This is a genomic window from Pseudomonas persica (assembly GCF_900291015.1).
Taxonomy (GTDB): Bacteria; Pseudomonadota; Gammaproteobacteria; order Pseudomonadales; family Pseudomonadaceae; genus Aquipseudomonas.
This window is the reverse complement of record NZ_OLKL01000003.1, coordinates 113,606-168,752: the sequence shown is the minus strand read 5'-3', so window position 1 is coordinate 168,752 and position 55,147 is coordinate 113,606. Positions and strand designations below refer to the sequence as shown.

At 63.4% G+C, this 55,147-nt stretch carries 56 protein-coding genes (2 of these 56 cut by a window edge); 25 read left to right on the top strand and 31 right to left on the bottom strand.

Annotated features, from left to right (window positions below; genetic code table 11):
• The 3 genes in view from FQ664_RS00830 to FQ664_RS00820 are tightly spaced (at most 9 nt apart) and all read right to left on the bottom strand, a layout consistent with a single transcriptional unit that may run on beyond the window.
• A protein-coding gene (locus tag FQ664_RS00830) for a COX15/CtaA family protein (protein WP_144170035.1) crosses the window boundary here: on the bottom strand, positions 1-960 show its 5' portion. The gene continues 120 nt to the left of window position 1, outside the view; the window shows 960 of its 1,080 coding nt (coding positions 1-960); the start codon lies at positions 958-960; its stop codon lies beyond the left edge, outside the window.
• 9 nt (positions 961-969) lie between these two features.
• Positions 970-1,551, bottom strand: a complete 582-nt coding sequence (locus tag FQ664_RS00825; protein ID WP_144170034.1) for a hypothetical protein — start codon at positions 1,549-1,551, stop codon at positions 970-972.
• On the bottom strand, positions 1,520-2,257 hold the full coding sequence (locus FQ664_RS00820) for an SURF1 family protein (RefSeq protein ID WP_144170033.1): 738 nt from the start codon (positions 2,255-2,257) through the stop codon (positions 1,520-1,522). The genes FQ664_RS00825 and FQ664_RS00820 overlap by 32 nt, the downstream gene beginning before the upstream one ends.
• Before the next feature lie 63 nt (positions 2,258-2,320).
• On the opposite strand from FQ664_RS00820, the gene FQ664_RS00815 reads away from it, so the two are divergent.
• The gene (locus FQ664_RS00815; protein WP_003258925.1) at positions 2,321-2,524 is read left to right on the top strand and encodes a twin transmembrane helix small protein; all 204 of its coding nucleotides are present in this window, start codon (positions 2,321-2,323) and stop codon (positions 2,522-2,524) included.
• Positions 2,525-2,636: 112 nt separating this feature from the next.
• Here FQ664_RS00815 and FQ664_RS00810 read toward each other — a convergent pair whose 3' ends face one another.
• Genes FQ664_RS00810 through coxB form a run of 4 tightly spaced genes read right to left on the bottom strand, consistent with a single transcriptional unit; the run spans position 2,637 to position 6,878 of the window.
• On the bottom strand, positions 2,637-3,524 hold the full coding sequence (locus FQ664_RS00810; protein WP_144170032.1) for a cytochrome c oxidase subunit 3: 888 nt from the start codon (positions 3,522-3,524) through the stop codon (positions 2,637-2,639).
• A gap of 16 nt (positions 3,525-3,540) precedes the next feature.
• The gene (locus tag FQ664_RS00805; RefSeq protein ID WP_144170031.1) at positions 3,541-4,107 is read right to left on the bottom strand and encodes a cytochrome c oxidase assembly protein; all 567 of its coding nucleotides are present in this window, start codon (positions 4,105-4,107) and stop codon (positions 3,541-3,543) included.
• A gap of 10 nt (positions 4,108-4,117) precedes the next feature.
• Complete coding sequence (ctaD, locus tag FQ664_RS00800; protein WP_144170030.1) at positions 4,118-5,707, bottom strand: cytochrome c oxidase subunit I; 1,590 nt, start codon at positions 5,705-5,707, stop codon at positions 4,118-4,120.
• Between the two features lie 43 nt (positions 5,708-5,750).
• Complete coding sequence (coxB, locus tag FQ664_RS00795) at positions 5,751-6,878, bottom strand: cytochrome c oxidase subunit II (protein WP_144170029.1); 1,128 nt, start codon at positions 6,876-6,878, stop codon at positions 5,751-5,753.
• A gap of 369 nt (positions 6,879-7,247) precedes the next feature.
• Here coxB and FQ664_RS00790 point away from each other — a divergent pair, with 369 nt between their 5' ends.
• Positions 7,248-7,889, top strand: a complete 642-nt coding sequence (locus FQ664_RS00790; RefSeq protein WP_144170028.1) for a hypothetical protein — start codon at positions 7,248-7,250, stop codon at positions 7,887-7,889.
• A gap of 141 nt (positions 7,890-8,030) precedes the next feature.
• On the opposite strand, the gene FQ664_RS00785 is transcribed toward FQ664_RS00790, so the two are convergent.
• The 6 genes from FQ664_RS00785 to prlC form a co-directional block, all read right to left on the bottom strand.
• A complete protein-coding gene (locus tag FQ664_RS00785) occupies positions 8,031-9,563 on the bottom strand; it encodes a SulP family inorganic anion transporter (RefSeq protein ID WP_144170027.1) in 1,533 nt (510 codons plus the stop codon).
• A gap of 191 nt (positions 9,564-9,754) precedes the next feature.
• Complete coding sequence (locus FQ664_RS00780; RefSeq protein WP_144170026.1) at positions 9,755-10,474, bottom strand: carbonic anhydrase; 720 nt, start codon at positions 10,472-10,474, stop codon at positions 9,755-9,757.
• A 323-nt stretch (positions 10,475-10,797) separates the two neighbouring features.
• Entirely contained in the window at positions 10,798-11,856 is a 1,059-nt protein-coding gene (locus FQ664_RS00775; protein WP_144170025.1) for a PA0069 family radical SAM protein, read from the bottom strand.
• Between the two features lie 77 nt (positions 11,857-11,933).
• On the bottom strand, positions 11,934-13,928 hold the full coding sequence (locus FQ664_RS00770; RefSeq protein ID WP_144170024.1) for a M3 family metallopeptidase: 1,995 nt from the start codon (positions 13,926-13,928) through the stop codon (positions 11,934-11,936).
• A 125-nt stretch (positions 13,929-14,053) separates the two neighbouring features.
• Complete coding sequence (locus FQ664_RS00765; protein ID WP_144170023.1) at positions 14,054-14,335, bottom strand: YheV family putative zinc ribbon protein; 282 nt, start codon at positions 14,333-14,335, stop codon at positions 14,054-14,056.
• Positions 14,332-16,419, bottom strand: coding sequence for an oligopeptidase A (prlC, locus tag FQ664_RS00760; RefSeq protein ID WP_144170022.1), 2,088 nt, complete (start codon positions 16,417-16,419; stop codon positions 14,332-14,334). The genes FQ664_RS00765 and prlC overlap by 4 nt, the downstream gene beginning before the upstream one ends.
• A gap of 66 nt (positions 16,420-16,485) precedes the next feature.
• Between prlC and FQ664_RS00755 the strand changes: the two genes are divergently transcribed.
• Both FQ664_RS00755 and FQ664_RS00750 read left to right on the top strand, forming a co-directional pair.
• Positions 16,486-17,034 carry a gamma carbonic anhydrase family protein gene (locus FQ664_RS00755; RefSeq protein ID WP_144170021.1) on the top strand — a complete coding sequence of 183 codons (549 nt, stop codon included), beginning with the start codon at positions 16,486-16,488 and terminating at the stop codon, positions 17,032-17,034.
• A gap of 122 nt (positions 17,035-17,156) precedes the next feature.
• Complete coding sequence (locus tag FQ664_RS00750; protein WP_144170020.1) at positions 17,157-17,807, top strand: HAD family hydrolase; 651 nt, start codon at positions 17,157-17,159, stop codon at positions 17,805-17,807.
• Between the two features lie 131 nt (positions 17,808-17,938).
• Here the strand turns inward: FQ664_RS00750 and FQ664_RS00745 are convergent, their stop codons facing one another.
• Positions 17,939-19,012, bottom strand: coding sequence for an aminopeptidase (locus FQ664_RS00745; RefSeq protein WP_144170019.1), 1,074 nt, complete (start codon positions 19,010-19,012; stop codon positions 17,939-17,941).
• An 85-nt stretch (positions 19,013-19,097) separates the two neighbouring features.
• Between FQ664_RS00745 and FQ664_RS00740 the strand changes: the two genes are divergently transcribed.
• Together FQ664_RS00740 and FQ664_RS00735 are read left to right on the top strand one after the other, a co-directional pair.
• Positions 19,098-19,511: a PA0061/PA0062 family lipoprotein gene (locus FQ664_RS00740; protein WP_144170018.1), complete on the top strand. Its 414-nt coding sequence runs from the start codon at positions 19,098-19,100 to the stop codon at positions 19,509-19,511.
• A 55-nt stretch (positions 19,512-19,566) separates the two neighbouring features.
• On the top strand, positions 19,567-19,980 hold the full coding sequence (locus FQ664_RS00735; protein ID WP_144170017.1) for a PA0061/PA0062 family lipoprotein: 414 nt from the start codon (positions 19,567-19,569) through the stop codon (positions 19,978-19,980).
• 101 nt (positions 19,981-20,081) lie between these two features.
• Here the strand turns inward: FQ664_RS00735 and FQ664_RS00730 are convergent, their stop codons facing one another.
• Positions 20,082-20,315 carry a DUF1161 domain-containing protein gene (locus FQ664_RS00730; RefSeq protein ID WP_144170016.1) on the bottom strand — a complete coding sequence of 78 codons (234 nt, stop codon included), beginning with the start codon at positions 20,313-20,315 and terminating at the stop codon, positions 20,082-20,084.
• Between the two features lie 196 nt (positions 20,316-20,511).
• On the opposite strand from FQ664_RS00730, the gene FQ664_RS00725 reads away from it, so the two are divergent.
• Positions 20,512-21,516, top strand: a complete 1,005-nt coding sequence (locus tag FQ664_RS00725) for an LLM class flavin-dependent oxidoreductase (RefSeq protein ID WP_144170015.1) — start codon at positions 20,512-20,514, stop codon at positions 21,514-21,516.
• 99 nt (positions 21,517-21,615) lie between these two features.
• On the opposite strand, the gene FQ664_RS00720 is transcribed toward FQ664_RS00725, so the two are convergent.
• Both FQ664_RS00720 and FQ664_RS00715 read right to left on the bottom strand, forming a co-directional pair.
• Positions 21,616-21,837 carry a DUF1161 domain-containing protein gene (locus FQ664_RS00720; RefSeq protein WP_144170014.1) on the bottom strand — a complete coding sequence of 74 codons (222 nt, stop codon included), beginning with the start codon at positions 21,835-21,837 and terminating at the stop codon, positions 21,616-21,618.
• A 101-nt stretch (positions 21,838-21,938) separates the two neighbouring features.
• Complete coding sequence (locus FQ664_RS00715) at positions 21,939-22,154, bottom strand: dodecin (RefSeq protein ID WP_013970282.1); 216 nt, start codon at positions 22,152-22,154, stop codon at positions 21,939-21,941.
• Between the two features lie 150 nt (positions 22,155-22,304).
• Here FQ664_RS00715 and FQ664_RS00710 point away from each other — a divergent pair, with 150 nt between their 5' ends.
• Positions 22,305-22,628, top strand: coding sequence for an ElaB/YgaM/YqjD family protein (locus tag FQ664_RS00710; protein WP_144170013.1), 324 nt, complete (start codon positions 22,305-22,307; stop codon positions 22,626-22,628).
• On the opposite strand, the gene FQ664_RS00705 is transcribed toward FQ664_RS00710, so the two are convergent.
• On the bottom strand, positions 22,625-23,521 hold the full coding sequence (locus FQ664_RS00705) for a LysR family transcriptional regulator (RefSeq protein WP_144170012.1): 897 nt from the start codon (positions 23,519-23,521) through the stop codon (positions 22,625-22,627). The two genes, FQ664_RS00710 and FQ664_RS00705, sit on opposite strands and share 4 nt — an antisense overlap.
• A 110-nt stretch (positions 23,522-23,631) precedes the next feature.
• Between FQ664_RS00705 and trpB the strand changes: the two genes are divergently transcribed.
• Both trpB and trpA read left to right on the top strand, forming a co-directional pair.
• Positions 23,632-24,849 (top strand): tryptophan synthase subunit beta, encoded by a 1,218-nt coding sequence (gene trpB, locus FQ664_RS00700; RefSeq protein ID WP_015268451.1) that lies wholly within the window; start codon positions 23,632-23,634, stop codon positions 24,847-24,849.
• Positions 24,846-25,655 carry a tryptophan synthase subunit alpha gene (gene trpA / locus FQ664_RS00695; protein WP_144170011.1) on the top strand — a complete coding sequence of 270 codons (810 nt, stop codon included), beginning with the start codon at positions 24,846-24,848 and terminating at the stop codon, positions 25,653-25,655. The genes trpB and trpA overlap by 4 nt, the downstream gene beginning before the upstream one ends.
• A gap of 120 nt (positions 25,656-25,775) precedes the next feature.
• Here trpA and FQ664_RS00685 read toward each other — a convergent pair whose 3' ends face one another.
• Positions 25,776-26,108, bottom strand: coding sequence for a DOPA 4,5-dioxygenase family protein (locus FQ664_RS00685; RefSeq protein WP_144170010.1), 333 nt, complete (start codon positions 26,106-26,108; stop codon positions 25,776-25,778).
• Between the two features lie 52 nt (positions 26,109-26,160).
• Between FQ664_RS00685 and FQ664_RS00680 the strand changes: the two genes are divergently transcribed.
• A complete protein-coding gene (locus FQ664_RS00680) occupies positions 26,161-26,778 on the top strand; it encodes an NAD(P)-dependent oxidoreductase (RefSeq protein ID WP_144170009.1) in 618 nt (205 codons plus the stop codon).
• A 43-nt stretch (positions 26,779-26,821) separates the two neighbouring features.
• Here the strand turns inward: FQ664_RS00680 and FQ664_RS00675 are convergent, their stop codons facing one another.
• On the bottom strand, positions 26,822-27,721 hold the full coding sequence (locus FQ664_RS00675) for a choline sulfate utilization transcriptional regulator (RefSeq protein ID WP_144170008.1): 900 nt from the start codon (positions 27,719-27,721) through the stop codon (positions 26,822-26,824).
• Between the two features lie 108 nt (positions 27,722-27,829).
• Here FQ664_RS00675 and betC point away from each other — a divergent pair, with 108 nt between their 5' ends.
• The 3 genes from betC (at position 27,830) to FQ664_RS00660 (ending at position 31,971) form a co-directional block, all read left to right on the top strand.
• On the top strand, positions 27,830-29,347 hold the full coding sequence (gene betC / locus FQ664_RS00670; RefSeq protein WP_144170007.1) for a choline-sulfatase: 1,518 nt from the start codon (positions 27,830-27,832) through the stop codon (positions 29,345-29,347).
• 14 nt (positions 29,348-29,361) lie between these two features.
• Positions 29,362-30,291 carry a choline ABC transporter substrate-binding protein gene (gene choX / locus FQ664_RS00665; RefSeq protein WP_144170006.1) on the top strand — a complete coding sequence of 310 codons (930 nt, stop codon included), beginning with the start codon at positions 29,362-29,364 and terminating at the stop codon, positions 30,289-30,291.
• 114 nt (positions 30,292-30,405) lie between these two features.
• Positions 30,406-31,971, top strand: coding sequence for a SulP family inorganic anion transporter (locus FQ664_RS00660; protein ID WP_144170005.1), 1,566 nt, complete (start codon positions 30,406-30,408; stop codon positions 31,969-31,971).
• A gap of 137 nt (positions 31,972-32,108) precedes the next feature.
• On the opposite strand, the gene aroE is transcribed toward FQ664_RS00660, so the two are convergent.
• On the bottom strand, positions 32,109-32,933 hold the full coding sequence (gene aroE, locus FQ664_RS00655) for a shikimate dehydrogenase (RefSeq protein ID WP_144170004.1): 825 nt from the start codon (positions 32,931-32,933) through the stop codon (positions 32,109-32,111).
• Positions 32,934-32,958: 25 nt separating this feature from the next.
• Positions 32,959-33,870, bottom strand: a complete 912-nt coding sequence (gene hemF / locus FQ664_RS00650; RefSeq protein ID WP_144170003.1) for an oxygen-dependent coproporphyrinogen oxidase — start codon at positions 33,868-33,870, stop codon at positions 32,959-32,961.
• 134 nt (positions 33,871-34,004) lie between these two features.
• Between hemF and FQ664_RS00645 the strand changes: the two genes are divergently transcribed.
• Entirely contained in the window at positions 34,005-34,982 is a 978-nt protein-coding gene (locus tag FQ664_RS00645; RefSeq protein ID WP_144170002.1) for an NADPH:quinone reductase, read from the top strand.
• Positions 34,983-35,344: 362 nt separating this feature from the next.
• On the opposite strand, the gene FQ664_RS00635 is transcribed toward FQ664_RS00645, so the two are convergent.
• The 3 genes from FQ664_RS00635 to dprA all read right to left on the bottom strand — a co-directional run bounded on the left by FQ664_RS00635 (position 35,345) and on the right by dprA (position 37,786).
• Positions 35,345-35,644, bottom strand: coding sequence for a hypothetical protein (locus FQ664_RS00635; RefSeq protein WP_144170001.1), 300 nt, complete (start codon positions 35,642-35,644; stop codon positions 35,345-35,347).
• A 444-nt stretch (positions 35,645-36,088) separates the two neighbouring features.
• A complete protein-coding gene (gene tsaC, locus FQ664_RS00630) occupies positions 36,089-36,646 on the bottom strand; it encodes an L-threonylcarbamoyladenylate synthase type 1 TsaC (RefSeq protein WP_144170000.1) in 558 nt (185 codons plus the stop codon).
• A 42-nt stretch (positions 36,647-36,688) separates the two neighbouring features.
• Entirely contained in the window at positions 36,689-37,786 is a 1,098-nt protein-coding gene (dprA, locus tag FQ664_RS00625) for a DNA-processing protein DprA (RefSeq protein WP_144169999.1), read from the bottom strand.
• A 207-nt stretch (positions 37,787-37,993) separates the two neighbouring features.
• Here dprA and def point away from each other — a divergent pair, with 207 nt between their 5' ends.
• From def to FQ664_RS00600, 5 genes are read left to right on the top strand one after another with little or no spacing between them, the layout of a single operon-like run.
• The gene (def, locus tag FQ664_RS00620) at positions 37,994-38,500 is read left to right on the top strand and encodes a peptide deformylase (RefSeq protein ID WP_144169998.1); all 507 of its coding nucleotides are present in this window, start codon (positions 37,994-37,996) and stop codon (positions 38,498-38,500) included.
• Between the two features lie 60 nt (positions 38,501-38,560).
• On the top strand, positions 38,561-39,493 hold the full coding sequence (gene fmt, locus FQ664_RS00615; RefSeq protein ID WP_144169997.1) for a methionyl-tRNA formyltransferase: 933 nt from the start codon (positions 38,561-38,563) through the stop codon (positions 39,491-39,493).
• Entirely contained in the window at positions 39,490-40,800 is a 1,311-nt protein-coding gene (rsmB, locus tag FQ664_RS00610) for a 16S rRNA (cytosine(967)-C(5))-methyltransferase RsmB (protein WP_144169996.1), read from the top strand. Before fmt ends, rsmB begins: the two co-directional genes overlap by 4 nt.
• Positions 40,801-40,823: 23 nt before the next feature.
• Entirely contained in the window at positions 40,824-42,197 is a 1,374-nt protein-coding gene (gene trkA / locus FQ664_RS00605; RefSeq protein WP_144169995.1) for a Trk system potassium transporter TrkA, read from the top strand.
• A gap of 11 nt (positions 42,198-42,208) precedes the next feature.
• Complete coding sequence (locus FQ664_RS00600) at positions 42,209-42,523, top strand: tetratricopeptide repeat protein (protein ID WP_061550195.1); 315 nt, start codon at positions 42,209-42,211, stop codon at positions 42,521-42,523.
• Between the two features lie 97 nt (positions 42,524-42,620).
• Here FQ664_RS00600 and FQ664_RS00595 read toward each other — a convergent pair whose 3' ends face one another.
• Positions 42,621-43,508 carry a lysophospholipid acyltransferase gene (locus FQ664_RS00595; protein ID WP_144169994.1) on the bottom strand — a complete coding sequence of 296 codons (888 nt, stop codon included), beginning with the start codon at positions 43,506-43,508 and terminating at the stop codon, positions 42,621-42,623.
• Between the two features lie 41 nt (positions 43,509-43,549).
• On the bottom strand, positions 43,550-44,101 hold the full coding sequence (locus tag FQ664_RS00590) for a DNA-3-methyladenine glycosylase I (RefSeq protein WP_144169993.1): 552 nt from the start codon (positions 44,099-44,101) through the stop codon (positions 43,550-43,552).
• 83 nt (positions 44,102-44,184) lie between these two features.
• Here FQ664_RS00590 and glyQ point away from each other — a divergent pair, with 83 nt between their 5' ends.
• From glyQ to FQ664_RS00570, 4 genes are all read left to right on the top strand, one after another.
• Positions 44,185-45,132 (top strand): glycine--tRNA ligase subunit alpha, encoded by a 948-nt coding sequence (glyQ, locus tag FQ664_RS00585; RefSeq protein WP_029615043.1) that lies wholly within the window; start codon positions 44,185-44,187, stop codon positions 45,130-45,132.
• Positions 45,129-47,183, top strand: coding sequence for a glycine--tRNA ligase subunit beta (gene glyS / locus FQ664_RS00580; RefSeq protein ID WP_144169992.1), 2,055 nt, complete (start codon positions 45,129-45,131; stop codon positions 47,181-47,183). The genes glyQ and glyS overlap by 4 nt, the downstream gene beginning before the upstream one ends.
• A gap of 3 nt (positions 47,184-47,186) precedes the next feature.
• Positions 47,187-47,714: a D-glycero-beta-D-manno-heptose 1,7-bisphosphate 7-phosphatase gene (gene gmhB, locus FQ664_RS00575; RefSeq protein ID WP_144169991.1), complete on the top strand. Its 528-nt coding sequence runs from the start codon at positions 47,187-47,189 to the stop codon at positions 47,712-47,714.
• Between the two features lie 61 nt (positions 47,715-47,775).
• The gene (locus tag FQ664_RS00570) at positions 47,776-48,546 is read left to right on the top strand and encodes a lysophospholipid acyltransferase family protein (protein WP_144169990.1); all 771 of its coding nucleotides are present in this window, start codon (positions 47,776-47,778) and stop codon (positions 48,544-48,546) included.
• Positions 48,547-48,911: 365 nt separating this feature from the next.
• On the opposite strand, the gene FQ664_RS00565 is transcribed toward FQ664_RS00570, so the two are convergent.
• Together FQ664_RS00565 and FQ664_RS00560 are read right to left on the bottom strand one after the other, a co-directional pair.
• Complete coding sequence (locus tag FQ664_RS00565) at positions 48,912-50,531, bottom strand: MFS transporter (RefSeq protein WP_144169989.1); 1,620 nt, start codon at positions 50,529-50,531, stop codon at positions 48,912-48,914.
• Positions 50,532-50,629: 98 nt separating this feature from the next.
• Positions 50,630-52,276 carry a GMC family oxidoreductase gene (locus tag FQ664_RS00560; protein ID WP_144169988.1) on the bottom strand — a complete coding sequence of 549 codons (1,647 nt, stop codon included), beginning with the start codon at positions 52,274-52,276 and terminating at the stop codon, positions 50,630-50,632.
• A 240-nt stretch (positions 52,277-52,516) separates the two neighbouring features.
• On the opposite strand from FQ664_RS00560, the gene FQ664_RS00555 reads away from it, so the two are divergent.
• Entirely contained in the window at positions 52,517-53,404 is an 888-nt protein-coding gene (locus FQ664_RS00555; protein WP_144169987.1) for a LysR family transcriptional regulator, read from the top strand.
• On the opposite strand, the gene FQ664_RS00550 is transcribed toward FQ664_RS00555, so the two are convergent.
• Positions 53,393-54,211, bottom strand: coding sequence for a sulfite exporter TauE/SafE family protein (locus tag FQ664_RS00550; RefSeq protein ID WP_144169986.1), 819 nt, complete (start codon positions 54,209-54,211; stop codon positions 53,393-53,395). The genes FQ664_RS00555 and FQ664_RS00550 overlap by 12 nt on opposite strands.
• Positions 54,208-55,147 carry the 3' portion of an NAD(P)/FAD-dependent oxidoreductase gene (locus FQ664_RS00545; protein WP_144169985.1) on the bottom strand. 329 nt of this gene lie beyond the right edge of the window, so 940 of the gene's 1,269 nt are visible here — the last part of the coding sequence; the start codon falls outside the window, past its right edge; it ends in the stop codon at positions 54,208-54,210. The genes FQ664_RS00550 and FQ664_RS00545 overlap by 4 nt, the downstream gene beginning before the upstream one ends.

Genomic DNA, 55,147 nt, shown 5'->3' with positions numbered 1-55,147 from the left:
GTTCACCAGCACCATGCTCAGCAGCAACAGCGCCCCACCGGCGTTATGTGCCACGGCCACAGCCAGCGGCAGGTGCAGCAGCACATTGCTGATGCCCAGGCCGACTTGCACCAGCAGCGCCAGCAGCACCAGCCGCGCCAGGCCAGGGAGGCCGCAACGGTGCAGCTTCCAGCTGAGCATCAGCAGCACACAAGTCACCAGCAACGCGCCCAGGCGGTGGCTGATATGGATGGCCGTGCGCGCATCACTGTCCAGCTGCCCACCCAGGTAGTTGGGCCCGACGTGCTGGGTCAGGTGGAAACCGTTGCTGAAGTCCGCCGCCGGCCACCACTGGCCGTGGCAGGTGGGCAGGTCGATGCAGGCGACGGCTGCGTAGTTGGCACTGACCCAGCCGCCCAGGGCGATCTGGCCGATCACCACCAGCAAGGCCAGCGCGGCGATCCGGCGCAGGCTCAATGGCAGCTTGGGCAAGGGCGCAAAGGCCCGGGACAGGCGCAGGGACAACAGGAACAACAAGCTCAGGGTAGTGAAACCACCGAGTAGATGCGCAGTGACCACCTGCGGCCACAGCTTGAGAGTGACCGTCCACATGCCGAAGGCTGCCTGGGCCAGCACCACACCCAGCAACAGCAAGGGCAGGCGATAAGGCTGACCATCGCGGGCATGCCGGCGCAGCGCCTGCACGGCGAGCAGGGCGATCACCATCGCCAGGGTGCCGGCGAAATAGCGGTGAACCATCTCGGCCCAGCCCTTGGCGGCTTCCACCGGGTGCTCGGGGAAATGCAGTTCGGCATGGGCCAGCTGCGCTTCGCTCTTGGGCACGCTGATGAAGCCGTAGCAACCCGGCCAGTCGGGGCAGCCGAGGCCAGCGTGGGTCAGGCGGGTATAGGCACCGAGCAGGACGACCAGCAGTGCCAGCAGGGTGGCGAACACAGCAAGGCGGAATCCGGGTCTGGCCATGGCAGGCTCCTAGCCAATGTTGGACAGCTTGAGCAGATGGCGCAGGTCGTCCAGCACATGCTTGCCGTTGACCTTGGCGTCGTAGCGCAGCACCAGGTTGCCGTGCGGGTCGACGATCCACAGCTGCGGGCCGGCCTCGCCGACCTGCTGCAGGTAGCGTTGTGCATCCAGCGGGTAGCGTTGCAGCTGCGGGTACTCGCGGCCGATCAGCGCCTGGTAGTCGGCGCTCAGCGGCTGGGCGGTAGCCAGGGCATGGCTGGCACGGCTGGCATCACGGCCCAGACCGACCTGGATCTGCCGGGCCAGGTACACCAGGCGCTGGCAGTCCTCGGCACACACTTCGGGCGCGCTCACCAGCAGCTGCCAGTGCTCGTCCTGGCCAGTCACGCCAAGATCGGCGCGGCTTTCACCGTTGCCGATCATGGCACCGTGGTAGCTGCGGCCTTCCGGCACCCAGAACTTGAGCTTGTACATGCTGGTGGCCAGGACCATCGGCCCGAGCACCACCAGCAGAATCAGGATCAGCTGCAAACGCCCGCGGGCTCTGGGTTTGCGACGTTCAGGCACTTCCAGTGGAGTGGCGGTGGCCATGGCGTTTCTCCTTGTTGTGGTGCCAGCCGAAGTAGAGGTAGAGCAGTACCAACGCGATTGCCAGGGCAAACCACTGCACTGCGTAACCCAAGTGTTTTTCCGGGCCCATGACAACGACTGGCCAGTCCAGGCGATAGGTCGCCGGGCCAGGTTCCAGGCGCAGCTCGTGGACGAAGCCTTCCCGATCGAGCTGTTGCCATAGCCGCGCGGCATCCACGGCGGTCAGCAGGTGCGGCCACTGCCCGCCCGCAGGGTCGGGATGCAGCTGGAACATGCTGCCGGGCGCGACGTATACCGAAGCGTCCAGCGCCAACGCCTCGGCAGGGGTATCGAAACGCACCGGCACGCGGCGATCCGGCCAGGGCAGCCAGCCGCGGTTAACCAGCAGCCACCGGCCGCTAGCCTGGTCATGGAAGGGTTGCAGCAGCTCGACACCGGCCTGGCCATCGCGCATGCGGTTGTCCAGCAGCAGGCTGTGCTCGGCGTCGAAGCGGCCGTACAGGTGCACGCGGCGGAAGGCGTTGTCTTCGTTGCTTGTCAGCTGGGTCGTGGCCAATGGTGCTTCAATGCGCCGCTCGGCATAGCTGGCCAGCAATGCGCGCTTTACCTCGGCGCGGCCGAGTTGCCAGCAGCCAAGCGCGATCAGCCCCGGCAGTAGCGCAAGCACCACCAGGGTTGGTACCCAGCCCGGGCGAAACGGCCTCATCGGAGCCTCGCCAGGTCGATCGCTATACTTACCCACATCACCGCATCCCCCCGGAGTATCGCCATGCTCAAGGCCGCGATTGTCCTGATGCTGTTGGCCACGATTGCCAGCCTGTTCAGCGGCTTGGTGTTTCTGGTCAAGGACGATGAAAACTCGACCCGTTTGCTGAAAGCGCTGACCGTGCGGGTAACCCTGGCGGCGCTGACCATCGGTCTGGTCGCCTGGGGCTTTATCAGCGGTCAGCTCGTCTCACACGCCCCCTTCTGAAGTTCTCACCTACCCCTGTGGGAGCGGGTTCACCCGCGAACACGGGCGGAGCCCGTGCCATCCATCGCGTTGCCTGCTTCGCGGGTAAACCCGCTCCCACAGGGTTCTTTATTCACAACACATAGACAAAGATGAACAACCCCACCCACACCACATCGACGAAATGCCAATACCAACTGGCCGCCTCGAAGCCGAAATGCTTCTCCGGGTTGAAGTGCCCACGCAAAATGCGCACGAACATCACGATCAGGATGATCGTGCCCAAGGTCACGTGGGCGCCGTGGAAGCCGGTGAGCATGAAGAACGTCGCGCCATAAATCCCCGACCCCAGCGTCAGCCCCAGCTTGGTATAGGCCTCGTGGTACTCGTAAGCCTGCAACGCGATGAAGCTGGCGCCCAGGATGATGGTCAGCGCCATCCAGAATTTCAGCGGGCCACGGTGGCCACGGCGCAAGGCATGGTGGGCGATGGTGATGGTCACGCTGGAGCTGACCAGCAGGATGGTGTTGATCAGCGGCAGGTGCCACGGGTCGATCACTTCCTTGGGCGGCGGGAACAGTTTCGGGTCGGGCGTGTGCAGCAGCGGCCAGGTGAATTCGAAGGTCGGCCACAACATGTGTGCAACACCCTTGGCCCCTTCACCGCCCAGCCACGGCCCGGCCAGCACGCGCACGTAGAACAGCGCACCGAAGAAGGCCAGGAAGAACATCACCTCGGAGAAGATGAACCAGCTCATGCCCCAGCGGAACGAGCGGTCCAGCTGCGGGCTGTACAGCCCCGCGCGGCTCTCGCGGACCACCGAACCGAACCAGCCGAACAGCATGTAGGCCAGGAACAACGCACCGATGAAGAAGATCAGCGGCCCATGCGACTCGGGGTGGCCGGCCTTCATGTCGTTGAACCAGGTGCCCAGGCCGAACACCGTGATGAACATGCCGATGGTGGCGATGATCGGCCACTTGCTCTGCGCCGGGACGTAGTAGTGCTCATGACTTGCCATTGCTGTTCTCCTTCCCTTAACGGGCGCCCTGGACGTCCTGGGCCGCGACATGCGCGACCGGCGGGTGGCGAGCGGTGATGTCGAACAAGGTGTAGGCCAGTGTCAGGTGCTTCACGCTGGCCGGCAGGTCACGGTCGACGATGAAGCGCACCGGCATCTCGATGCGTTCGCCGGGCTGCAGCACCTGCTGGGTAAAGCAGAAGCACTCGGTCTTGTGGAAGTACGCCGCGGCCTCAGCCGGGGTGATGCTGGGAATGGCTTGCGCACTCATCGGCCGGTCGGTCGGGTTGTGGGCGATGAAGATCATCTGGTTCACCGCGCCGGGGTTGACCTCCAGCTGGTCGGCGGTGGAGTAGAAGTCCCAGACCATGTCACTGGCATTGGTCGACATGAACTGCACCCGCACCGAACGCGTCGGGTCGCTGACCTGGCTGCCTGCGTACTGCCCGCCAGTCTTGCCGTTGATGCCGAAGGCCTTGCACATCACGTCATAGACAGGCACCAGGGCGAAGCCGAAGGCGAACATCACCACCGTCAGCATCAGCAGGCGCAGTACCAGGCGTTTCAGTGACAGGCCGTTCATGGCACGGTTCCTATTTCACTTCCGGGGGCGTCTGGAAGGTGTGGTAGGGCGCAGGCGAAGGGATCGACCACTCCAGGCCCTCGGCACCATCCCAGGGCTTGGCCGGTGCCGGCGCACCGCCGCGGATGCACTTGATGACGATGAACAGGAAGAAGATCTGCGTGGCGCCGAACATGAACGCGCCGATCGACGACACCATGTTGAAGTCGGCGAACTGCAGGTTGTAGTCGGGGATCCGCCGTGGCATGCCGGCCAGCCCCACGAAGTGCATGGGGAAGAAGGCCATGTTCATGCCGACGAACGATAGCCAGAAGTGCAGCTTGCCGAGGGTTTCGTCGTACATGTGGCCAGTCCATTTCGGCAGCCAGTAGTAGGCCGAGGCGAAGATGCCGAAGATCGCCCCAGGCACCAGTACATAGTGGAAGTGCGCCACCACGAAGTAGGTGTCGTGGTACTGGAAGTCCGCCGGGGCGATCGCCAGCATCAGCCCGCTGAATCCGCCGATGGTGAACAGGATGACGAAGGCGATGGCGAACAGCATCGGTGTCTCGAAGGTCAGCGAACCTTCCCACATGGTGCTGACCCAGTTGAACACCTTCACCCCGGTAGGCACGGCGATCAGCATGGTGGCGTACATGAAGAACAGCTCGCCGACCACCGGGATACCGACCACGAACATATGGTGGGCCCAGACGATGAACGACAGGAAGGCGATGGCGCCGGTGGCATACACCATCGAGGTGTAGCCGAACAGCGGCTTGCGCGAGAACGCCGGAATGATCGAGCTGACCGCGCCGAAGGCCGGCAGGATCATGATGTACACCTCGGGGTGGCCGAAGAACCAGAACACGTGCTGGAACAGCACCGGGTCACCACCGCCGGCGGCACTGAAGAAACTGGTGCCGAAGTGGATGTCCATCAGCATCATGGTCACCACGCCGGCCAGCACCGGCATCACCGCAATCAGCAGGAACGCGGTAATCAGCCAGGTCCAGACGAACAGCGGCATCTTCATCAGGGTCATGCCCGGGGCGCGCAGGTTGAGGATGGTGGCGATCACGTTGATCGCGCCCATGATCGAGCTGATGCCCATCAGGTGGATGGCAAAGATGAAGAAGGTGACGCTGGCTGGCGCATAGGTGGTGGATAGCGGGGCGTAGAAGGTCCAGCCGAAGTTGGGCCCGCCGCCCGGGCTGAACAGGGTCGAGACCAGCAGCAGGAAAGCCGCCGGCAGCAGCCAGAAGCTGAAGTTGTTCATCCGCGGCAGGGCCATGTCGGGCGCGCCGATCATCAGCGGGATCATCCAGTTGGCCAGGCCGACGAAGGCCGGCATCACCGCGCCGAACACCATGATCAGGCCGTGCATGGTGGTCATCTGGTTGAAGAACTCCGGCTGGACGATCTGCAGCCCGGGCTGGAACAGCTCGGCGCGGATCACCATGGCGAACGAGCCACCGAGCAGGAACATCATGAAGCTGAACCACAGGTACATCGTGCCGATATCCTTGTGATTGGTGGTCAGCACCCAGCGCATCAGGCCCTTGGCCGGGCCGTGCGCATGTTCATGGCCGTGGGCGTGGTCGTCGATCACTGCACTCATGTCCTCTCTCCTGCAATCCATTGATTGCCGCGAGTAACCCGGTTCATTGCGCTTGTGCCTGCTTCAGCGCCAGTACGTCCTTTGGCGTGACCATGTCACCCTTGTTGTTGCCCCAGGCGTTGCGTTCGTAGGTGACCACGGCGGCGATGTCGACTTCCGAGAGCTGCTTGCCGAACGCGGCCATGGCGGTGCCGGGCTTGCCATGGAAGACGATACCAAGGTGGGCTTCCTTCGGCCCGGTGGCGATCTTCGAGCCCTTGAGCGCCGGGAACATTGGCGGCAGGCCCTGGCCTTCGGCCTGGTGACAGGCCACGCAGGTGGTGTGGTAGACCTTGTCACCACGCTCCACCAGTTCCTCCAGGGTCCATTCCTTGCTGGTCAGCTCCTTGAGCTTGGCAGCTTCAGCCTTGCGCTCGCCCAGCCAGGTGTCGTAGTCGGCCTTGGATTTGACCTCGACCACCACCGGCATGAAGCCGTGGTCCTTGCCGCATAGCTCGGTGCACTGGCCACGGTAGATGCCGGGCTTCTCGATACGGGTCCAGGCTTCGTTGACGAAGCCGGGGATGGCATCACGCTTGACCGCGAAGGCCGGCACCCACCAGGAGTGGATGACATCGGCAGCGGTCACCAGGAAGCGCACCTTGGCGCCCACCGGCAGCACCAGCGGCTGGTCGACTTCGAGCAGGTAGTGCTCGTCCTTGGGGGCCTTGTTGTGGATCTGTTCGGTGGGGGTGGCCAGGTTGCTGAAGAACTCCACGTCCTGGCCAAGGTATTTGTAGTGCCACTTCCACTGGTAGCCGGTAACCTGGATATCGAGGTCCGACTCGCTGGCATCGTAGATGTCGATCAGGGTCTTGGTGGCCGGGATGGCCATGGCTACCAGGATCAGGAAGGGGACCACGGTCCAGAGGATTTCCACCCAGGTGTGCTCGTGGAAATGCGCAGCCTGCTGGCCGGTGGAACGGCGATGGATGACCATGGACCAGAACATCGCGCCAAAGACAACTACGCCGATGATCACGCAGATCCAGAAGATGGTCATGTGCAGGTCGAAGACGGCGTTGGAGACTTCCGTCGCCCCCGGGTGCATGTTCACGGTCCAGGCGGCGTTGGCCTGACCAAAAACCGACCACAACAGGAGGCCCATCCAGACATGTGGATGTCGCATCATTGCGGGTTCCCCTTCTCGTTCTTGTAGTCCCGGAGGCGTGGCCTGCGGCAAGAGGGAACGGTGGTCAAGACTACCTGGCTTCGACGACCGAGCCCCTGCTAAAAGCAGTCGGGCCTCATCAACGAATCACGTTCACCGGGAGTATAGACAGCGACCAACGGCACGCAACGAAGCCCGTGAAATGAACTTGATGAAATGGCTGAATGCCTTGAAAAGCGCGCGCTTGATAGGCCATGGCGCAATAATGGCATTTCGATATGCCTGAGTATGCGTACGTTTGCGCGATTTATAACAAATGCGTCTTAGGCATTCTGTATACCGAGCTAATTTAGTGTCTTCCGTTTGAAACGTAATGTCCCTGGAGTTGTCATGAACATCGCTGCTGTACGCGAGCAGGTAAGCCAAGCCCATCAACACGAAGGCCAGACCGGCCAATTGAAAAAGCGTCTCGAGCTGCAACTGCCCCACCTGCACCCCTCGATCCAACTGCCTGAGCAGGACGCCCAGGGTACCTTGGCGCGCTTCGTCAGCGCCTACATCGACCAGGTTCCGGAACTGCTGGAGGCCGCGCACGAGGTTGCCCGCGAGGCCGGGATCGAATCGCAGATCACCCCTGTACTGAAAATTGCCGAGGCTTACTTTCTGCAACCGCCCAGCGTGATGCAAGGGCATGTCGGCCTGGACTGTCTGCTGGATGAGGCCTACCTGGCGCACCGCCTCGTGGAAGAGGTAAACGACCTGTACATCCGTCACTTCCAGCAGCCGCTGATCCCGGTCGACACCACCGTCGCCAACCTGATTGCCCACCAGTTGATTGGCGAGACCTTTGCCAACCAGCTGGATGAAGTGGTGCATCACTCGGTGGACGAAATGTTGAATGACCAAAGCTTCGCGGTGGAATCGGTAGAAGCCTACCGCGAGAAATTGAGCAGCCCGGAAACCGGCGCGGCCTGGAAACGCTGGCCGTGCCTGTCGCGACAGCTGGGTGTGGAGCTGGGCCAACCGACCTGACCCATTGATATAAGCTGTTCCGGCCTCTTCGCGGGTAAACCCGCTCCCACAGGTACTGCGCCGGCTTTGAATCCTGTGCTGAGCATGTGGGAGCGGGTTTACCCGCGAAGAGGCCAGTTCAGGCGATACAGACTTTCAGCTTCAGGCCCCAACCCCCGCCGTGGTCCGCATCCGCCCTTCGATCCGCCGCTTCAAGCGCCGCTGCTCGATCAGCAACCGCGAGCCATTGGCCGAATTACTGCGGCCCCAATCCTCAAGCAGCTCAAGGCACGAGTGGTCGATATAACTCAGATTACCCAGCGGCACATGCAGTGTGGTCCCCACCGGCACGCTATCCAACACCTGGGTCAGCGCTGGCACCTTGAGGAAGGTGGCCGCACCACTAAGCCGCAGCTCCATGTGCCCAGCCTTCTCCAGGCTGACCAGGTTGATCTTCAGCCGCGCCGCCTTGAGCGCCAGCTTCAGCAAGGTCAGGGCAAAGCCCAGCAGCACGCCGGTCAGCAGGTCGGTAAAGATGATCGCCAGCGCCGTCGCCGCGTAGGTGAACATCGGCATGCGGCCATAGCGGCCCAGCCCACGAAACGCCTTGAAATCCACCAGCTTGACCCCGGTAAACACCAGCACACCCGCCAGGCTCGCCACGGGGATCTGCTGCAGCACGCTGCTCAGCACCACCACAAAGGCCAACAGCCAAAGGCCATGGAAGATCGCCGAAGCCCGGGTCTGTGCCCCCGCCTGCACGTTGGCCGAGCTACGCACGATCACCCCGGTCATCGGCAGCGCACCCAACACCCCGCACAGCATGTTGCCGATGCCCTGAGCCGACAGCTCACGGTCGAAGTCCGAGCGCTGGCCGCTGTGCATGCGGTCAACCGCAGCCGCTGACAACAAGGTTTCGGCACTGGCGATGAAGGCCAGGGCAAAAGCGGCAACCAACAGGGTAGGGTCGGCCAGTTGCATCAGGTCACCAGGGTGGATCCAGTCGATGGCCTCAGACAGGTCGGCCGGCACCTGCACGCGGTTCACCGGCAAGGCCAGCCACATACTGATGGCCGTCATGGCCGACACGCCCAGCAGGGCACCCGGGACGAAGCGCAGCCGCTGCGGCCGCAGGCGCTCCCAGCCCCACATGATGGCGATGGTGCCCAGGCCCAGCGCACCGGCCATCCAACCGGAGCCGGTGCTTTCCTGTGGCAGGGCGGCGGCCACGGTCGCCGGAAACTCCAGCAGGTTCTGCATGCCGGATGGCTGCGGCGCGGTGTCGAACATCACATGCACCTGCGACAGCACGATCAGCACGCCAATACCCGCCAGCATGCCGTACACCACCGCCGGCGCGGTAACCCGGAACCAGCAGCCCAGGCGCAGGCGCCCGGCCAGCAACTGCAGCAAGCCGGCCAGCAGCAGAATCGGCCCGAGCATGGCCATGCCATGCTGGCGCACCAGCTCGAATACCAGTACCGCCAGGCCCGCGGCAGGGCCACTGACCTGCAGCGGCGAACCGGCGAGGAAACCGACAACAATACCGCCGATAATGCCGGTAATCAGGCCTTTGGCCGGCGGCATGCCCGAAGCGATCGCAATGCCCATGCACAACGGCAGGGCAACCAGGAAGACCACCACCGACGCCAGCAACTCACGCGGCAGGGCCGCTTTCAACTGTGTAATGTTCACCGTGTTTCTCCTTTCTCTGTCACACAGCCATTCCCCTGGCCGTGGGCACGTTTGCCCCTGACGAACGCGCAGGCGCGGGCCGCCAGCGGGCGTGCCGGCAAGCAGTCAGGGAATTCAGGGCAGCCGAAGGCCGCGCCACACCCCTACAGGGTGCAGCCGGCTATCAAGGTTTCAGCAGGTGGACGGGTCGCTTAGTAGCGGCCTCTCGGAGTGGCGCAGGGGACTGGCTCGCCAGCAGCCAGGGGCAGGAAGCTGTCGCTGGCGGCGTCGTAGGCTTCGATCTTGCTGGTCTCGATGTCGTAGACCCAGCCATGGATGAACAGCTCCCCGGCGGCCAGGCGCGAAGCCACCGAAGGGTGAGTGCGCAGGTGATGCAGCTGGGCGATGACGTTTTCCTTGGTCAGCACTTGCATGGTTTCGTGTTCGCTGCCGCACGAGCAGTTGTTCTCGACCACGGTGCGGGCCACTTCGGCGTGGCGCAACCAGGCGGACACGGTCGGCATCTTGGTCAGCGATTGCGGATTGAGTACTGCACGCATGGCGCCGCAGTCGGAGTGGCCGCACACGATGATATGGTGCACGCCCAGTGCCAGCACGGCATATTCGATGGCGCTGGAAACGCCGCCGTTCATCTGGCCATAAGGTGGTACCACGTTACCGACGTTGCGGGTCACGAACAGGTCGCCCGGCGAGCTCTGGGTGATCAGCTCGGGGACGATGCGCGAGTCGGCGCAGGTGATGAACATGGCACGCGGGGTTTGCGCGGTGGCGAGCTTCTTGAACAGCTCTTGCTGCTCGGGGAAAACGTCATGGTGAAAACGCAGGAAGCCGTCGACGATGTGCTTAAGGGCGGCATCGGCGCTCTCCGCGGTGACCTGCGGTACGACCTTGGATGGGTCCTTGACGGGCATGATTCATCCTCTTGACGGTGTGTAGGTAAATCCATTTTACCGGTGAAAGATTCTGGCTATGCAGGGATTTAGATGACGCGCACAGGCCATAGATCACAGTCTTCGTGGACTGGTTGCCTACGCTAGCGGGGAAAACTTAACTGAAACTTAATTCGAAGGCTCTAGAACGGGTGTTCCAGATAGGAAAGGCGGGTATTGGATAATAGCAAAAAAACATCAGCTGCCAACATGTATTAGCGCAGTTATTGGCTGTTATTAGTTGAGTTATGAGCATCGCACGTTGCCTGCAGGAGCGGGTTTACCCGCTCCCACACGCTGAGAGATCAGAACAGGGCCATCTGCCCACCCGGCGGGCAGAACGCCGAGCAATCCAGCACCTGCGCTTCCCGCCCCTCGAAATCCAGCCGCTTCATGGCCTTGGCAAAGCGCTGCGCCAGCAACTCGGCAAACACCCCTTCACCGCGCATGCGCGCGCCAAATCGGCTGTCATACAGTTCGCCACCCCGGCTCTGGCGAATCAGGCTCAATACATGTGCCGCCCGCTGCGGGTAATGGTCCCGCAGCCATTGCTCGAACAACGGCGCCACCTCCAACGGCAGGCGCAACATCATGTAGGCCGCACTCTGTGCACCTGCCTCCCTGGCCGCCTCCAGCAGCCGTTCCAGTTCACTGTCGTTGATCATCGGAATCATCGGCGAACACAGTACGCCAACCGGCACTCCCGCCTCGCGCAACACCCGGATAGCCCGCAAGCGCGCCTTGGGTGATGCTGCACGCGGCTCCAGCACCCGCTTCAGGTCGTCATCCAGGGTGGTCAGGCTGATCATTACCCGCACCAGGCGCTGGCGAGCCATCTCGGCCAGCAGGTCGAGGTCGCGCAACACCAGCGAACCCTTGGTGACGATGGTCACCGGATGGCGAAAACGCAGCAGCACGTCGAGCAGGCGCCGGGTCAGCAGCTGTTCCCGCTCGATTGGCTGGTACGGATCGGTGTTGGAGCCCAGGTTGATCGGGGCGCACACGTACCCCGGCTTGCTCAATTGCTGCGCGAGTACATCGGCAGCGTTGGTCTTGGCGATCAGCTTGGTTTCGAAGTCCAGGCCAGGGGAAAGGTCCCAGTAGGCATGGGAGGGGCGGGCATAGCAGTAGATGCAGCCATGCTCGCAGCCGCGGTAAGGGTTGATGGCGCGATCGAATGGCAGGTCGGGGGACGTATTGCGGCTGATCACCGATTTGGCCGTCTCGACCCGTACCTCGGTGCCCTGGGTTTGCGGTACTTCCTGATACCAGCCGTCATCCTCTGCCACCGAATGGCTTGGGGCGAAGCGGTTATGCGGATTGTGCGCCGTACCACGGCCCTTTGGCGGTGCTGGATGAATCATGGGCTTACCCTGATACTGTATTCATATACAGTATCCTGTAGACTCAGATCATTCCAGCACCTCTGGTCAGTGTGCCTTCACGCCAGACCATACCAACGCAGGTACGGCGTATGGCTCACCTGCCGGCCAAGGAATGCCTCGATACCTTCACGCAAGGGCCGCGATGCCCCCGGGGCGAACAACGTCTCCTGCAGTTCCCGGCCTGTAGTCGGGTCCAGCAGCCCCGCCGACTCGAAGCGGGTGAAAAGGTCGAAGGCGTGCACATCCGACCACAGGTACGCGTAATAGCCTGCATCGTAGCCAGCGACCAGGTAGTCGAAGGCATGCGCAGGGTGCTCGAAGTCGGCCAGCGGCCAATAACCACAACGCTCTCGGGCATCATCCAGGCGTTGCTCAAGGGACCTGCCGTCGTTCGGTGTGCCGTGCAGGTCCATGTCGAACAGCGCCATGCTCAATCCGTAGGCGGTTTCCTGCACGCCCTGCTGCCGCAACCGCTGCAGGCACTCATCGGCCCGTGAACGGGTGAGTTTGTTGCCGTCCGCCTGGTGGGACGAGATCGCCACCAGGTAGTCCGCATCCCAGACCCAGCGCTCGAACAGCTTGCCGAACAACTCCGCACCATCGGTGCCGAGTTCGGTCACGTTGGACAGCACATGGTTGGTGGTACGCACCAGCAAGTGCTGCAGCGCATGACCAAACTCGTGGAACATCTTGCGCAACGACAGGTGGTCGAGCAGAGGCTCAGAACCCGTCGGCGCTTGCGGTATGTCGCAGAAGACTATCACCGAGGCAGGCTGGTAGATCCCCTCGGCATCGACGCGGCGGTTGTTTATGTAGGTGGTCATCACCGCGTCTGCCTGCTTGCCGGCATGTTGCACGGCATCCAGATACAGGTACCCAATAAAAGCGTGGTCCTGCCACACCTCGAACGGTTGCACACTGTCATCCCAGGTGGGGAGCTGTCTGGGCAGCAGCAGCACGCCGAACAGCGTTTCCGCTAGCTGTTGCAACGCGCTGACAACCGTGTTCAGCGGGAAGTATTCGCGTAACGCCTCAGTGGAAAGCTCGGTGGGAGAGGGGGCCTGCAGGTAGTCGACATCCCACGGCTGGACCTCGCCCAGGCCCTTGGCTGCGCCCTGGCGTTCGAGATCCGAACGCCACTGCAGCATGGCAGGGCGTACCTGTGCGGCAAGATCGTGAAGGAAACCGCGCACTTGCTCGACCGAGCCGGCGCTCTTCGCCTGCAAGCTCAGCTCCAGGTGGCTGGCGAAACCGAGTAGTTGCGCCTTTTCCTCGCGCAACTGGGCCAGTCGCTGAAGATGCGAGCGGTTGTCCAACTGCGGATCAGCACTGACACCCCGTGCGTGATAAGCCCTGTAAACGCGCTCACGCAACTGGCGGTTTGCCGCGTGCTTGAGCACGGCCTCGGTGGCTACGCTTTCGCACACCACCAGCCAGCCAGGCCGCCCCGCATCCCGCGCCCGAGCCGCCAGCTCGTCGCGTATCCGCTGCGGTATGCCACTCAACTCGCTTTCATCGATAATCTCCAGGCCTGGCCGGTTGATGTTGCTGCGGAACGCTTCGCTTGCCGTGGAGATATTCGCGTTCAGATCAGTCAGCCGCGCCCGTCCGGCCGCATCGAGCAGTGCACCGCTGGCGCTGAATTTTTCCAGGTACCAACGCAGGGTGGCACGCTGGTGGGCATCCAGATTCTTGCCGATATCGCTGTCAGCCAGGCGCGCATATAACTGCTGCAGCCTGCCGTCGGCGAGTTTCTGTTCGAACCGGGCTATCACCCTGACGAAAAAGCCCATGATGCTGCTGGTCCAGCTTTCGCTCCTGGCGACCAACGGGCTGGCTGCATACAGCGCTGCCACTAACCGGGCGTCCAGTTCGTCCACCGCCAGCACCATGTCGTCCCAGGTCGGCATGGTGCCCTGCTCGATGAGGATACGCTCGATACCCTGCTCATGCGCCATCAGCACATGCTCAAACGCTTCTTGCATGTTTTCCAGGGTGATCGATGGATAATCGACGGGGATACTGTTTTTTTGCAGCAGTGGGTTGTCCATGACGCGCTACCTTGCTCGTGGTGAAAAGCAGGTGAGCTTGCGTGGCCAGCAAGGAGAGGGTGGCCTGACTATCTACCACCCCGAGCATGCCTGCCCGGGCACAGCGCCCGGGCGGCACGACGGCTTTATTCAGCCGGTTTCTTCAACTTCGGGTTGGGGAAGAACTGCACGGTCTGTACCTTGGCCGGCGCCGCTTTTGGTGCCAGCTGGTTGACCCGGGTGCCGAGCTCCTTCGGCACCGACAAGCCCTGCTCGTTGAGGGTGTCGGTAAAACCGCAGGCCACGCACTCGCGGTGCGGTACGTCGTCTTCGCTCCACATCATCAGCTTGTCAGGCTCACTGCAGGCCGGGCACACAGCCCCGGCTATGAAGCGCTTCTTGGTCTGGTTCACAGCTACCTCGCTCATGCTGCAGCGTCCTCGGTAAGGCCACTGTGGCGCAACAACGCATCGATGGAAGGTTCACGGCCACGGAAGTCGACGAACAGCTCCATGGGTTCGCGTGAACCGCCGCGGGCCAGGATCGCTTCACGGAACGCACGGCCGGTTTCGGCATTCAGCACACCTTCTTCCTCGAAACGCGAGAAGGCATCGGCCGACAGCACTTCGGCCCACTTATAGCTGTAGTAGCCGGCTGCATAACCGCCCGCGAAGATATGCGCAAAGCTGTTGGGGAAGCGGTTGTACGCCGGTGGGCGCATGACCGACACCTCGTCGCGCACGCCTTCGAGCACCTGCAGCACGCTGCGGCCGTCACCTTGGCTGGCGTGCAGTTCGAAGTCGAACAGCGAGAACTCCAGCTGGCGCACCATCATCATGCCCGACTGGAAGTTCTTCGCCGCCAGCATCTTGTCCAGCAGGTCCTGGGGCAGGGCCGCACCGGTTTCGTAATGGCCGGAGATCAGCGCCAGGCCTTCCGGCTCCCAGCACCAGTTTTCCATGAACTGGCTGGGCAGCTCGACCGCGTCCCAGGCCACGCCGTTGATGCCGGATACACCGGCATGCTCTATGCGGGTCAGCATGTGATGCAGGCCATGGCCGAACTCATGGAACAAGGTGGTGACTTCATCGTGGGTCAACAGCGCCGGCTTGCCGGGCGCGGCCGGGGTGAAGTTGCACACCAGGTTGGCCACCGGGCTCTGCAACTGGCCGGCGGCGGTGCGGCGACGATCACGCGCGCCATCCATCCAGGCGCCGCCACGTTTGTTGGCGCGGGCGTAGAGGTCGAAGAAGAAGCGGCCGACGTGTTGGCCATTCTCCTTGATCTCGAACAGGCGCACATCCGGGTGCCAGCTGTCGAAGCCCTTGAGCTCGGCAATTTCGATGCCGTACAAGCGCTGCACGATGCTGAACAGGCCGCTCAGCACCTTGTCGATCGGGAAGTAGGCGCGCAGGGCTTCCTGCGACACGCTGTAACGCTGCTCGCGCAGCTTCTCACCGAAGTAACCGGCGTCCCAGCTGGCCAGCTCAGGGCAGCCCTGCTCGGCGGCGTAGGCCTTGAGCTGCTCCAGGTCCTGGGCGGCGAACGGCCTGGAACGCTTGGCCAGGTCACGCAGGAAGCTCAGCACCTGGTCGCTGGACTCGGCCATCTTGGTCGCCAGGCTCAACTCGGCGTAGTTCTTGTAGCCCAGCAGTTCGGCCAGCTCCTGGCGCAGGCCGAGGATTTCCTGCATCACCGGGCCGTTGTCGAACTGGCCGGCATTCGGGCCTTGATCCGAGGCACGGGTGCAGTAGGCGGCGTACAGCTCTTCGCGCAGGGCGCGGTCGCTGGCGTAGGTCATCACCGCGTAGTAGCTGGGGAATTCCAGGGTGATCAGCCAGCCGTCGAGGCCCTTGGCCTGGGCGGCGGCGGCCATCTGCGCCTTGGCCGAGTCGGTCAGGCCGGCCAGCGCAGCTTCCTCGGTAACGTGCTTGGTCCAGGCCTGGGTAGCGTCGAGCAGCTGGTTGGAGAAACGGCTGCCCAACTCGCTGAGCTTGCTCTGCACTTCGGCGTAGCGCTGCTGTTTATCAGCCGGCAGGTCGATACCCGACAGGCGGAAGTCACGCAGGGCGTGCTCAAGGATAGTCTTTTGCGCCACGTCGAAGCTGGCGGCCTCCGGGCTGTCGATCAGCGCCTGGTAGGCTTCGAACAGCGCACGGTTCTGACCCAGTTCGGTAGAGTAGGCGCTCAGCGCCGGCAGGCACGACTCGTAGGCTTCGCGCAGCTCCGCGCTGTTGCACACCGCATTGAGGTGGCTGACCGGGCTCCAGGCGGCGCCCAGGCGATCGTTCAGTTCGTCCATGGCCAACACCAGGCCAGCCCAGGTAGGGTTCTTGCCCTGCTTTTCGAGGATCTCGGCAATGGCTTTACGGTTGTCGGCCAGGATCGCTTCGATCGCCGGCAATACGTGTTCGGCACGGATTTGCGAGAAGGGCGGCAGATCGTAGGACTGCAGAAGCGGGTTGTTCGCACTCACGGTTTGGATACCTTGGCAGAAGAAACACTGCCCCATCTTAATTACAATCGACGCCGACCGCAGCAGGCAGCCTGCCTATCGGCACAGATGAGAGACGCTATCATGGCCATCCGAAGCTTCCAGCAACACACTCCGAAAGTTGGGCCCCGGGCCTTCGTCGACCGGTCGGCGGTGGTGCTGGGGGACGTGGAAATCGGTGAAGACAGTTCGGTCTGGCCGTTGGCCGTGGTACGCGGCGACATGCACCGCATCCGCATCGGCGCGCGCACCAGCGTGCAGGACGGCAGCGTGCTGCACATCACCCACGCAGGCCCCTTCAACCCGGACGGTTTCCCGCTGATCATCGGTGACGAAGTGACCATCGGTCACAAGGTCATGCTGCATGGCTGCACCTTGGGCAACCGCATCCTGGTCGGCATGGGCAGCACCATCATGGACGGCGCCATCGTCGAGGACGAAGTGATCATCGGCGCCGGCAGCCTGGTACCGCCGGGCAAGCGCCTGGTCAGTGGCTACCTGTACATTGGCAGCCCGGTGAAACAGGCCCGGCTGCTGAACGACCAGGAACACGCATTCTTCGCCTACAGCGCCAGCAACTACGTGAAGCTCAAGGACCAGCACCTGGCCGAAGGCTACGATCAACCTGAATGACCGCATTCACGGGTAAACCCAATCCCACAAGGTACGGCGTCGGCCTCAGGCCCTGTGATACCCCTGTGGGAGCGGGTTTACCCGCGAAGAAGGCCACGCAGCACTCAAGTGGAACCCTGTACATGCACCAGCAAAACATCCTCTTCGACCTCGACGGCACCCTGACCGACCCGCGCCAGGGCATCACCCGCTCGATCCAGTATGCCCTGGCCAAGCTGGGTATCGACGAGCCGGACCTGACCCGCCTCGAGCACTTCATCGGCCCACCCCTGCTGCAGGCTTTCATGCAGTTCTACAGCTTCGACGAAGCCAAGGCCTGGGATGCGGTGAACTTCTATCGGGAACGCTTCAGCGTCACCGGCCTGTACGAAAACCTGGTGTTCGACGGTGTGCCGGAGCTGCTCGAGGCCCTGAACGGCCAGGGCCGCACGCTGTACATCGCCACCTCCAAGCCGTGGAAGTTCGCCCGTGAAATCGCCCGGCACTTCGCCTTCGACCACCACTTCAAAGTGATCTACGGCAGTGAGCTGGACGGCACGCGCACCAACAAGGTCGAGCTGATTCGCCATCTGCTTGATGAAGAAGGGCTGGACCCGGCGCAGACCCTGATGATCGGCGACCGCAAGCATGACCTGATCGGTGCGCGCAGCAATGGTTTGCAGGCAGTGGCGGTGGGGTATGGGTTTGGTAGCCAGGAAGAGTTGATGGCGGAAGAACCGGCCTACCACTTTGCGACCTTGGCCGAGATGCATCAGGCCTTCCTCAAGGCTTGATGACCATGGGGGCTGCTTTGCAGCCTATCGCCGGCAAGCCAGCTCCCACAGGGACAGTGAATGGCTTGAGGTCAATGCGGTTGGGGTGGGAGCTGGCTTGCCGGCGATGGGCCGCAAAGCGGCCCCAAAGCTCACCGGCTAACCATCAACCGCTGCAACGCCGCCTTCCGCTCATCGATCGGCAACCGCCCCAACTGCTCGACCCGCTGATAAAACCGCGCCCAGTCCCCTCCCACCTCACGGAACAGCGCCGCAAACGCCGGTACCCACTGGTCATACAGCCCGAACGGCAACAACTTGGCATTGCTCATCGGCCCATACATCCAGGCGTCATAGCGCTTGTCACCCCCCCACTGGCCATCACGCACCTGCCGGTATTCCCGCCTTAGCCGCTCGAACTCCGCCTGCTTGGCCGCCCGCTTCTGCACATCATCCAGAGGCCCGGCATACATCGCCTGCAGCCGCTCGCGGCTGGCCAGCACCAACCGGATGAACTGCTCACGCTGCTGCCCCTGCTCCCCGCCAACCGCAGCGAGCCCACGCGCCACACGCCATTGCCGCGTGCCTTCCTGCTCGACGAAGGAAGCAAACGACTCGTTGAACTCGGTGTCGTCCTGCACATAGAAGCGCTGGTGAGCCAGCTCATGGAAGATCAGTGTGGCCAGGCGCTCGTCGCTCCAGCCCACCATTGACGACAGGATCGGGTCGTCGAACCAGCCCAGGGTCGAATAGGCCTCCACTCCACCCACGTACACATCCATGCCATCCTGGCGCATCAACGCCGCCGCCCCACGCGCCGCGCCTTGCTGGTAGTAGCCGCGATAGGCCACACACCCCGCGATCGGGAAGCAGTGCGTCACTGGCTGCAACGACAGCTCGGGGGTGGCGAACACATTCCACACCACATGGGGCCTGCCAATGTCGGCATACACCCGGTAGCTGCGGTTGTCCGGCAGCTTCAACTGCTGGCTGGCAAATACCCGGGCCTGCTCGGCATGCTCCAGGCGCGCGCGCAGTTGCGCGGAGGTGGCCGGGTCGGCCATTACCTGCTCCACCGGCTGCCGTGCACGCAGCAGCTGCCACTGGCCCTCAGCCAGCTGCCCATAGTAGGCGGCGCTGCTACAACCGTTCAGCAGGAGCGCCGCCAGCAGGGGAACCAAACGGGTGAAAACAAGGTCGAGTGGCCCAGGGCCTGAGCGCTGCATAAGAATAAGTCGAAGCATCCGGGACTGTCTGACTCGCTCAAGGCCGATTCACTCCAAGACTATCTCGCCAAGGGGGCGTTTCGCCATGCGTGCACTGTTGGTCACCGGCTCACTGCTGCTGATATCCGCCTGTTCGACCTTGCCAGACCCGGACCCGAACCAGGCCTGGGTCGACCTCACGCCCTACGACAATACCTCGCTGCACGCCGTGCAGGTAGATGAACGCGACTGGGCCGACAGCCGCTATTTCGAAGTGCAGCCCGGCAGCCATGAGCTGACTGTGCGCTATCAATTCCCGGTTACCCCCAGCAACATCGGGCCGGTCGACGAGCCGCTGTGGCGTGATTGCCAGGTCAAGCTGACCTTCAAGGACTTCAGCGCCGGCCAACGCTACCAGCTGCAGGCTGGCAGCATCGGTTTCCGCCCCTGGATCAAACTCTACGACCATCAACAAAAACTGGTTGGTCAGGGCTTGCCTGCAGGCTGCCAGCGCACCTGAACCGCACAAACGGCGCTATGCTTGTAGCGTGTAAATCGCAAGCGGGAGTCTTGCCATGCGCCAGCCCATGATGCTGATCGCCCTCAGTGCACTGGGGGCTTGCGCCAGCCCCTTGCCGCCCGTCGACCCCAAGCAGGCCTGGGTCGACCTGTACACCATGACGCCCGGCAGAATGATCATGGCCGACCGCCTCGACGGCCAGCGCCTGGATGATGGCCGCTACTTCCAGGTAACGCCGGGCAAGCACGAACTCGTCGTGCGCTTCGATTACGAGATCTACGGTGGCGGCCTCATGACCCAGCCCAGGGACCGCACCTGCTACCTGACCGTACGCTTTGACGACTTCAGGGCCGGTGAACGCTACCGCCTGGAGGCACGGGCGCCGGTGATGGAGCCGCAGGTGCTGCTGTATGACGGCAGCCGCAAGGTGGTGGTGAACGAGCCTAGCGAGGTGTTCTGCATTCCCTGACCTGGGGCTGCTGCGCAGCCCGATCGCCGGCAAGGCAGCGCCCACAAAGAGCGAAGTAGCCCTCTGTGGGTATTGGTTTGTCGGCGATCGGGCCTTGAAACCTACTGATCATTCTTCTGGTAAATGATCTTCCTGGTCCCGCCATCACAGGTCCCGACGACCATGTTCTGGTCCTTGACCTCGCTGTTGGGCACGATCTCCAGGGTATAGGACGAAACCCCCTGTGCCTGGATCTTCGCCTCGATCTCGGCTTTAAGCTCCTCACACGGCTTGACCGCCGCCAGCGCAGACGTGGCGACCAGGGAAGCCAACACGGCGATTGCTACGCGAATCATGAAACGGCTCCTGAAAGGGCAGTGGTGCTGCCGACGCGGTTTAGACTACAGCAAACCGCTCTCATTGCACCGCTTCCCCCAATCCGAGGCCAACCGCCTACGGCAAGTTCGGAATCGCAAGGCAAGCATTGAATCCGTCGAATGTGCCCATACAGAGTTCAAAAGGCCTGTGGCCAAATACCTTTGCGGAGGCTCCATGACGCAGCTGCGTGACCTGAAGATTTCCACCCTCGACCTGGTGCCGGTGCGCGCCGACACCGGCCCGGCGCAGTCGCTGCGCAACTCGCTGGACCTGGCGCAGCACGTCGAGCGCTTTGGCTACAACCGCTTCTGGGTGGCCGAGCACCACAACATGGACGGCATCGCCAGTTCGGCGACTGCGGTGCTGATCGGCTACCTGGCCGGTGGTACCTCGAGCATTCGCGTGGGCTCTGGCGGGGTCATGCTGCCCAACCATGCGCCGCTGGTGATCGCCGAGCAGTTCGGCACCCTGGCCAGCCTGTACCCGGGGCGCATCGACCTGGGCTTGGGCCGCGCGCCGGGTTCCGACCAGATGACCGCCTACGCGCTGCGCCGCGACCGCGCCGGTGGCCCGGATGACTTCCCGGACGATGTCGAGGAACTGTCGCGCTACCTCGGCCCACGTACTGATGATCAAAAAGTGATCGCCGTGCCAGGGCACGATACCGACGTGCCGATGTGGCTGCTCGGTTCCAGCCTGTTCAGCGCCCAGCTGGCCGGCATGCGCGGCATGCCCTACGCCTTCGCCTCGCACTTTGCGCCGCGCTACATGCACGAGGCGATCCGCGTGTACCGCAACCACTTCAAGCCCTCGACCACGCTGGACAAGCCGTATGTGATGCTCGGCGTCCCCATGGTGGTGGCGGAAACCGATGAAAAGGCCGAGTACCTGGCCACTTCGGTGTACCAGCGCATCCTCGCGCTGATTCGCGGGCAGAGCCTGATGCAGAAGCCGCCAGTGGAAAGCATGGATGGCCTGTGGCTGCCCCATGAGCGGGATGCGGTGGGCAGCTTCCTCGGCCTGGCGATGATCGGCAGCCCGCAGAAGGTGCGGGCCAAGGTGGAAGTGCTGCTGGAGCAGACCGGCGCGGATGAGCTGATCTTTACCTGTGACCTGTATGAGCATGCCGACCGGATCCGGTCCTATGAACTGATGGCGCAGGCTCTCAAGACCGAGTGACCTTCTTCGCGGGTAAACCCGCTCCCACAGGTACGGCGCCAGGCTCAGGCCCTGTGATATCCCTGTGCGAGCGGGTTTACCCGCGAAGAAGCCACCGCATCAGCCGCGCCGGTACACAATCTCCTTGGTACCCGCCTCACAGCTACCAATCACCTTGCCAGCCGGCTCGCCCTTGTCGACGATCTCCAGCTTGTAGCCGGTAACCCCCTTGGCATCCAGCTTCGCCGCAATTTCCGCCTTGAGCTCCTCGCACGGCTTGCCCGCTGCCAGTGCACCACCAGCCAGGGTCATCAGGCCCAGCGCCAGAATCAGTTTGTTCATCACTCGCTTTCCTTGTGCAGATGAAATCAGAAAGGGCGCCGGCCAAGGCGCCCCCTTCCTGAATACCCCATCATGCCGGGCTCATCCAGCCCGGCAGTGTTTCAGCTGTTGGCGATACGGAAGCCGACCTTCAGCGTGACCTGAAAATGCGCCGCCTTGTTGTCGCGGATATGGCCACGGGTATCTATCACTTCGAACCACTCCAGGTGCTTGATGCTCTTGCCGGCTTCGGCCAGGGCATTGTTGATCGCCTCTTCGATACTGGTGGTCGAAGACCCCACCAGTTCGATCTTCTTGTAAGTGTGATGATCGGTCATGAGCGCTCTCCTTGGATAACGGTGAGGTTCAGCCTAGCAGCGCAGGCCGGGTTTACCTGCGAGCCGTCACCGTGGGCAAAAGTTCGATCGCACTTTCACGCCGGCCAAAGGTCGCAATCCTTACAGTCCATACTGCAAAGGAGAGTCAACATGCACCGCCATTCGCTGCGTAGAACGTCCCTGGAAAGCATGGAAGCGGAGATCGAGAGCCTTCTGAAAAGCCTGGAAAACCTCAAGCATGATGCGTCGGAGGAATCCCAGAAGTCGGTGAAGGCAATCCGCAGCAACGCCGAAAGTGCCCTGCGTCATTCGCGCCACCTGCTGAGCGATGCCTACGAGGAAGTGAAGCATCGCACCCGCCAGACCGGCATCGCCACCCGCGACTATGCCCAGGAACACCCGTATACCACCGCCGGCGTTGCCATTGGCGCGCTGGGCCTGCTGGCAGCGTACCTGATGTGCAAACGCAACTAGGCGCTCTGCCGCGCCAGTTCCGCCCGTAGCCACTGCGCCAACTGCTCGGCGCGCCCGTCCGCGGCGCGCCTGGGCACCCATAACGCCAGCGCCGCGCGGGTAGGTGAAAAGCCCCACGGTGCGCTCAAACGGCCCGCCCGCAGGTCATCGGCGACCAGCGGCTGCGGCGCAATTGCCACACCCAGCCCGGCCACGGCCGCTTCCAGCAGGTAATACAGGTGCTCGAAAGCCTGGCCATAGTGGAGGGCCGCCGGCTCCAGTCCCTGCTCCAGCGCCCAGGTCGGCCAAGCCTGCGGGCGCGAGGTGGTGTGCAGCAAGGCCTCGCCCAGCAAGGCCTTGGCCGGCGCGCCCTGCAAGCGCTGGAAACCGGCGAAATGCGGGCTGAGCACCGGCCCGATGCGCTCCTCGACCAGCACATGCACCTGCATGTCCGCCGGCCATGGCGGCTCTGCATACACCAACAGCGCATCCAGCCCAGGCCGCCGCGGGTCGAGGTCGCCTTCACCCGCCGACAGGTGCAGGCGCAGCTCAGGCAGGTCCGCCTGCAGCCGCCCCAACCGCGGGATGAACCAGCGCGCCAGCAGGCTGCCCGAGCAGCCCAGCACGAACGGCGCCTCGCTGACATCGTGGCTGAGCTCGGCACACACGCTACGCAGCCGGTCGAAGGCTTCGCCACTGGCATCGCGCAGACGCACACCGGCATCTGTGAGTTTGATGCCACGCCCGTCCTTCACGAACAGCGCGACGCCCAGGTGCTCCTCGAGCACCTTGATCTGCCGGCTGACGGCGCCATGGGTGACGTGCAACGCTTCGGCCGCCTGGCTGACGCTATTAAGTCGCGCGGTGGCCTCAAAGGCCCGCAGGGCGTTGAGGGGAGGGAGGTCGTGGGCCATTTTATCTGTGAGCTTTTCTGACAAGTTTGCGCAATCTTATCGGTTTTCAGCCGGGCTTGCCGTGGTTAGAGTAAAGCCCATCACTCATTCATTACGCCCTGGAGCGCCCCATGACCCAGTCCCAATACCGCCCCGGCCCCGACGCCAACGGCCTGTTCGGTTCGTTCGGTGGCCGCTACGTGGCCGAAACCCTGATGCCACTGGTGCTGGACCTGGCCCGCGAATATGAAGCGGCCAAGGCAGACCCCAAGTTCCTCGAAGAGCTGGCCTACTTCCAGCGCGACTACATCGGCCGCCCCAACCCGCTGTACTTCGCCGAGCGCCTGACCGAGCACTGCGGCGGCGCGAAAATCTTCTTCAAGCGTGAAGAGCTCAACCACACCGGCGCGCACAAGGTAAACAACTGCATCGGCCAGGTGCTGCTGGCCAAGCGCATGGGCAAGAAGCGCCTGATCGCCGAAACCGGCGCTGGCATGCACGGCGTGGCCACTGCCACCGTTGCCGCGCGCTTCGGCCTGCCTTGCGTGATCTACATGGGCGCCACCGACATCGAGCGCCAGCAAGCCAACGTGTTCCGCATGAAGCTGCTGGGCGCCGAGATCGTCCCGGTCACCGCCGGCACCGGCACCCTGAAGGACGCCATGAACGAGGCACTGCGCGACTGGGTCACCAACGTCGAAGACACCTTCTACCTGATCGGCACCGTGGCCGGCCCGCACCCGTACCCGGCCATGGTCCGCGACTTCCAGTCGATCATCGGCAAGGAAACCCGCGCCCAGCTGCAGGAAAAGGAAGGCCGCCTGCCAGACAGCCTGGTTGCCTGCGTCGGTGGCGGCTCCAACGCCATGGGCCTGTTCCATGAATTCCTCGAAGAGCCAAGCGTGCAGATCATCGGCGTGGAAGCCGGTGGCCACGGCGTGCACACCGACAAGCACGCCGCCAGCCTGAACGGCGGCGTACCGGGCGTGCTGCACGGCAACCGCACCTACCTGCTGCAGGACGAAGACGGCCAGATCACCGACGCCCACTCGATTTCCGCCGGCCTGGACTACCCGGGCATCGGCCCGGAGCACGCCTACCTGCACGAAGTGAAGCGTGTCGAGTACGTCAGCATCACCGACGACGAAGCGCTGGATGCGTTCCACGCCACCTGCCGCCTGGAAGGCATCATTCCGGCCCTGGAAAGCTCCCATGCCCTGGCCGAGGCGATCAAACGCGCACCGAAGCTGCCCAAGGACCACCTGATGGTCGTGTGCCTGTCGGGCCGCGGCGACAAAGACATGCAAACCGTCATGAACCACATGGCCGCCCAGGAGAAACAGGCATGAGCCGTCTTGAACAACGCTTCGCCGAGCTGAAGGCCGAAGGCCGCTCGGCACTGGTCACCTTCGTCACCGCGGGCGACCCGGGCTATGACGCCTCGCTGCAGATCCTCAAGGGCCTGCCGGCAGCCGGTGCCGACGTGATCGAACTGGGCATGCCGTTCACCGACCCGATGGCCGACGGCGTGGCCATCCAGCTGGCCACCCTGCGTGCCCTGGAAGCCGGTCAGACCCTGGCCAAGACCCTGCAGATGGTTCGCGAGTTCCGTGTGGATAACCAGACCACACCGATCGTACTGATGGGCTACTACAACCCGATCCACCGCTTTGGCGTGGAAAAGTTCGTGGCCGAAGCCAAGCAAGCGGGTGTCGATGGCCTGATCATCGTCGACCTGCCGCCGGAGCACGATGCCGAGCTGGCGAGCCCGGCCCAGGCTGCGGGTATCGACTTCATCCGCCTGACCACCCCGACCACCGACGATGCGCGCCTGCCGCGCGTGCTGGAGCGCAGCTCCGGGTTCGTCTACTACGTGTCGGTGGCCGGTGTGACCGGTGCCGGCTCGGCGACCACCGAGCACGTGACCGAGGCCATTGCCCGCCTGCGTCGGCATACCGATCTGCCGATCAGCGTTGGTTTCGGCATTCGTACACCGGAGCAGGCTGCGGCCATTGCCCGTCTGTCGGACGGCGTGGTGGTGGGCTCGGCGCTGGTCGACAAGATTGCCCAGGCCAAGACTGCCGAGCAGGCAGTCAACGATGTATTGAGCCTGTGCTCGGCACTGGCTGAAGGGGTGCGCGGCGCCCGCCGCTAAACCGCATCGCCTGCTTCGCGGGTAAACCCGCTCCCACAGGAACCGCGCCGCTCTCCAAGGCTGTGCAAAACCTGTGGGAGCGGGTTTACCCGCGAAGAGGCCGGCACAGGCTATAGAGGCCTATCCCCCGAAAATCGACAAATTCAGCGGCCGCACAGCCCCCATCCAGATCGCATGGTCCCGGTGGTCTGCCAGTTCATCCCCGGTCAACGGGTGCATGAACACCACCAATCCCTTGCGATACAACGCCAACCAAGGCAATACCACCCCCACCACCTCCGGCCCGAACGCCAGCTGGCAGCTCCAGTCCGGGTGCGGCCCCACCGGTTGCTGATGCATGCGCCCCATGGTCACGGGGAACAGCCGCGAGGCTTCCTCGCACAGTTCACGGGCCTGCTCCATGGTCGCTGCGTCGTAGTAAACGTGGGCGTGGTAACCCTTGATCCTCTGCACGATAACTCCTGATTGCGGTCCAATCATCATCACCTGCAAGGGGAATGATGCCGTGAAAAATGCCGAAACCCCAGTATTCAAACTGGTCCTGTTCGGGCCTGAAAGCAGCCTGGGCAATGCCCTGATGGTCGAGCTGCTGTCGCGCCAGCACGAAGTCATCGCCGTGGTCGGCGACCTCAACCGCCACGCCGCGCGCCCGGGCCTGCATTTCAAGATAGGCGGGCTGGGCGATGCCGACCAGGCGGAGCAGGGCGCGGCAGGCGGTTCGGCGGTGATTGCCCTGTTGTCGGCGCTGGCACCGGGTGACCTGCCAGGGCAAGCCCGCATGAGCGAGGCGCTGGTGGCGGGGCTGAAGCGCACGACTATACGCCGGCTGGTGCTGCTGGGCGATTTCGACGTGCTGGATGAGCCGGGCAAGTACAACGAGGTGGAGCGGGAGTGTGTGGATCAGGTGGTTGATGTGCTGCAGCGTAGTACGTTGCACTGGACCCTGATCAATGCACCGCAAGAGATGCCTGGGTTGGGGATGGAGCATTTTCGCAGCACCGAAGGTACGCTGGAGCCGGGGTTGGCTGAACCGTTGCGGCACCTGGCCAGGGTCGCGGCGGGGATGGTGGATATGCTGGAGCTGGATTTGCACCGGGGCGAGCATCTGAACTTCGTGGTCTAGATTGCCGGGGCTGCTGCGATGGGCCGCAAAGCGGCCCCAAATCTCAACGGCTGCGCTCTTGTTCCAGCCAATTCACAAACCGCTCGATCAGCGCCCCACGCCGCTTGCGTGGTGGCAGGACCGCGTAATACCCACGTTCCGATCGCAAACTCCCCTGCAATGGCCGGCACAGCAACCCTTGCTCCACCAGCCCGTCCACCAGGTGTCCCCAGCCAATCGCCACCCCTTGCCCGGCAATCGCAGCCTGGATCAGCAACGTATAGTTATCAAAGCGCAACTGCCCCGGCGGCGGCGGGCTGGCCACGCCAAACCCGCGAAACACCCCTGCCCAGTCAAACCAGCGGCTAGCCTGCTCGCCCTTCAAATGCAGCAAGGGCAATCGTTGCAAAGCCACGGCTGACAAGGGTTTGCCATGAATCAGCCGGGGGCTGCACACCGGGAAAACTTCCTCGTCGAACAGCCAGCGGCTCTCGCCCTGGTGAAAGCGCCCATCGCCAAACAGCACCGCCACATCGATGTCCGGGCGCAACATGCCCTGGCTGCGCTCACCGGTCACCAGGCTCACATCCACCTGTGGATAAGCCTCGTGAAAACGCTGCAGCCGTGGCATCAGCCAGAACGCCGCAAAGGCGAAGTCGGTCGCCACCTGCAGCACTTCGCGCTGGCCACGCCCACTGGCCTGGGCAATGCCGTCCTCCATGGCCTGCAGGCCCTGATGCACCTGTTCGAACAGCACCTGGCCAGCCTCGGTCAGCTCGATGCCCCGGTAGATGCGGTCGAACAGGCGCGTGCCCAGCTGTGCCTCCAGCCGTTTGACCTGCTGGCTTACCGCCGGCTGCGTGGTGCCCAACTCCAGTGCCGCCGCAGTGAAACCGCGCAAGCGGGCTGCGGCCTCGAACACACGCAAGGTATCCAGCGACAACTCGGCAAGATGCTCAAACATAAGTGCAGCTAATCCCAGTCATTGCCCGCCATGGGCTTTACCCATGTTATCCACAGTCGCATCTTGGTAGGCAAGCGGTTCGCATAACACTCAACGATGGAAGCCACCATGACGCGCCCGAATATCCTGTTCATCATGGCCGACCAGATGGCCGCACCCTTGCTGCCAATCTACAGCCCTTCGCCGATACAGATGCCAAACCTGAGTCGCCTGGCCGAGCAAGCGGTGGTGTTCGACTCGGCGTACTGCAACAGCCCGCTGTGCGCGCCGTCGCGCTTCACCCTGGTCAGCGGACAATTGCCCAGCCGCATTGGCGCCTACGACAACGCCGCCGACTTCCCCGCCGACGTGCCGACCTACGCCCATTACCTGCGCCGCCTGGGCTACCGCACCGCGCTGTCGGGCAAGATGCACTTCTGCGGCCCGGACCAGCTGCATGGCTACGAAGAACGCCTGACCAGTGATATCTACCCGGCCGACTACGGCTGGGCGGTGAACTGGGATGAGCCGGACGTGCGCCCAAGCTGGTACCACAACATGTCCTCGGTGCTGCAGGCCGGCCCGTGCGTGCGCACCAACCAGCTGGATTTCGACGAGGAAGTGGTGTTCAAGGCGCGCCAGTACCTGTACGACCATGTGCGCGAAAACGATGGCCGGCCGTTCTGCCTGACCGTGTCGATGACCCACCCGCACGACCCGTACACCATCCCCAGGCGCTATTGGGATCGCTACGAGGGTGTGGATATCCCCATGCCTCGCGCCGAGTTCGGCCAGGCAGAACTCGACCCGCACTCGCAGCGCCTGCTGAAGGTCTACGACCTGTGGAACAAGCCACTGCCCGTGGACAAGATCCGTGACGCCCGCCGTGCCTACTTCGGCGCCTGCAGCTACATCGACGACAACATCGGCCTGCTGCTGCAGACCCTGGAGGAATGCAACCTGGCCGACGACACCCTGATCGTGTTCTCCGGCGACCACGGCGACATGCTTGGCGAGCGCGGCCTCTGGTACAAGATGCACTGGTTCGAGATGTCGGCGCGGGTACCGCTGCTGGTGCACGCGCCGAAGCGCTTCGCGCCGGCCCGGGTCAGCGCCTCGGTGTCGACCTGCGACCTGCTGCCGACCCTGGTCGAACTGGCCGGCGGCGCTGTGGATAACCACCTGCACCTGGATGGCCGCTCGCTGGTCGGCCACCTGCAAGGGCAGGGCGGCCATGACGAAGTGATCGGCGAGTACATGGCCGAAGGCACCGTCGGCCCGCTGATGATGATCCGCCGCGGGCCGTACAAGTTCGTGTACAGCGAAGATGACCCATGCCTACTCTACGACCTGAGCCGCGACCCGCACGAGCAGGAGAACCTCACCGGCAGCCCGGAGCACCAGGCGCTGCTGCAGGCATTTGTCGATGAAGCACAGCAACGCTGGGATATACCCCGCCTGCGCCAGCAAGTGCTGGCCAGCCAACGCCGCCGCCGCCTGGTGGCCGAAGCGCTGTCCATCGGCAAACTGAAAAGCTGGGACCACCAACCCCTGGTCGACGCCAGCCAACAGTACATGCGTAACCACATCGATCTCGACGACCTCGAGCGCAAGGCACGTTATCCACAGCCCGCCCCCTTGGATTGAGAAGAGAGGCCGCCATGCACAAGTTCTCCGCCGCCGTGTTCGCCCTGGCCCTGAGCCTCGGTACCGCCACGATCCACGCCGCCGACAGCGACGCGCAATGCACCACCGTGAAAATGGCCGACCCCGGCTGGAGCGATATCGCTTCCACCAACGCCGTGGCCCGGCTGCTGCTGGAAAGCCTGGGTTACCAGGTGAAAATCGACAGCCTGGCCGTGCCGATCATCTATGGCGGCCTCAAGGATGGCCGCGTCGATGCCTTCCTCGGCAACTGGATGCCGGCGCAGCAGGGCTTTCATGACAAGTTCATCGCCAACGGCGATGTGCAGCAGCTTTCGCGCAATCTGGAGGGAACCGAGTTCACCCTGGCAGTGCCCGACTATGTGTGGAATGCCGGGGTGAAGGACTTCGCCGACCTGCAGAAACACGCCGACCAGTTCGACAAGAAGCTGTACGGGATTGGCTCCGGGGCACCGGCCAACCTGTCGTTGAAGGAAATCATCGACAAGAATGAGTTCAATCTTGGCCAGTGGAAGCTGGTGGAGTCCAGCGAGCAGGCGATGCTGGCACAGGTGGACCGGGCAGTGAAGAAACAACAGTTCATCACCTTCCTCGGCTGGACCCCGCACCCGATGAACGTGAAGCTGAAGATGCATTACCTGAGCGGCGGGGAAAAATGGTTTGGCAGCAAGGGCGAGGTGTATACCCTGACCCGCAAGGGTTATCCACAAGCCTGCCCCAACGCGGCCAAGCTGCTGGGCAACCTGAAGTTCACGCTGGACATGGAAAACACCATCATGGCCGAGGTTGTGGACAAGAAGATCAGCTTCGATGATGCGGCCAAGGCTTGGCTGAAGGCGCATCCCGAGTTGCTGGAAGGGTGGTTGGCAGGTGTGACTACAAAAAGTGGCGGGGATGCTAGCGAAGCAGTAAAAACCAAGCTCTAAATCGATCCTGTGGGAGCGGGTTTACCCGCGAATGCGTCGGTAGCCTCACTGCCGCATTCGCGGGTAAACCCGCTCCCACAGGGGACAGTGCATCTTCGGAAATCTGGATATCTCATGCATCGCCTCACTCATCTGCTGCCCTTCCTCACCTGGCTCCCCCGCCAATCGGGCCGCAGCCTGCGCCAGGACCTGCTGGTAGGCCTGAGCGGTGCCATCCTCGCCCTGCCGCAATCCATCGCCTACGCCCTGATTGCCGGCCTGCCCGCCGAATACGGCCTGTATGCCGCCATCGTGCCGGTGCTGATCGCCTGCCTGTGGGGCTCATCCTGGCACCTGATCTGCGGCCCGACCGCCGCCATCTCCATCGTGCTCTACGCCAGCATCAGTCCGCTGGCCGTGGCCGGCAGCGCCGACTATGTCAGCCTGGTGCTGCTGCTGACCTTCCTCGGCGGCATCTTCCAGTTGCTGCTGGGGCTTTTGCGCTTCGGCGCACTGGTCAACTTCGTCTCCCATTCCGTGGTGCTCGGCTTCACCTTGGGCGCCGCGGTCGTCATTGCCCTGGGCCAGTTACCCAACCTGCTGGGCTTGGACCTGCCCAGCCAGGCCACGGCGCTGAAGACCGTACAGGACCTGGCCAGCCATGCCGGGGAGGTTGACCTGCCTTCCTTGATCTTGGGCCTGGCCACAGTGCTGATCGGTGTCGCCTTCAAACTCTGGCGTCCACGCTGGCCCAGCTTGTTGATAAGCCTGATCATGGTCAGCCTGCTTGCCTGGCTGCTGCCCGGCTTCTTTGGCCATGTGCCACGGGTGCCGGCGTTCACCGGCCAGCTGCCACCCTTCAGCCCGCTGCCCTTGCTGGATGTGGAATTGATCCTGCGCCTGCTGCCCAGCGCCGTGGCGGTAGGCATGCTCGGGCTGGTCACCAGCCTGTCGATTGCCCGCTCGTTGTCGGCACGTTCGGAGCAGTTGATCGAAGCTGACCAGGAAATACGCGCACAGGGCCTGTCGAACATCGTCGGTGCGTTTTTCTCCGGGTACCTGTCTTCCGGCTCCTTCACCCGCTCCGGGCTGAGCTACGACGCCGGCGCCCGCTCGCCCATGGCCGGGGTGTTCTCGGCGTTGTGGGTGGCGCTGTTCGCCGTTGCCGGGGCCAGGCTGATCGCGCACCTGCCGATTCCGGCGATGGCTGGCAGCATTCTGTTGATCTGCTGGGGATTGGTGGACCACCGGGGGATTCGTGCGCTGTTCCGGGTCAGCCGCTCGGAGTTCCTGGTGATGGCGCTGACGGCGGCAGCGACCTTGTTGCTGGAGCTGCAGACGGCGATCTATGCCGGAGTGCTGGCGTCGCTGTTCTTCTATCTGAAGCGCACCTCACGGCCACGGGTGCAGCAGAGCCGTGAAGGGGAGGCGGATGTGCTGCGGGTGGGCGGGTCGATCTTCTTTGGCGCGGCGCATTACCTGCAGGTGCGCTTGCAGCGCTGCCAGGGGCCGCATGTGGTGATCGACGCGCGCCAGGTGAACTTCATCGATTACTCGGGTGTGGATATGCTGCACCGTGAGGCGCGGCGGTTGCGGCGAGCGGGGGGCAGTCTGACCTTGCACCGGGCCAGGCCGCAGGTGATCGAGGAATTGCAGAAGCTGGAAGGGGTGGAGCTGTGTCCGATCCGGTTTGAGGAGTGAGGCTGAGATATTGGGGCCGCTTTGCGGCCCATCGCAGGCAAGCCAGCTCCCACAGGGATATCACAAGGCCTGAGGCCGGTGCTGTCCCTGTGGGAGCTGGCTTGCCTGCGATGGGCTGCAAAGCAGCCCCAACAACCTCAGCCGCGAGCAAGCTGCCGGCGCAACTCTGCCAAAACCGGCGTCGTATCCGGCCGTACCCCACGCCAGATAAAGAACGCCTCAGCCGCCTGCTCAGCCAGCATCCCCAACCCATCCAGTACCTTGGCCGCGCCCAGCTTCTCAGCCCACTGGCAAAACGGCGTCGGCTCCTTGCCATACATCATGTCGTAGCAAACCGTCCGCCCCGCCTCGACCAGGCTCTCGGCAATCGGCGGCAACTCACCGGCCAGGCTCGCCGATGTGGCATTGATGATCACATCCACCGGTTCCTGCAACCAGGCAAACCCGCTGGCCACCACCGGCCCCAGTCCATCGAACTCACGCGCCAGCTGCTCGGCCTTTTCCACCGTCCGGTTGGCAATCACCAGCGACTGCGGCTTGTGCGCCAGGATCGGCTCCAGCACGCCACGCACCGCACCACCAGCCCCCAGGATCAGAATGCGTTTGCCCGCCAGTTCGACCCCGGCATTCACCGTCAGGTCGCGCACCAGGCCAGCGCCATCGGTGTTGTCGCCCTGCAAAGTGCCGTCGGCCAGCTTGCTCAGCGTGTTCACCGCACCAGCGCGCTGGGCACGCGGGGTCAGGCTGTCGCACAAGCGATAGGCTTCTTCCTTGAACGGTACGGTGACGTTAGCGCCGCTGCCTTGCTTGAAGAAACCGCGCGCGCAATCGCTGAACTCGTCCAACGGCGCCAGCAGGGTGGCGTATTCCAGGTCCTGGCCAGTCTGTTCGGCGAACAGGCGATGGATCAGCGGCGACTTGCTGTGGCCGATAGGGTTACCAAAAACGACGTACTGGTCCATGACGGCTCCTTGATTATCCACAGGCTTACTGGCCGAGCCAGTCGCGGTCCTGCAGGAAGTACTCGGTCAGGCGCGCTTCTTCGCTGCCGGGCGCAGGCTTCCAGTCGTAGCCCCAGCGCACCTGCGGCGGCAGCGACATGAGGATGGACTCGGTGCGGCCACCAGACTGCAGGCCGAACAGGGTGCCACGGTCATAGACCAGGTTGAACTCTACGTAGCGGCCACGGCGGTATTCCTGAAACTCACGCTGCTGCGCAGTGTAGGGAGTGTCCTTGCGGCGCTGGATGATTGGCAGGTAGGCGTTGATGTAGGCATCGCCAATGGCGCGGATGAAGGCGAAGCAGGTGTCGAAGTCCCACTCGTTCAGGTCATCGAAGAACAGGCCGCCGATGCCGCGTGGCTCGCCACGATGCTTGAGGTGGAAGTAGCGATCGCACCAGGCCTTGTAGCGCGGATACACATCGGCACCGAACGGCGCACAGGCCTGCTCGGCCACGCGGTGCCAGTGGATGCAGTCTTCTTCATTGCCGTAGTACGGGGTCAGGTCGAAGCCGCCGCCGAACCACCAGACAGCCTCTTCACCTTCCTTTTCGGCGATGAAGAAGCGCACGTTGGCGTGGGAGGTGGGCACATGCGGGTTATGCGGGTGGATCACCAGCGACACGCCCAAGGCCTCGAAGCCACGGCCCGCCAGTTCCGGGCGGTGGGCACTGGCCGATGGCGGCAGGCCGGCGCCAAACACATGGGAGAAGTTGACCCCGCCCTTCTCGATCACCTTGCCGTCGCCGATCACCCGCGTGCGGCCCCCGCCACCGGCTTCGCGCACCCAGGCGTCCTCGACGAAGCGGGCACCGCCGTCTTCTGTTTCGAGGGCAGAGCAGATGCGGTCTTGCAGGTCGAGCAGGTAGGCTTTCACGGCCTCGGTGCGGCTAGTCATCGGGTCACCAGGAACGGGCAGGGAAGAATTCGCCGCGTAGCATACCACCGCCAGCGCGCGCGCCGCAGTTGACGGCGATCAAGCAAAGGCGTCCGATAGAAGGCCTTTCCCGATCCCGACGACAGGAGTGCGAGATGGCCAAGCGTGTCCAGTTCAGCCAGCATGGCGGCCCGGAAGTGCTGCAGTTTGTGGAATTCGAACCTGCCCCGCCCGGGCCGCAGCAGGTGCGTGTGCGTAACCATGCGATCGGCCTGAACTTCATCGATACCTACTTCCGCAGCGGGCTGTATGCGCCGCCATCCCTGCCTTCGGGCCTGGGCACCGAAGCGGCGGGCGTGGTCGAGGCCGTGGGCGATGGCGTGACCCGCCTCAAGGTCGGTGACCGCGTGGCCCATGCTGGCGGCCCGCTGGGCGCGTACAGCGAAGTGCATACACTGCCGGAGGCCAACCTGGTCAAGCTGCCCGACAACATCAGCTTCGAGCAGGCGGCGGCGGTGATGCTCAAGGGTTTGACCGTGCAGTACCTGCTGAAGCAGACCTATGAGGTCAAGCCGGGTGACGTGATCCTGTTCCATGCCGCAGCCGGAGGCGTGGGCTCGCTGGCGTGCCAGTGGGCCAAGGCGCTGGGGGCCAAGCTGATCGGCACCGTGAGCTCTGCCGAGAAGGCCGAGCGGGCCAAGGCGCTGGGGGCGTGGGCAACCATTGATTACAGCCGTGAAGACGTGGCCAAGCGGGTGCTGGAGCTGACCGACGGCAAGAAATGCCCGGTGGTGTATGACGGTGTGGGTGCCGACACCTGGCTGACCTCGCTGGACTGCCTGCAGCCGCGCGGGTTGATGGTGAGTTTTGGCAATGCCTCGGGCGCGGTGAGCGGGGTGAACCTGGGGATTCTGGCGCAGAAGGGATCGCTGTATGTGACGCGACCGACCCTGGCGAGCTATGCCAACAATGCCGAGAATACCCAGGCCATGGCCGATGACCTGTTTGCGATGATTGGTAGCGGCAAGCTGGTTGTGGATATCCAGCAGCGGTATCCGCTGAGTGAGGCGGCCAAGGCACAGGCGGAGCTGTCGGCGCGCAGGACTGTGGGGTCGACTGTACTGATCCCCTGAGCCCACTCCCACAGGTTCCCAAGAACTGGGGCCAATCACTTTACCTGTGGGAGCGGGTTTACCCGCGAAGAAGACACCGCGGTGCATGGCACCGGCTTTGCCGGTGTTCGCGGGTGAACCCGCTCCCACAAGAACTGCGTCTGCCTTAAGTACAGTGCTATCCCTATGGGAGCCGGCTTGCCGGCGATTGCGTCAGTACAGGCATTGAAGATTCAACGGACAGCTCCCACAGCATCTGGTTATCAATAGAATTGAGCTGCTCGATAGACGCGCGAAGCCGGCTTGCATTTGTTTGACCTGCAAGCAAGTGCACGGTCTCATCTAGGTGAGGTGTCTGACCAGCTTGCCTCTTCATCTCTGGCTTACTTCCTCGGCGGCGGTGTCGACTCGATGCCATCGAGTATCGCCTCCACCACACCCTCTGCCATTTCAATCGCATGCAGGTTCGACCAGAACATGCCACGGCCTTCTTCGCGCATGTAATCCAGGGCTTTGTAGCCGGTCTCGTAGGCGCTGCGCAGGTACAGGGCTACGTGGACCAGAGCGTCCTCGGCGGAAATGTTCGGGTTGACGGTGAAGAGCGGGTCATGGCCGGCATCGCATCGGCCGAAGGGGCGGGTGGAGGTGCAGGGTAGGGGTGGATCGGGCACTATCTTGTTCATGGCTTGCTCCAGGCATTGAAGCTGGCGCCAGGCCGTTACCACACGGTTTAGGCGGCAGCTGTACGCGAGGTGGTAAACCGGGCTGGAGGCGCACCCGGCAGGCATGACGCCTCCCGCGCACAGCTGCCATAGCTGTGACGCCCCAAGCACATCCGGGTTACCACACCCGATCGCCAAGTTATTCGGCGACGGCTGAAGCCTAAGGGCAGAGGTTCCCACTGAGAAGGTGATGGCAGAGGACGCGGCTCGTAGGATATTTCCCAAGCCGCAAGCTGGACAGCCACTCGAGACAAAATCAGAAAAATCTGCGGGGTTCTGGGGCCGCTTTGCAGCCCAATCGCCGGCAAGCCAGCTCCCACACCGACCACGCCGATTTCAAGTCATGTGCAGTACCTGTGGGAGCTGACTTGCCGGCGATCGAGGGCGAAGCCCTCGCCAGCGGTATCAGCCCGGGCGAACAACTTCGCCAGTCACCAGGTCACGAATCACACTCGGGTTCTTCCTTCCACCCAACGCCCCACCCAGCACCAAATCCAACTGACCATGGAAGTACTGCTCCACCCGCAACCGGGTCTTCGCCGCCGGGCGCCCGCCAGGGTTGCACGAGGTGGAAATCAACGGCCCCACCAACGCGCACAGCTCACGCACCACCGGGTGGTCACTGACCCGCAGCGCCACGGTGTCATGCTCACCGGTCACCCACTCGGGCAACAGGTCCTGGTGTGGTACCAGCCAGGTGTTCGGCCCCGGCCAGGTGCTGCCCATACGGTCGATCCAGTCTTCGGGGAAGTCCTCGAACAGGAAGTCGAACTGGCGGATATTGTCTGCAACCAGGATCAAGCCTTTATCCACAGGCCGCGACTTCAGCGCCAGCAGGCGATACACCGCGTCCTCGTTCCATGGGTCACAGCCCAGGCCCCAGACCGCTTCCGTCGGGTAGGCGATCACTGCTCCCGCCCGGATCTCACGTGCGGCTTGTTGCACACGAAAACTGCTCACCATTGCTGTCTCTCCGCCTATATGCCTTGCTTGTGAGCAGTGTACTTAGCCCGCGCGGGCAAACCAACGCCCGGCTTCATTGCTGACCCGGCCTTCCAGCTCCAGTTCGGTGAGCTGCGCCAGTACCTCGGCCAGCGGCTGCTCGCTGCAGTGGGCCAGGCTTTCGCTGGTTTGTGGTGCGGCATGTAGCAAGGCAAGCAGGGGATGGTCGAATTTATCCACAACTGCAGGCGGCAGGTTCTGCCAGCTCTGCAGGCTTTCCAGGATCTGCTCCACGCTCTCCACCAGCAGCGCGCCATCACGGATCAACTGATGACAGCCCTTGGCCCCCGGGTGGTGAATGGAGCCCGGTATGGCATACACCTCGCGGCCTTGCTCGGCGGCCAGGCGTGCGGTGATCAGCGAACCACTGGCCAGGCTGGCCTCGACCACCAGCACGCCCAGCGACAGGCCACTGATGATCCGATTGCGCCGTGGGAAGTTGCCGGGCAGCGGCCCGGCATCCAGCGGGTACTCGGAAACTAGCGCGCCGCCATTGTCGATCATCGCTTGCGCAAGCGACTTGTGGCGCTGTGGATAAAGTTTTTGCAACCCTGTGCCGAGCACGCCAATCGTGCCGCCACCCGCCTGCACTGCGGCCCGATGAGCGGCACCGTCGATGCCCACGGCCAAGCCGCTGGTGATGGTGAAACCGGCCTGCGCCAAGTAACGGGAAAATGCCGCGGCGGTGTCCAGCGCCGGGGGTGAAGCACGCCTGCTGCCCACAATTGCCAGCTGTGGGCGCTCGAGCAAGGCCGGGTCGCCAGCGACGAAAAGCAGCGGAGGGGCATCGTCGATTTCCGCCAATAGTGGCGGGTAGCCAGGGCCGTCCAACATCAGTAAATGCTGGCCCGGGTGCTCTAGCCAGGCCATTGCCGCCAGTGCACCTTCACGTACTTCGGCACTGCGCCGGGCATCGATGGTGGCCTGTGGTATGCCCAATGCGCGCCAGGCACCGGCCGGTGCGCACAGTGCCGACGAGGCACTGCCAAAGGCCTCCAGCAAGGTGTTAAAGCGACGCAATCCCGTTTCCGGCAGCCGGTGCAGGCGTAATCGCGCCTCCAGCTCGGCAGGCGGAAGAGGCGACGAATGGTGATTCAGCATGAGGATCATCCTTGATCAAAACGGGGCCATCGACGTGGCACAAACTGTGGATAACTTTGTTGATAACGCTTTGACAACCTGTCCATCAAATGGGCCATAAGCGGCCCTTGGAAACCCTAGCCGAGCTTTGCCAGGTGCTGAAATCCCCGTTTCCCTTTATTATGTGTGCTCAGTTTTCAACCGAACGCACAGTGACTGCCTGACCTTATGGCCATCTTGAACATTCTCGAATTCCCGGACCCGCGCCTGCGCACCATCGCCAAACCGGTGACGGAGTTCGACGACGCCCTGCGTCAGCTGATCGACGACATGTTTGAAACCATGTACGAAGCCCCTGGCATCGGCCTGGCGGCCACCCAGGTCAACGTGCACCAGCAGGTCGTGGTCATGGACCTCAGCGAAGACCGTAGCGAGCCGCGGGTGTTCATCAACCCCACGGTCGAAGAGCTGACCCACGACATGGGCCAGTACCAGGAAGGCTGCCTGTCGGTACCTGGCTTCTACGAGAACGTCGACCGCCCGCTGCGTGTGCGGGTCAAGGCCCAGGACCGCGACGGCAAGCCCTACGAGCTGGAATGCGAAGGCTTGCTGGCGGTGTGCGTGCAGCATGAATTCGATCACCTCAACGGCAAGCTGTTCGTCGACTACCTGTCGCAGCTCAAGCGTGACCGGATCAAGAAGAAGCTGGAAAAGCAGCACCGCCAGCAAGCCTGATCCCTACCTTCCAGAAGGCTTGCTCCGGCAAGCCTTCTTCTTTTTTGAAGTGAGAACTCCATGCGCATCGTCTTTGCAGGCACTCCAGAGTTTGCCGCCGAACACCTCAAGGCCTTGCTCGACAGTCCGTACGAGATCGTGGCCGTCTACACCCAGCCCGACCGCCCGGCCGGCCGCGGCCAGAAGCTGATGCCCAGCCCGGTCAAGCAACTGGCTGTGGCCCATGACATCCCGGTGTTCCAGCCGCCGACCCTGCGCAACGCCGAAGCCCAGGCCGAACTGGCCGCGCTGACCCCGGACCTGATGGTGGTGGTCGCCTATGGCCTGATCCTGCCACAGGTGGTACTGGATATCCCGCGCCTGGGCTGCATCAACAGCCACGCCTCCTTGCTGCCACGCTGGCGCGGTGCCGCACCAATCCAGCGCGCCGTGGAAGCCGGCGATGCCGAGAGCGGTGTGACCGTGATGCGCATGGAAGCCGGCCTGGACACCGGCCCGATGCTGCTCAAGGTAGCCACCCCGATCAGCGCCGAAGACACCGGCGGCAGCTTGCACGACCGCCTCGCACAGATGGGCCCGCCGGCTGTTGTCCAGGCCATCGCCGGCCTGGCCGACGGTTCGCTGCACGGTGAAGTACAGGACGATACTCTGGCCACCTACGCGCACAAGCTGAACAAGGACGAAGCGCGTATCGACTGGAGCCGCCCGGCCGTCGAGCTGGAGCGCCTGATCCGTGCCTTCAACCCGTGGCCGATGTGCCACAGCACCCTCGATGGCGAAAGTGTGAAAGTACTGGCCGCCCACTTGTCCACAGCGGCAGGCACCCCCGGCGAGATCCTCTCCGCCAGCAAGGACGGCCTGGTGGTCGCCTGCGGTGACCAGGCGCTGAGCCTGACCCGCCTGCAACTGCCTGGCGGCAAGGCGCTGAACTTCAGTGACCTGTTCAACAGCCGCCGCGAGAAATTCGCCAGCGGCAAGGTGCTGGGCCAATGAACCCACGCCTCGCCGCCGCCCGTGCCCTTGCCGCTGTGCTCAGCGGCAAGGCCTCGCTGAACAGCTCGCTGCCGGCGCAACTGGACAAGGTCGATGAACGTGACCGCGGCCTGACCCAGGACCTGGCATTCGGCACCGCGCGCTGGCAGCCACGCCTCGACCTGCTGGCTGCGCAACTGCTGCAGAAACCGTTCAAGGCCGCCGATGCCGATGTGCAGGCGCTGCTGCTGGTCGGCCTGTACCAGCTGTTCTACAGCCGTATTCCGGCCCACGCCGCCATCGGCGAGACCGTCGGCTGCGCCGACAACCTGAAAAAGCCATGGGCCAAGGGCCTGCTCAATGCCGTGTTGCGCCGCGCCCAACGCGAAGGCGAGGAATTGCTCGCTGGCATGCAGCGCGACCCGGTGGTACGCACCGCGCATCCACGCTGGCTGCAGAAGTCGCTTAAAGCCTTCTGGCCGGAGCAGTGGGAGGCTATCTGCGCCGCCAACAACGCCCACCCGCCGATGATCTTGCGGGTCAACCGTCGTCACCACAGCCGCGACGCCTATTTGGCACTGCTGGCCGAGGCGGGCGTTGGCGCCAGCGCCTGCCAGTACAGCCGTGACGGCATCGTGCTGGCCGAAGCCTGCGACGTGCGCGGCCTGCCAGGCTTTGCCGAAGGCTGGGTGAGCGTGCAGGACGAGGCCGCGCAGCTGTCCGCCGACCTGCTGGAACTGGCCCCCGGCCAGCGCGTGCTCGACGCCTGCTGTGCACCGGGCGGCAAGACCTGCCACCTGCTGGAAGCCGAAGCCGGCCTGGCCCAGGTAGTGGCCATCGACCTCGAAGCCAAGCGCCTGACCCGCGTGCGCGAGAACCTCGACCGCCTGCAGCTGGACGCCGAGCTGATCGCCTGCGATGCCCGCGACACTGCCAGCTGGTGGGACGGCAAGCCGTTCCAGCGCATCCTGCTCGACGCGCCGTGCTCGGCCACCGGCGTGATCCGCCGCCACCCGGACATCAAGCTGACCCGCCAGGCCGACGACATCCCGGCCTTGGCCGCGCTGCAAGGCGAGCTGCTGGACGCCCTTTGGCCGACCCTGGAAGTGGGCGGCATGCTGCTGTACGCCACCTGCTCCAGCCTGCCGACCGAGAACACCGAAGTGATCGATGCCTTCCTCGCCCGCACCCCGGGCGCCCGTGAGCTGGACCTGGCCACCGAAGCCGGCCTGCGCCAGCCCCACGGCCGCCAGTTGCTGGCCCAGGAGGGGGGCCACGACGGGTTCTATTATGCCAAGCTGATCAAGATCGCCGCCTCGCGCGGATAAGAACAAAAGATAGGGAGTAACGGATGAAGATCATCATCCTCGGCGCAGGGCAGGTAGGCGGTACGCTGGCGGAGCACCTGGCCAGCGAAGCCAACGACATCACCGTGGTCGACACCGACGGCGACCGCCTGCGCGACCTCGGCGACCGCCTGGACATCCGCACCGTGCAGGGCCGCGGCTCGCTGCCCACGGTGCTGCGCCAGGCCGGTGCCGACGACGCCGACATGCTGGTGGCAGTAACCAACAGTGACGAGACCAACATGGTCGCCTGCCAGGTGGCCTATTCGCTGTTCCACACCCCGACCAAGATCGCCCGGGTGCGCGAGTCGGCCTACCTGACCCGTGAAGAGCTGTTCGACAATGACCATATCCCGGTCGACGTGCTGATCAGCCCCGAGCAGGTGGTGACCAACTACATCAAACGCCTGATCGAGCACCCGGGCTCGCTGCAGGTGATCGACTTCGCCGAAGGCAAGGCCCAGCTGGTGGCGGTGAAGGCGTACTACGGCGGCCCGCTGGTGGGCCAGCAACTGCGCCAGATCCGCGCGCACATGCCCAACGTCGACACCCGCGTGGCGGCCATCTTCCGCCGCGACCGGCCCATCACCCCGCGCGGCGACACGGTGATCGAAGCCGACGACGAAGTGTTCTTCATTGCGGCGAAGAAGGACATCCGCGCCGTGATGGGCGAGCTGCGCCGCATCGACGAGACCAACAAGCGCGTGGTCATCGCCGGTGGCGGGCAGATCGGCGAGCGCCTGGCCGAGGCCATCGAAAGCCGCTACCAGGTGAAGATCATCGAGATGAGCCCGGCCCGTTGCCGCTACCTCTCCGACAACCTGGAAAGCACCGTGGTGTTGCAGGGCAGCGCCTCGGACAAGGACCTGATGCTCGAAGAGAACATCGCCGACGCCGATATCTTCCTGGCCCTGACCAACGACGACGAGGCCAACATCATGTCGTCGCTGCTGGCCAAGCGCCTGGGTGCGCGCAAGGTGATGACCATCATCAACAACCCGGCCTATGTCGACCTGGTGCAGGGCGGTGAGATCGATATCGCCATCAGCCCGCAGCTGGCCACTATCGGCACCTTGCTGGCGCACGTGCGCCGGGGCGACATCGTCAGCGTGCACTCGCTGCGCCGCGGCGCGGCCGAGGCCATCGAGGCGGTGGCGCACGGGGACTCGAAGTCGAGCAAGGTGGTCGGCAAGGCCATCGAAGACATCGCCCTGCCGCCGGGCACCACCATCGGCGCCATCATCCGCGACGAAGAAGTGATGATCGCCCACGACGACACCATGATCGAATCGGGTGACCATGTGATCCTGTTCGTTGTGGATAAAAAGCATATTCGGGATGTGGAGAAGCTGTTCCACGTCGGCTTGACTTTCTTCTAGGAGAACAGGGCATGCGCGAATCGCTGGAGAAGATGCTGGCCAAGGGTGTGGATAACCCGTTGCTGAGATTCGGCCTGGGCAAGGCTTGGCTGGATGAAGGTAACGGCGCTGAAGCGGCGGTGCACCTGGCGCGCTGTGTAGAGCAGGACCCGAAGTATTCCGCTGCGTGGAAGCTGCTGGGCAAGGCGCACCAGCTGCAGGGTGACCTGGCGGCTGCGCGCAAGGCCTGGGAGGAGGGGATCGTGGCGGCGCAGGCCCATGGCGACAAGCAGGCCGAAAAAGAAATGACCGTATTCCTGAAGAAGCTCAACAAGACATCAGGTTAACGCGGTCCCTGTGGGAGCGGGTTCACCCGCGAATGCGATGTTGGATTCAACGACGCATTCGCGGGTAAACCCGCTCCCACAGGGGACAGTGAAAATCTCAATACCAGCGCGGCTCGCCGGCCGGGCGCTTCTTGAAGCGCTTCATGCTCCACATGTACTGGCTCGGGTACTCGCGCACATAGCGCTCGACCACCTTGCTCATCGCCGCCGCCGACACGTTCACATCGGTGCTGTACATCTCTTCCGGCGCCGCCTCCAGGAACACCTTGAAGCCCGAGCCATCCGGCAGCCGCAGGGCATGCAGGAACACCCCCACCGCCTTGCCCCCGGCCAGCATGTTCGGCACGAACTTGCTGGTCAGCGCCTGGGTACCCAGGAACGGCACGAACACCCCCGCCGACTCTGCCGGCTCCGGATCCGCAGGGATACCCACCTGGCCACCACGGCGCACTTCCTTGATCACGCTGAGGATGCCTTCCTTGGTCGAAGGCGCCACGCGGTTGCCCATCTGCACCCGCTGCTCGCGCAGCAGGTCATCGACCGCCTTCAGTTTCGGCGGGCGGTAGAAGATGATCGGTTTGCACTGGTTGCAATAGAAGTGGTTCAGCACTTCCCAGTTGCCCAGGTGGCTGGTGATACCGACCACGCCCTTGCCCGAAGCCAGGGCCTGTTCCAGCACTTCCAGGCCGTGTACTTCCTTGACCAGCTCCAGCGAGCGCTGCGGCGGCCAGATCCAGGCACAGGCACTTTCGACGAAGGATTTACCAATGTCCTTCAACGCGCGGCCCACCAGTTGCTCGCGTTCAGCCGGGGCCATCTCCGGGAAGCACTTGGCCAGGTTGATACGCACGACATTGCGCGAGCCGTTGGGGATCTTCCACATCAGCCAGCCGATACCGGCGCCGACGCGCTGCACAGCGCCCCAGGGCAGCTTGGCAAACAGACGCAGCACCCCGACCATCAGGGCGCCCTTGAACTTTTCCACAGGCGAATTCCTTATTTCAGCAAGGCGCGCATTGTAACCCCTCAGCGCAACAAGGCGGCGTAGCGATCGCAATCGATGGTGTGATCCATGACCATGCCGGTGGCCTGCATGAAGGCGTAGCAGATGGTCGGGCCAACGAACGTGAAGCCGGCTTTCTGCAGGGCTTTGCTCATGGCCTTGGCTTCATCGGTAACCGCTGGCACCTCGCTGCGGCCCGTGAAGTGGTTGATCTTCGGCGCACCACCGACGAACGACCAGAGCCAGTCGACGGGGTTATCCACAGCCAGCCAGGCCTGGGCATTGCGCCTGGCAGCCTTGAGCTTGAGACGGTTGCGGATGATGCCGGCATCCTGCATCAGCTCTTCGATGCGTTCGTCACTCATGGCGGCCAGCTTTACCGGGTCAAAACCGTGCATCACCTGGCGATAACGCTCGCGTTTACGCAAAACGGTGATCCACGACAGCCCCGCCTGGAACCCTTCGAGCAAAAGCATCTCGAACAGCAACGCCGGGTCACGCTGTGGCGTTCCCCATTCCTGGTCATGGTAGGCCTGGTACAACGGATCGTCGGTACACCAAAAGCAGCGTGGCATAAGGCTCCAATGAGTAGAGGGCGAGGCGAATCAGGTTATACTCCCGCTCTTTACATCCGCATCCCCAGATACAGGTGAATTTCGTGAGCCAGCCTACGCCAGCCGTGCGTACCTTCCAAGACCTGATCCTCGCCCTGCAGAACTACTGGGCCGAGCAAGGTTGTGTGGTGCTTCAGCCCTACGATATGGAAGTAGGCGCCGGCACTTTCCACACCGCTACATTCCTGCGCGCCGTGGGTCCAGAAACCTGGAACGCCGCCTATGTGCAGCCTAGCCGTCGCCCTGCCGACGGGCGGTATGGCGAAAACCCCAACCGCCTGCAGCACTACTACCAGTTCCAGGTGGTACTCAAGCCCAACCCGGCCAACTTCCAGGAGCTGTACCTCGGCTCGCTGAAAGCCATCGGCCTGGACCCGCTGGTCCACGACATTCGCTTCGTCGAAGACAACTGGGAATCGCCGACCCTGGGCGCCTGGGGCCTGGGCTGGGAAATCTGGCTCAACGGCATGGAAGTCACCCAGTTCACCTACTTCCAGCAGGTAGGCGGCATCGAGTGCTACCCGGTCACCGGTGAAATCACCTACGGCCTGGAGCGTCTGGCCATGTACATCCAGGGCGTCGACTCGGTGTACGACCTGGTATGGGCCGACGGCCCGTTCGGCAAGGTCAGCTACGGTGACGTGTTCCACCAGAACGAGGTGGAGCAGTCGACCTACAACTTCGAGCACGCCAACGTCGAGAAGCTGTTCGAACTGTTCGACTTCTACGAAAGCGAAGCCAACCGCCTGATCAAGCTGGAGCTGCCGCTGCCGACCTATGAAATGGTCCTGAAGGCCTCGCACACCTTCAACCTGCTGGACGCCCGCCGCGCCATCTCGGTAACCGAGCGCCAGCGCTACATCCTGCGTGTACGTACCCTGGCCCGGGACGTGGCGCAAAGCTACCTGCAAGCCCGTGCACGCCTGGGCTTCCCGATGGCTACCCCTGAACTGCGTGACGAAGTGTTGGCTAAGCTGGAGGCTGCACAATGAGTGCTCAAGATTTCCTGGTAGAACTGGGCACCGAAGAGCTGCCACCAAAGGCCCTCGCCAGCCTTGGCGAAGCCTTCCTGGCCGGTATCGAGAAAGGCCTGCAGGCTGCTGGCCTGAACTATACCGGCAAGCAGATTTACGCCGCGCCGCGTCGCCTGGCCGTGCTGATCCGCCAGCTGGACGTGCAGCAGCCTGACCGCAGCATCAACATCGATGGCCCACCTCTGCAAGCAGCGTTCAACGCCGAAGGCGAGCCGACCCAGGCTGCCCTGGGCTTCGCCAAGAAGTGCGGCGTGGAGCTGGCCGAAATCGACCAGAGCGGCCCCAAGCTGCGCTTCTCCCAGCACATCCCGGGCAAGGCCACCACTGGCCTGCTGCCGACCATCGTCGAAGATTCGCTCAATGACCTGCCGATCCCCAAGCGCATGCGCTGGGCGGCCAGCCGTGAAGAGTTCGTGCGCCCGACCCAATGGCTGGTGATGCTGCTGGGCGACCAGGTAGTGGACTGCACCATCCTGTCGCAGAAGGCCGGCCGTGAATCCCGTGGTCACCGCTTCCACCACCCGGAAAACGTGGTCATCACCACCCCGGCCAACTACGTCGAAGACCTGCGCAAAGCCTACGTGCTGGCCGACTTTGCCGAGCGCCGCGAGCTGATCAGCAAGCGTACCGCCGAATTGGCCATGCAACAGGAAGGCAGCGCCATCGTACCGCCGGCGCTGCTGGACGAAGTGACTGCCCTGGTCGAGTGGCCGGTACCGCTGGTGTGCTCGTTCGAGGAGCGTTTCCTCGAAGTGCCGCAGGAAGCCCTGATCACCACCATGCAGGACAACCAGAAGTACTTCTGCCTGCTGGACAGCGAAGGCAAGCTGCTGCCGCGCTTCATCACCGTGGCCAACGTCGAGAGCCGCGACCCGAAGCAGATCGTGCAAGGCAACGAGAAGGTCGTGCGCCCACGACTGACCGACGCCGAGTTCTTCTTCAAGCAGGACAAGAAGCAGCCGCTGGAAACTTTCAACGAGCGCCTGAAGAACGTGGTGTTCCAGGCTCAGTTGGGTACCGTGTACGACAAGGCCGAGCGCGTTTCCAGGCTGGCCGCCTTCATCGCCCCGCTGATCGGCGGCGACGCCCAGCGCGCCGGCCGTGCCGGCCTGCTGTCGAAGTGTGACCTGGCCACCGAGATGGTCGGCGAATTCCCTGAAATGCAGGGTGTTGCCGGTTACTACTACGCGCTCAACGACGGTGAGCCGGAAGACGTGGCCCTGGCCCTGAACGAGCAGTACATGCCGCGCGGTGCTGGCGCCGAGCTGCCGCAGACCCTCACCGGTGCAGCCGTGGCCATCGCCGACAAGCTCGACACCCTGGTCGGCATCTTCGGCATCGGCATGCTGCCTACCGGCAGCAAGGACCCGTACGCCCTGCGCCGTGCCGCCCTGGGCGTGCTGCGTATCCTGATCGAAAAGCAGCTGGACCTGAACCTGACCGGCGCGGTCGAGTTCGCGGTCAAGCAGTTCGGCACCAAGGTCAAAGCCGCCGGCCTGGCCGAACAGGTGCTGGAGTTCATCTTCGACCGCCTGCGTGCCCGTTACGAAGACGAAGGCATCGACGTGGCCACCTACCTGTCGGTACGTGCCCTGCAGCCAGGCTCCGCCCTGGACTTCGACCAGCGCGTGCAGGCTGTACAAGCCTTCCGCAAGCTGCCGGAAGCCGAGGCCCTGGCCGCGGTGAACAAGCGCGTGTCGAACCTGCTGAGCAAGGCCGAAGGCGCCATCGCCGATCACGTCGAGCCGAAGTACTTTGACAACGCCAACGAGTTCTCCCTGTACTCGGCCATCCAGCAGGCCGACCAGGCCGTGCAACCGATGGCTGCTGCACGCCAGTACAGCGAATCGCTGGCCCGCCTGGCGGCCCTGCGTGACCCGGTCGACGCCTTCTTCGAGGCGGTGATGGTCAACGCCGAGGATGCCAAGGTACGCGCCAACCGTTATGCCCTGCTCAGCCGCCTGCGCGGCCTGTTCCTGGGCGTGGCCGACATTTCGCTGCTGGGGTAAGCCTTGAAACTGCTGATTCTCGACCGTGACGGGGTAATCAACTACGACTCCGACGCCTACATCAAGACGCTGGACGAGTGGGTGCCGATCCCTGGCTCGGTCGAAGCGATCGCGCAGTTGAGCAAAGCGGGCTGGACGGTGGCCGTGGCCACCAACCAGTCCGGCATTGCCCGTGGCTACTATGCGCTGGCAACCCTCGAGGCCATGCACGCGCGCCTGCGCGCGCTGGTGGCCGAGCAGGGTGGCAAGGTGGGTCACATCGTGTATTGCCCACACGGGCCGGACGAAGGCTGCAATTGCCGCAAGCCCAAGCCTGGCATGCTGCTGGCGATCGCCGAGCATTACCAGGTCGGTCTGGAAGGCATCTGGTTCGTTGGCGACAGCAAAGGTGACCTGGAGGCAGCCCTGGCCGTCGGTGCACAACCCGTGCTGGTGAAAACCGGCAAGGGCGAGCGGACCCTGGAAAAAGGCGTCCCGGAAACTACACTGATTTTCGACGATCTGGCAGCTATCGCCAGAGAACTAATTTAAACAGTGCGCCTTCTGGCGCATTTTTCTCAGGCGGGCATGCCCCGCAACGGTACAAGCCACTATGTCGATCCTGCAGGCGATCAGAATCTTTCTTTTTTACCTGCTGCTGGGCACCAGTTCGCTGCTGTGGTGCTCGCTGAGCTTCTTCGTCGCGCCGTTCTTGTCGTTCCCCAAGCGCTACAAGTTCATCAACGTGTACTGGTGCCGTTGCGCGTTGTTCCTGGTGCGCACCATCCTGGGCATCGACTACAAGGTCACTGGCGCCGAGAACGTGCCTGATGAGCCCTGCGTGATCCTGTCCAACCACCAGAGCACCTGGGAAACCTTCTTCCTTTCCCAGTACTTCTCGCCGCTGAGCCAGGTGCTCAAGCGCGAGTTGCTGTACGTGCCGTTCTTCGGTTGGGCCATGGCCATGCTGCGGCCTATCGCGATCAACCGCGATAACCCCAAGGAAGCCCTGCGCCAGGTAGCCAGCAAAGGTGATGAGTTGCTCAAGCAGAAGACCTGGGTGCTGATCTTCCCGGAAGGCACCCGCGTGCCATTCGGCACCATGGGCAAGTTCTCCCGTGGCGGTACCGCGCTGGCGGTGAATGCCGGGCTGCCGGTGCTGCCGATTGCCCACAACGCCGGCAAGTTCTGGCCGAAGAGCGGTTGGGGCAAACGCGCTGGCACCATCGAGGTCGTGATTGGCAAGCCGATGTACGCCAACGGCACCGGGCCACGAGCCATTGCCGAGCTCAACGACCGCGCCGCGGCATGGAACGAAGCGACCCAACGGGCCATGGGTTCGCTGCCGCCAGCAGAGGAAAAACCCCAGGAGCAGATGGCCTGAGCATCTGTGGATAACTTGTGAACTGTTTTTGAATGAAATGCCTGGATTGATCGCTAAGTGTTTGAATTAGCTGTTTATTTCTGTGTATGACATTTTTCTGAAAATCGTGCATAAGTTTTTTCGGGGCATAAGAAAACCGGCTTTTACAGCCGGTTTTTTTATGGGCTCAACAGCAGGATTGCACCATCTGTGGGAGAAGACTGTGGGAGCGGCCTTGCGTCGCGAAAGGGCCGCAAGGCGGCCCCAGCAATTCATGCATCACAGCTGAAATCCTGGGGCCGCTGCGCAGCCCAATCGCGACACAAGGCCGCTCCCACAAGAAGCGCTTCAGCGCCTGACCATTTGGTGCAGGCCTTAGAGCTGCATCAGATCTTGTCGATATCCACATCCTTGGTTTCTTTCAGGCAGAAGATCCCCACCACCAGGCTGACCCCGGTCACCAGCACCGGGTACCACAGCCCGTAGAAGATATCCCCGGTATACACCACCAGCGCGAACGATACCGTTGGCAGGAAGCCACCGAACCAGCCGTTACCAATGTGGTAGGGCAGCGACATCGAGGTGTAGCGGATGCGGGTCGGGAACAGTTCGACCATCACCGCCGCCAGTGGCCCATAGGTCATGGTCGCAATCAGGATCATCGCCACGATCAACACCACCACCATCACCTGGTTGACCTGCGCAGGGTCGGCCTTGGCCGGGTAGCCGGCCTGTTCCACCGCCGCACGCATGGCCGCTTCGTCGAAGCCGTTGATGGTCTTGTCACCGATATTCACCACCACATCGCTACCGGCCACATCCACCGAGCTGTACGGCAGGCCCTGCTTGACCAGGAAGGTCTTGACCTTGTCGCACGGGCTGTCGAAGCGCGCTTTGCCCACCGGGTCGAACTGGAAGGTGCAGCCTTGCGGGTCGGCAGTGACCACGATCGGCGCCTGGCGGCTGGCCGCGTCGATCTGTGGATTTGCGTAGTGGCTCAGCGCCTTGAACAGTGGGAAGTACAACACCGTGGCCAGCAGCAAGCCGAGCATCAGGATCGGTTTGCGGCCAATACGGTCGGACAACCAGCCGAACAACACGAAGAACGGCGCACCAATGACCACGCTGATGATCAGCAGGGTGTTGGCCTGGGCCGGGTCCATTTTCAGCATCTGGGTCATGAAGAACAACACGTAGAACTGCGCCGTGTAGAAGGTCACGGCCTGCCCGGCGTTGATGCTGAACAAGGCGGTGAGCACCACTTTCAGGTTCGGCCAGGAGGTGAACGACTCACGGATCGGCGACTTGCTGACCTTGCCTTGGGCCTTCATTTTCACGAAGGCCGGCGACTCGTGCATGCTCATGCGGATCCAGGTGGAAATCGCCAGCAGTACGATCGACAGCAGGAACGGCAGGCGCCAGCCCCAGGTTTCGAACTGGTCGCCACTGATATAGCGGCTGCCCAGCACCACTAACAGCGACAGCAGCAGGCCGAGGGTGGCGGTGGACTGGATGAAGCCCGTGTGGAAGCCGCGCTTGCCGGGCGGCGCATGCTCCGCCACATAGGTGGCCGCACCGCCGTATTCACCGCCCAGCGCCAGCCCCTGCAGCATGCGCAGAACCACCAGGATGATCGGTGCAGCGATGCCGATGCTGGCGTAGGTGGGCAACAGCCCCACTGCGAAGGTGGACAGGCCCATCAGCACGATGGTGACCAGGAAGGTGTACTTGCGCCCGATCATGTCGCCCAGACGGCCAAACACTAGCGCGCCGAACGGCCGCACCAGGAAGCCGGCGGCAAAGGCCATGAGGGCGAAGATGAAGGCGGTGGTGTCGTTCACGCCAGCGAAGAATTGCTTGCTGATGACCGCTGCCAGCGCACCATAGAGAAAAAAGTCATACCACTCGAAAACTGTCCCGAGGGATGACGCGAAAATGATCTTGCGTTCTTCACGGCCGCTGGCGCTGCTGGTCGCCGCACCCTGCTCTTGGATGTAATCCGACATCGTTGCTGTCCTCGGCCCGCAGGCCACAGTGATTATTCTTGTTGTTCCACTGTCGGCAGCTTCTGACCGCTAGCTGCCGCTACTGCACGCACCCGGGGTCAGGGCGTCGGTATCGCGTCTTCGTTCAGATAGGTCTGGGTGGCAGCTCCTTTGAGGATCAGTTGAGCCGCCTTCTCGGCGATCATCAGGGTGGGCGAACAGGTATTGCCGGAGGTGATCTGCGGCATGATCGAAGCGTCCGCCACGCGCAGGCCGGGGATGCCATGTACGCGCAGCTGATTATCCACAACGTCCAGTTCACCATTGCCCATGCGGCAGGTGCCGACCGGATGGAAGATGGTAGTGCCGATCTTGCCGGCGGCTTCGAACAGCTCTTGCTCGGTTTGCAGGGCTGGACCCGGCAGATATTCCTTTGGGTCGAACGCGGCGAGGGCAGGGGCCTGGACGATACGCCGGGTAAGGCGAATGGCATCGGCGGCGACGCGCAGGTCCTGGGGGTCGCTGAGGTATTTGGGGTCAATCAGCGGCGTGCTGTTCATGTCGCTGCTGCAGATATCGATACGCCCGCGGCTGGCCGGGCGCAGGTTGCACACCGAGGCGGTAAAGGCCGGGAACGGGTGCAATGGCTCACCGAAGCGCTCAAGTGACAGCGGCTGCACGTGGTACTGCAGGTTGGCGGTGGCCTGCTCCGGGCTCGAACGCACGAACGCGCCCAGCTGGCTCGGTGCCATGGCCAGCGGGCCGCTGCGGTCATAGAGATAGCGCAGGCCCATACCCATCTTGCCCCACAGGCTGTTGGCCATCTGGTTCAGGGTACGGGTATTACGGATCTGGTAGATCAGGCGCAGTTGCAGGTGATCCTGCAGGTTGCCGCCAACGCCTGGCATGTCGTGACGCACGCCAATGCCCAGGCTTTCCAGTAGCTGGCGCGGGCCGATGCCAGAGCGCTGCAGAATACCGGGTGAGCCCACCGCACCCGCACAGAGAATGATCTCGCGACGCGCCGCAAACTCGTGCCAGGCACCTTGCCAGAACGCCTTCACCGCCCGCGCACGGGTGGTGTTGAGCAGCACCTGGTCAACCTGAACACCGGTCAGCACGGTGAGGTTGGTGCGGCCCTTGACCGGCCGCAGGAAGGCCTTGGAGGCGTTCCAGCGCACACCGCTACGCTGGTTCACCTGAAAGTATCCACAGCCTTGGTTGTCGCCGGTATTGAAGTCATCGACCTTGCCGATACCGCTTTGCTCGGCGGCATCGCGGAAGGCATCGAGGATTGGCCAACTGTAGCGCTGACGCTCGACCCGCCACTCGCCGTCACCACCGTGGTGCTCGCTGGCGCCGGCAAAGTGGCTTTCGCTGGCCTTGAAAAGCGGCAGTACGTCCTTCCAGGCCCAGCCGTCGTTGCCTTGCTCGGCCCAACGGTCATAGTCGGCGGCCTGGCCGCGCATGTAGATCATGCCGTTGATCGAGGAGCAGCCACCCAGCACCTTGCCGCGTGGATAGCCCAGCGCTCGACCGCCCAGGCCGGGCTGCGCCTCGGTCTTGAAGCACCAGTCGGTGCGCGGGTTGCCGATGCAGTAGAGATAACCGACGGGGATGTGGATCCAGGGATAGTTGTCACGGCCACCCGCTTCCAACAGCAGCACGCGGCAGGAGGGGTCGGCGGACAAACGATTGGCCAGCAGGCAACCGGCGGGACCGGCCCCTACGACCACGTAGTCGAAGACACAATCGGCTGATGGCATGTGCAACCTCGCGCCTGATTTTTATTCTTGTCCCGAACCATCTTAGTGAGTAATTTCGTGGGGGAAACACGAGATTTCGCGCAGCCGCTGTGCGTTTTAGCACAGGGGTAAGCCTGTACCGACCCTTTCGCGGGTAAACCCGCTCCCACAGGATTGGCGCTGCTTCTGAAGGCTGCGCGGTCTTTGTGGGTGCGGGTTTACCCGCGAAGAGGCCGGAACGAACTGCCAAAAAGGATCAGCATGTTCGACTGGAACGATCTGCGGTTTTTCCTCGAGTTGCAGCGCAGCGGCCGCCTGCTTACCGCCGCCAAGCGCCTCAACACTACCCACAGCACCGTGGCCCGGCACATCGAGAGCATCGAGCAAAGCCTGGGTACCGCGCTGTTCGTGCAGCATGCCCAGGGCTATGAACTGACCCCTTCGGGCCAGGCCCTGCTCAAGCACGCCGAAGCCATGGAAAACGTCGCCCTGCTGGCGCAGGAAGAAATCACCCAGGCCATCACGCCGCTGGGCAAGATTCGCCTGGGGGTGACCGAAGGCATCGGCATCATGTTCTTCACCCCGCGCATGAATGCGCTGTTCGACCGCTACCCCGGCCTGGAAGTGGAACTGGTGGCGGTGCCGCGCTTCGTCAGCATCCTCAACCGCGAGGCGGAGATCAGCATCCACTTGGAACGGCCCAACGCCGACCTGCTGATCACCCGCAAACTCACTGACTATCGCCTGGCCCTGTACGCCAGCCAGGACTATCTGGACCGTGCCCCCTCTCTGCACAACCGCGAGGACCTGGCCCGGCACAGCTGGATCGGCTACGTCGACGACTTGCTGTTCAGCCAGGAACTGCTGTTTCTCAACAGCTTCTGCCGGGCGCCCAACGTGGTGTTTCGCAGCACCAGCGTAATCGCCCAGCAAACCGCCGCCCGCGCCGGGCTGGGCATCGCCGTACTGCCCAACTACATGGCCCGCCACGACCCGACGCTGGTGCGCGTGCTGCCAGGCGAAACCATCCAGCGCAGCTACTGGATCTGCACCCGCCGCGAACTGCACAAGTCGGTGCGCCTGCGGGTAGTGTGGGACTACCTGCTGGCGCTGTGCGCGGCGGAACAGAGCGAGCTGTTAGCCCAGTAGCGCCTTGCCGGCCAGCAACAGGGCCGCTGCCCAACCGGCCACGGCAAACATCTGCTGCAAGCGCGGCCCGGCCAGCCTGGCCGCCAATGGCCGCGCCAGCAGCAGGCCGAGCACCGCGCCGCCGGCGAAAGGAGCGCCAACCTGCCAGTGCATCACCCCCGCCAGGCTGGCGCTGACCACACTGCCGGTGGACACCAGCGCGATCACCGCCAGCGAGGTGGAGACGATGCTGGCCATGCGCAGGTTGGTGTAGCGGTTCAGGGCCGGGATGATGACAAAGCCACCGCCCACACCAAGCAGGCCGGACAGCAGCCCGGACAATGCACCGGTGAACGCCAGGGCGCGCGCGCAGGGCAGGGTCCAGCGCAAACGGCCCTGCAGCGGGTTCAACACACAGGGTTCGATGTAGCGATGGGCGTCGTTGGCTGCGCCGCGCAGTTCCTTGGCCGCCTTGCGCCAGATGCGCACGCAGGCGTATACCAGCACCCCGGCGAACACCAACTGCAGTGGCGTGTTCGGCAGGCGGCGCGCCAGCATCAGCCCGAACGGCGCCGCTGCCACACCGATCAATGCGATGAACAGCGCCGCCCGGTAGCGCACCAGGCCCTGACGCAAGCCCAGCACAGCCCCCACCGCCGCCGCCATACCCACGGCCAGCAGGCCGACCGGTGCCGCCTCGACCATCGACAGCCCCAGGCCGAACACCAGCAAAGGCACTGCCAGGATGCCACCGCCCGCACCGGTCAGCGCCAGCACGGCGCCGATGATTGCGCCCAGGCCCGCGCCCAATAGTTGATGTTCGATCACTGCCCAGCCTCGGCTACCAACTGCGGGCGTGCCAACCACTCGCGGCCCTTGAGCATGCCTTTCCAGTACAAGGGTGGCAGCGCCTGTGCCTTGAGCAACCAGGCCAGGCGCGTCGGCTTGCGACCATCCAGCAACCAGTTGGGGAAGCTCGGTGCCAGCTTGCCGCCATAGGTGAACTCGGCCAGGACAATCTTGCCGCGCTCGACGGTGAGCGGGCACGAGCCATAACCATCGTAACGGGCCAGGGTAGGCAGCCTGCCCAGGGCCACCAGCACATTGTTGGCCACGACCGGTGCCTGCTTGCGCGCAGCGGCGGCGGTCTTGGCATTGCTGGTGTTGGCCACGTCCCCCAGGGCATGGACATTGGTGAAGTGGCGATGGCGCAGGGTGTGCGGATCGACATCGACCCAGCCCGCGCTGTCAGCCAACGGGCTTTCACGAATGAAGTCCGGTGCCACCTGCGGGGGTACCACGTGCAGCATGTCGAACGCCTCGATACGGGTTTCGCTGCTGCCATCAGCCAAGGTACGCACAAAGGTGGCGAGCTTGCCCGGACCATCCACGGCTACCAGACGATGGGAAAAATTGAGGTCCACGGCGTACTTCTCGATGTACTTCATCAGTGCGGGCACGTAGTCCGCCACACCGAACAATACCGCGCCGGCATTGAAGAAGCCGGCTTTCACCGCCCCCAGGTGACCGTGCCGCAGCCAGTGGTCGCAAGACAGGTACAACGCCTTCTGCGGCGCGCCCGCACACTTGATCGGCATGGGCGGCTGGCAGAACAGGGCGCGACCTTGCTTGAGCTTCTGCACCAGCTCCCAGGTGTAGGGCGCCAGGTCGTAGCGGTAGTTGGAGGTGACGCCGTTGCGGCCCAAGGTCTCGCTGAGGCCATCAATGGCTGCCCAATCCAGCTTGAGGCCAGGGCAGACCACC

Bases quoted from the DNA above. Each gene is read 5' to 3' on its own strand.
- FQ664_RS00825 (WP_144170034.1), bottom strand. From the start codon at position 1,551: ATGGCCACCGCCACTCCACTGGAAGTGCCTGAACGTCGCAAACCCAGA.
- FQ664_RS00820 (WP_144170033.1), bottom strand. From the start codon at position 2,257: ATGAGGCCGTTTCGCCCGGGCTGGGTACCAACCCTGGTGGTGCTTGCG.
- FQ664_RS00815 (WP_003258925.1), top strand. From the start codon at position 2,321: ATGCTCAAGGCCGCGATTGTCCTGATGCTGTTGGCCACGATTGCCAGC.
- FQ664_RS00810 (WP_144170032.1), bottom strand. From the start codon at position 3,524: ATGGCAAGTCATGAGCACTACTACGTCCCGGCGCAGAGCAAGTGGCCG.
- FQ664_RS00805 (WP_144170031.1), bottom strand. From the start codon at position 4,107: ATGAACGGCCTGTCACTGAAACGCCTGGTACTGCGCCTGCTGATGCTG.
- ctaD (WP_144170030.1), bottom strand. From the start codon at position 5,707: ATGAGTGCAGTGATCGACGACCACGCCCACGGCCATGAACATGCGCAC.
- coxB (WP_144170029.1), bottom strand. From the start codon at position 6,878: ATGATGCGACATCCACATGTCTGGATGGGCCTCCTGTTGTGGTCGGTT.
- FQ664_RS00790 (WP_144170028.1), top strand. From the start codon at position 7,248: ATGAACATCGCTGCTGTACGCGAGCAGGTAAGCCAAGCCCATCAACAC.
- FQ664_RS00780 (WP_144170026.1), bottom strand. From the start codon at position 10,474: ATGCCCGTCAAGGACCCATCCAAGGTCGTACCGCAGGTCACCGCGGAG.
- FQ664_RS00775 (WP_144170025.1), bottom strand. From the start codon at position 11,856: ATGATTCATCCAGCACCGCCAAAGGGCCGTGGTACGGCGCACAATCCG.
- FQ664_RS00770 (WP_144170024.1), bottom strand. From the start codon at position 13,928: ATGGACAACCCACTGCTGCAAAAAAACAGTATCCCCGTCGATTATCCA.
- FQ664_RS00765 (WP_144170023.1), bottom strand. From the start codon at position 14,335: ATGAGCGAGGTAGCTGTGAACCAGACCAAGAAGCGCTTCATAGCCGGG.
- prlC (WP_144170022.1), bottom strand. From the start codon at position 16,419: ATGGGGCAGTGTTTCTTCTGCCAAGGTATCCAAACCGTGAGTGCGAAC.
- FQ664_RS00755 (WP_144170021.1), top strand. From the start codon at position 16,486: ATGGCCATCCGAAGCTTCCAGCAACACACTCCGAAAGTTGGGCCCCGG.
- FQ664_RS00750 (WP_144170020.1), top strand. From the start codon at position 17,157: ATGCACCAGCAAAACATCCTCTTCGACCTCGACGGCACCCTGACCGAC.
- FQ664_RS00745 (WP_144170019.1), bottom strand. From the start codon at position 19,012: ATGCAGCGCTCAGGCCCTGGGCCACTCGACCTTGTTTTCACCCGTTTG.
- FQ664_RS00740 (WP_144170018.1), top strand. From the start codon at position 19,098: ATGCGTGCACTGTTGGTCACCGGCTCACTGCTGCTGATATCCGCCTGT.
- FQ664_RS00735 (WP_144170017.1), top strand. From the start codon at position 19,567: ATGCGCCAGCCCATGATGCTGATCGCCCTCAGTGCACTGGGGGCTTGC.
- FQ664_RS00730 (WP_144170016.1), bottom strand. From the start codon at position 20,315: ATGATTCGCGTAGCAATCGCCGTGTTGGCTTCCCTGGTCGCCACGTCT.
- FQ664_RS00725 (WP_144170015.1), top strand. From the start codon at position 20,512: ATGACGCAGCTGCGTGACCTGAAGATTTCCACCCTCGACCTGGTGCCG.
- FQ664_RS00720 (WP_144170014.1), bottom strand. From the start codon at position 21,837: ATGAACAAACTGATTCTGGCGCTGGGCCTGATGACCCTGGCTGGTGGT.
- FQ664_RS00715 (WP_013970282.1), bottom strand. From the start codon at position 22,154: ATGACCGATCATCACACTTACAAGAAGATCGAACTGGTGGGGTCTTCG.
- FQ664_RS00710 (WP_144170013.1), top strand. From the start codon at position 22,305: ATGCACCGCCATTCGCTGCGTAGAACGTCCCTGGAAAGCATGGAAGCG.
- FQ664_RS00705 (WP_144170012.1), bottom strand. From the start codon at position 23,521: ATGGCCCACGACCTCCCTCCCCTCAACGCCCTGCGGGCCTTTGAGGCC.
- trpB (WP_015268451.1), top strand. From the start codon at position 23,632: ATGACCCAGTCCCAATACCGCCCCGGCCCCGACGCCAACGGCCTGTTC.
- trpA (WP_144170011.1), top strand. From the start codon at position 24,846: ATGAGCCGTCTTGAACAACGCTTCGCCGAGCTGAAGGCCGAAGGCCGC.
- FQ664_RS00675 (WP_144170008.1), bottom strand. From the start codon at position 27,721: ATGTTTGAGCATCTTGCCGAGTTGTCGCTGGATACCTTGCGTGTGTTC.
- betC (WP_144170007.1), top strand. From the start codon at position 27,830: ATGACGCGCCCGAATATCCTGTTCATCATGGCCGACCAGATGGCCGCA.
- choX (WP_144170006.1), top strand. From the start codon at position 29,362: ATGCACAAGTTCTCCGCCGCCGTGTTCGCCCTGGCCCTGAGCCTCGGT.
- FQ664_RS00660 (WP_144170005.1), top strand. From the start codon at position 30,406: ATGCATCGCCTCACTCATCTGCTGCCCTTCCTCACCTGGCTCCCCCGC.
- aroE (WP_144170004.1), bottom strand. From the start codon at position 32,933: ATGGACCAGTACGTCGTTTTTGGTAACCCTATCGGCCACAGCAAGTCG.
- hemF (WP_144170003.1), bottom strand. From the start codon at position 33,870: ATGACTAGCCGCACCGAGGCCGTGAAAGCCTACCTGCTCGACCTGCAA.
- FQ664_RS00645 (WP_144170002.1), top strand. From the start codon at position 34,005: ATGGCCAAGCGTGTCCAGTTCAGCCAGCATGGCGGCCCGGAAGTGCTG.
- FQ664_RS00635 (WP_144170001.1), bottom strand. From the start codon at position 35,644: ATGAACAAGATAGTGCCCGATCCACCCCTACCCTGCACCTCCACCCGC.
- tsaC (WP_144170000.1), bottom strand. From the start codon at position 36,646: ATGGTGAGCAGTTTTCGTGTGCAACAAGCCGCACGTGAGATCCGGGCG.
- dprA (WP_144169999.1), bottom strand. From the start codon at position 37,786: ATGCTGAATCACCATTCGTCGCCTCTTCCGCCTGCCGAGCTGGAGGCG.
- def (WP_144169998.1), top strand. From the start codon at position 37,994: ATGGCCATCTTGAACATTCTCGAATTCCCGGACCCGCGCCTGCGCACC.
- fmt (WP_144169997.1), top strand. From the start codon at position 38,561: ATGCGCATCGTCTTTGCAGGCACTCCAGAGTTTGCCGCCGAACACCTC.
- rsmB (WP_144169996.1), top strand. From the start codon at position 39,490: ATGAACCCACGCCTCGCCGCCGCCCGTGCCCTTGCCGCTGTGCTCAGC.
- trkA (WP_144169995.1), top strand. From the start codon at position 40,824: ATGAAGATCATCATCCTCGGCGCAGGGCAGGTAGGCGGTACGCTGGCG.
- FQ664_RS00600 (WP_061550195.1), top strand. From the start codon at position 42,209: ATGCGCGAATCGCTGGAGAAGATGCTGGCCAAGGGTGTGGATAACCCG.
- FQ664_RS00590 (WP_144169993.1), bottom strand. From the start codon at position 44,101: ATGCCACGCTGCTTTTGGTGTACCGACGATCCGTTGTACCAGGCCTAC.
- glyS (WP_144169992.1), top strand. From the start codon at position 45,129: ATGAGTGCTCAAGATTTCCTGGTAGAACTGGGCACCGAAGAGCTGCCA.
- FQ664_RS00570 (WP_144169990.1), top strand. From the start codon at position 47,776: ATGTCGATCCTGCAGGCGATCAGAATCTTTCTTTTTTACCTGCTGCTG.
- FQ664_RS00565 (WP_144169989.1), bottom strand. From the start codon at position 50,531: ATGTCGGATTACATCCAAGAGCAGGGTGCGGCGACCAGCAGCGCCAGC.
- FQ664_RS00560 (WP_144169988.1), bottom strand. From the start codon at position 52,276: ATGCCATCAGCCGATTGTGTCTTCGACTACGTGGTCGTAGGGGCCGGT.
- FQ664_RS00555 (WP_144169987.1), top strand. From the start codon at position 52,517: ATGTTCGACTGGAACGATCTGCGGTTTTTCCTCGAGTTGCAGCGCAGC.